The organism is Eubacterium oxidoreducens, from assembly GCF_900104415.1.
Classification (GTDB): Bacteria; Bacillota; Clostridia; order Lachnospirales; family Lachnospiraceae; genus Eubacterium_C; species Eubacterium_C oxidoreducens.
In genome coordinates, this window is record NZ_FMXR01000005.1 from 1 (window position 1) to 57671 (window position 57671).

Genomic DNA, 57671 nt, shown 5'->3' on the forward strand with positions numbered 1-57671 from the left:
AGTGTGCTCATGCAGCCGTAAAATCTGACAAATCTCCTTACTACAAAAAGAAATATGAATCTCTTGTTAAACGCCGTGGCAAGAAAAGAGCCATTATCGCTATTGCCCGTATGATTCTTACCGCCATCTACCAGATGCTGTCTACTGGTGAGCAGTGGAATCCGAGCGATCTTTACAAGATTGATATGCCTGAAGCTCTTGTTGAAAAACAAAAGACAAAAGCTATCAAGCAAGCCAAGAAACTATTGCAACGAGAGGGGTTACTTCCTCCTGATGAACCATTAGCTTCTTGATCTATTTTCCTAACGCTATAACACTTCAAAAAGTTGCCTGCCTTAGACAGCTTATTTAAGTGCGTCCATTTATGGTTTTCCTCTACTTTCTTTCACACTAAGCCTCCTTTACTACTTTATTCTTAATTTTATCATAAAGCGATCTGTGTATTAAGTAAAATGAATGTTACTTCCTATAAGATTAAGTAAAAGTGAACAATAAGGCGCTTACGTCTTGACAGATTGTGTAAAAAAGTACAACATAGCTACATAAATAATGTTAGAATGAGATAGGCGCTTTGCGTTTTAGATGTATAAAAAAGGCATGAGGAATCACGTATGTTGAAGTATGATAAAAGACATTCTGTTATATATAGAAGTTTTGCCATAATCGTATTAGGTATGATTATGTTATTTGGCATGTCTACGAATGGGGTGAGCGCATCCGTAGCACAGTCACAGGTGACTTCCTCTATAAATAAATGCAGATCGTATGTGTTAAATAATTATTTCGATCCGGATTACGGACAGGAATTTATCGTATTGGCACAGGCACGAAGCGGGATGAGTACCTCGGAGTCTTTTTTTTCCGTTTATTATAATAATGTAGCTAATTATCTGGCTTATAAAGAAGGTGTCCTATCAAGTGGAACAAGTCGAACAGAGTATTCTAGAACTATTTTGGCACTCACAAGTATCGGAGTTGATGCAACGGATGTGGCCGGTTATAATCTGTTCGATCATCTAAGCAGCGTATCAGAGATTACGAAGCAGGGAATGAATGGTGCAGTGTGGGCATTGCTGGCGATTCATTGTCATCCAGATTACCAAACAAGTGAGAGGTGTGCGCTTGCAGATGAACTTGTAACCTATCTTCTGGGAAAAGAAATCAGTGGCGGAGGCTGGGCTTATTCCGGAACGATACCGGATGGTGATATGACGGCGATGACCGTGCAGGCGCTTTCGCCTTATTATGAAAGAGAAGGTTATGAAGAGGTAACAGAGGCAATTGACAGAGCTATTACCTGTTTATCTAATGCACAGTTGTCGGATGGTGGATATAAAAGCTGTGGCTATGAAAATGCAGAAACTGCAGCGCAGGTGCTTACGGCGCTTAGTGCAATTGGGATTGATGCAGATACCGATAGTCGTTTTATAAAAAATGATTATAATGTTGTAGAGAATTTACTTTCCTTTCAGCTAAGTGACGGCGGATTTATGCATGTAAAGAGCAATCATTCGGCCAATGGATTAGCCACAACGCAGGCGTATTATGCACTTGTTTCTTATCTTAGAAGTGAGAATGCTCAGACTTTTTTGTATGATATGTCGGATCTTACATTGACAGCAGGATTACCAGGCGATGGCAAGACGCATACAGGTAGTGATAAGGAGACTTCAGCGAAGGAAAATACGGATGACAGTTCGTCCGATAACAAGAAGTCTAAGACTCAAAAGGCTTCCACAACAGAGGAAACAACTGCGGCGCAGTCATCTTCTAATTCAGATACGGATGGTACTAATGATAGGAAATCTTCAAGTGCCAATTCCGTAAGCACTGCAAACAAGGCAGAGGATTCAGAAAAAAATGAGAAAGAACACTCTGAAGATGGATGGGACTTTGCACCGGAGGAATATGTTTCGGATGAGGGAGAAGTTGTGGCGACGGCGGATAGTGACAAGATGGATGCAGTCTTACAGTCAAATAAATCAAGCCGGACACCATGGGTGGTTGGTGCCGGTATTGTAGCTGCCTTGGTCGTGGCATATACTCTTTCATCGATTATGAAGGGGAAGAAAAGATAAATGATAGTAGCGAATCTACCTAAGAACATAAAAAAATATATCGCAATGCTTTTGGCAATTCTTGTTGCAATGATGGCGCTTGTGGGTTGCGCTGAAACGACAGAAAGCAGCAGTGATGATACGGAACTGTTAGAAACGTATACACAGATTCCACAAGATGGTATAATCACACAAGAGCAGATTGCCTCGATTGCAGGGCAGGAGGGAACCTGGTATTTTACCGGAAGCATAGAAGATGGAATCGAATATTCTTGGGCATATGATGGCTCAATGATTCAAAATCCGGTAGAGCAGAATTTGAAATTGGCGCTTACCGAGGATGGAACGGATGAAATCAAAAAGGCAGCTGAGGATGCACCGTATTGCCTGGCGGTGACAATTGCAGATATGTATTTGGCTGCAGCGCCGACACTTACGATTGTACTTCCGACGGTGTGGGAAGCACAGCGTGTGGTGTACTGCATCTATGAGGACGAGCAGTTGTATGAGCTTTCGGATGCTGCAATTGAGGTGGATGAGGAAGCAAAGACAACCACAATTACACTTACGATAAATAAAGCCGGCGGAACCTTTTATGTGCTTGGTGGTGGCAGCATCGCTGAAGCTAAGGAGAACGAAAGTGATCGTGATACAGATGCAAGTTCCAATCAGGATGACGCATCCGATAACGACAAGGATAGTGGGACAAAACAGAGCAGTTCAAGTGCATCATCAGACGAGACGGATAAGTCCCAATCAAACACAGCATCTGAGGATGAAGAAAATACTTGCACAATTACTATTCGATGCGATACTATTCTAGATAATATGGATAAATTGGATTCTTCGAAGAAAGAATTTGTTCCTTCTAGCGGTGTAATCTTGAAAAAGACGACGGTCACATATGATGAGGGAGATACGGTATTTGATATCTTAAAAGCCGTATGTCAAAAGAAGGGCATTCACATGTCTTCTCAATATACGCCGGGATATGGTAGTTATTATGTGGAGGGCATTAACCAGTTGTATGAATTTGATTGCGGAGAAAACTCAGGATGGATTTATTCGGTAAATGGATGGACTCCGAACTACGGAGCGTCAGAGTATACCGTTGAAAATGGTGATGTGATCAGCTGGGAATATACCTGCAATCTTGGTTCAGATTTATAAATATTCACTAGTATGAGGAGGAGAATAACAATGAGGAAAAACAAGTTGACAAAGTTAATGGCCGGAGTTCTTTCGGCGGCAGTTGTATTATCAGGTTCTGCACTGATGGGAACTGCGACAGCAGCAAATGCTGCGGAGGTTAAGTCGTTGGATGTAACGTTCTCGGTATACGATGCCGGGTATGTTATGACGCCTACTACATTAACGGTTTCTGCGGACTTAGATGATAATTATGTAGCGCAGGTTGGTTGTAGTGATGATACCGACACTCCGACGGTATTAGATGCAGTTATAGCAGCGCATATAAAGCTTTATGGAGAGAAGTTTTATGAGACGCATCCGTTTACGGCACCGGGGGGATGGACTACTGCTGCGTTTGGAAAGACATCTTCACTTGGTTATTATGTAAATAGCACATCTGTAGATATGATGAATAACGTTGAACTTTCGGCAAATGATAAGGTGGAATTTTTCTTTTATCAAGACACAAATCTCTGGTCTGATGTATATATGACATTTGATAAAAGTACAGTAAGCACAACGGTAGGTTCATCAACAACACTAAATCTGAAGGCTGTTAGTGGTTATGACAGCAATTACAATCTTGTTTTTGCAAATGCTTCTAATGTAGCAGTAACAAGTAACGGAACAAAAGTTGGGACAACAGATTCATCAGGTAATATCAAGTTGACCTTTTCAAAAGCAGGTACTTATGTAATCTCATTGGCATCAACTACGACGTATAATGGTTCGCCAATCATTGCTCCATACTGCAAAGTTACGGTAACAAAGAACGCACAGACAATTACCAAGAAGTCTCCAACAAAAGTTAAGAAGTATAAATACTCTAAGACAAAGAAGCGCACATTTAAAATCAAGGTAAAGAATGCGAAGACAACACTTGTATATAAGTCAAGCAGCAAAAATATTACAGTAAACAAGAATGGTAAAGTAACCATTAAGAAGGGAACCAAGAAGGGAACTTACAAGATTAAGGTTTACGCGAAAGCAACAACCAAGTATAAAAAGTCTAATGTGTTAACATTTAAGATTAAAATCAAATAAGAATTAAGGAATACATATGATGGATACATTTTCACGATGTCATCCGATTATCAACCTTTATTATTTTATAGTAGTGCTGGGCTGCACCATGTTCGTGCAGCATCCGGTACTACTTATTCTGTCTTTTGCGGGTGCAACTTCGTATGCAGTTTACCTAAAAGGAAGCAAAAGCGTAATTCGAAGGAATCTGATTTTTACGTTACCGCTGCTGATTATTGTGGCGTGCTTGAATCCATGTTTTAATCATTATGGAGTGACGCAGCTGATCTATATGGAAGAAAGCGGGAACTGGATTACGCTAGAAGCGTCCATATATGGAGTCGTACTAGGCGCGATATTATTTGTGGTAATCGAATGGTTTGGGTGTTTTAACAAAGTTATGACGACCGATAAGTTTGTATATTTATTTGGAAGAATGATACCGGCAATTTCGCTGTTGTTGTCGATGACGCTTCGCTTTGTGCCAAGATTATTGCGGCAACTAAAGCAAATTAGAAATGCACAAAAATGCGTGGGGATGGATGTGACCAATGGCGGATTTATAAAAAGAGTTAGACACGGGTTCGGAATCTTATCGATTCTTATTACCTGGGCATTGGAAAATGCGATTGACACAGCGGATTCGATGAGAAACAGAGGATATGGACTTCCGGGAAGAAGTGCATTTTCGCTATATCGTTTTGACCGAAGAGATGTAATTGTAACAGGAGTTTTTAGCGGACTGTTCCTGGTGATTTTATATGGACTCATGCATGGGGCGGCATTTGCACAGTACGACCCACGCATAATTTTGGCAGGATTTACGATTCAAGGATATGCAGCAGATGTGACATGTTCTGAGATTATGGCAAGAATTACCTTTGTCGCATTTGCAGTCTTTTGTTTTGTTCCACTTCTAATGAATCTGGTTGAGGATATTAGAAGGAAAGCAAGTATAGGTCAGATAGGAAAGAGAATGGATTTGACCTATCGTGCAATATATGAGGAAATGGATGAAGAATCAAACAGAAAAACGAATCTATCAAATTGAAAATTTCAGCTTTTACTATCCGGAGTGTGAAACGCCCGCGATAGCAGAGCTTTCTATGAATATAAAAGAAGGTGCATTTCACGTGCTTTGTGGTCCGAGTGGTTGCGGTAAGAGCACATTGCTTCGGCAATTAAAGCCGACAATCAAGCCGCATGGAACCGCAAAAGGAATAATCCGGTATGATGGTGCACCGATTGGGGAACTTGGAGCTCGAAGAGAAAGTAGCGAGATTGGTTATGTATTGCAAAATCCGGACAACCAGATAGTGACGGATAAGGTCTGGCATGAATTGGCATTTGGACTGGAAAGTCTAGGTTATGATACACAAACGATTCGTCTTCGTGTGGCGGAGATGGCAAGTTATTTTGGGATTGAATCCTGGTTTCGAAAGGACGTATCGGAATTATCCGGCGGACAAAAGCAGCTGCTTAATCTAGCATCCATTATGGCGATGCATCCAAAGGTGCTGATTCTAGATGAACCGACAGCGCAGCTTGATCCGATTGCAGCTAGTGATTTTTTGGAGACTGTTCGCAAGCTGAATCGGGATTTAGGAACGACCATAATAATCACGGAGCACCGATTGCAGGATATTATTCCGTATGCAGACCGGGTGTTTGTGATGGAAGAAGGCAAAATACTCTGTCAGGGAAGTCCTCGCGATGTCGGAAGTAGCCTAAAAAAGCAGCACAGTGGAAGCTTTCTTGCCATGCCGATTCCGATGCAGATTTATAGTGAAGTGGACAATGTTTTGGAATGTCCGCTAACAGTGAATGAAGGCCGTGCATGGCTGGATGCACTTCTTGATGGATGCGAGAACGCCAAGATGGTTGTACAAGATGAGAAGGAAGATAAGAAGACCGATCCGATCATTGAAGTAAAGGATGTGTGGTTTCGCTATGAAAAGGATGGTCCGGATGTTGTTAAGAATCTTAATCTTACCGTTAATCGGGGGGAGTTTTATGCAATTCTTGGGGGGAACGGAACCGGTAAAAGTACCACGCTGTCTTTAATCAGTCATCTTAGAACGCCGTACCGCGGGAAGATCTTGATTGAAGGAAGAAATATTCGAAAGTATTCAGAAATGGAACTATACAGGGGGCTGATGGGCGTTTTGCCGCAGTCGCCGCAGGCAATGTTCCTAAAAAAGACAGTGAAAGAAGACCTCTATGCCATGCTTGGCGGCCAACGCGAAAACGCAAAGGAATATGACCTTCCGATGGAGAAAAGTAAAGCGATAGAAGGCATTGCGTCCTTAACTAGATTGACACCGTTGTATCATCGACATCCTTATGATCTAAGCGGTGGGGAACAGCAAAGACTAGCATTGGCAAAAGTGCTGCTTCTTCGCCCTAAGATATTGCTTTTAGATGAGCCGACTAAGGGATTGGACGCAGAATATAAAAAGTTTTTGGGAGAACTCCTTGGTAAGCTGGTTTCGAAAGGGATTACTATTCTAATGGTGTCTCATGATATGGAATTTGTTGCAGAATATGCAGACCGTGTCGGTCTGTTTTTTGAGGGGAATCTTGTAACACAAAGAAAGACGGCGCAGTTTTTTGCCGGAAATAATTTCTATACAACCGCGGCCAATAGAATGGCGCGTCATGTCTTTCCAGAGGCTGTTACCGGAAAGGATGTGATTGCATGCTTGAAGAAGAACAGTTAGACAGGTTTGTGGATGAATTTTGGGGGGATATTTCTCAAAAAAAAGTGGTAGCAAGTGAGCAGGTGCCTCTTACTAAGACGAAAGCTGCCTGGGAGAAGGAAGCACTAAGATTGATTATACAGCCAAGACACGATCACAAAGTAGGAGGGAGAACCTGGATGGCATTTCTTTTGATGATAATCGTCTGTCCGATTCTCTTATACCTTTCTGTGAGAATCTTTCACGGGCACAATTACCTGCTTAGCAGTTTGATTATTGTGTTTTTTGCTATGGTACCATTTTTCTTAATGTTTGAAGGCAGAAAGCCGCATCCGAGAGAGCTTATTGTAATTGCAGTACTTGCAGCAATCGGCGTTGCCGGTCGAGGCGCATTTTTTATGGTGCCAAACATTAAGTGTGTAACTGCGATTGTGATTATTGCCGGGGTATCGCTGGGCGGAGAGGCCGGATTTTTAGTGGGCGTTCTTACCATGTTTGTGTCTAATATGTTTATGGGACAAGGACCTTGGACACCATGGCAGATGTTCACTTATGGAATCATTGGATTTTTGGCCGGTATCCTATTTAAAAAAGGTTTATTAAAAGCGAAACGATTAAGCTTATGCGTCTTTGGCTTTATGTGTTCTATCTTTATCTTTGGTGGCATTATGAATCCGGCTGCAATCTTGATGACATATGGACGCATTACGAAGGAAAGTCTGATTGCGTTTTATATATCGGGACTTCCGGTTGATTTGGTGCATGGTGTGAGCACGATTATATTTATGTTGTTATTTGCGCGCCCGCTTCTTGAAAAACTAGAGCGCGTGAAAACAAAATACGGATTATTATAGAAAGAGCCTGGTATGAATGATACAATTTATTTGGATAATAAAGATTCTATAACAAGAACGATGCAGGATATCACGATGACATTTGCCGGAAAGCGCAAGGTGATTAGCACTTCGGCTTTAAACGGTGGTATCAGGACAGATCTTAAGGCAGCGTTTAACCACTGTGATAAAGACCCAAAGAGCGGTCAGTGTGATATGCATGGAGCTACCTACCGGGAACATCTGGCTTATGCGGCAAAGCAATTAGGCTATGATGCGGCAACAGTGACAGGGCTTTCCACGGCAGCAATGATGAAATATGCGGATGTTCGAAAGGCGTCATTTGGAGGTTATACCGTTACCGTTGTAGTGACAGGCGGAGTCTATTCTAATGGAAGACGTGCAGGTGAGACGGCTACCATGTGGGAACAGGATGAGGTCTATCATGTGCTGGAAGGAGAAGGAAGAACATCCGGAACAGTAAACCTAATGGTGCATATCAATGCGCATTTAAGCGACGGAGCATTAGCTACGGTTATGATGGTGGCAACGGAAGCGAAGACGGCGACCATTCGGGATCTGCAGATTAAGAGTTGTTATTCGAAGGAGTTATCAAGTGGTTCGGGAACGGATGGAATCATTGTGGTTTCGGATGAAGAGTCTGAGATTTATTTGACGGCAGCCGGAACAGATACCAAGCTTGGGGAATGTGTTGCGCGAGCAGTTACACAGGCTCTTAGAGAACAGCTTGTGATGCAAGAGCAATATATCCGCGGAGAACTTAAGATCAAAGAAGTGCGTTGGGGATAAGGAATGGAATCAGTACAAAAGATGATTTATGCAATGCCGCTTGGCAGGATGATTTTGCTCATTATAATGATGGTGGTTGTGATGGCAGTCCTTAATCTGTTAATTGGCATGATAGCGCGAGAAAAATATAAAAGCGCTAGCAGACAACTTGGAATTATGGTTATGGTTGTTGGGGTGCTTGGTGCTGTCGCATTTACGTTGTTTCGGGAATCCGGCATAAGAGAAGTGATTTGGGTTCCATTTACTACAATGATGACGGCTGGTGAAGAGTTTCGCATGCCGATTATGAATACGGCTCTGTTCGTACCATTTGGAATTGGAATGTCGCAGGTCTTAAGCGTAAAGCATAAGATGGGTGCGTGTATTGGGCGAACGATTTTGATAGGACTACTGCTTAGCGTGGTAGTGGAAGCATTGCAGTTTGCCTTCGCGCTTGGAACCACAGAGACGGATGATGTGATCTTTAATACATTAGGAACTGCAATTGGTTCTATGCAGGTGGCGCTAAGTCGTCTCTTGTTAATTTGGAAAAATAAAAGCATCTTGGAAGTTTAGTTGGCTAAACTTCCAGGATGCTTTTTTTCTTAGTTGGATGATAACTCAATATTGCCGGTATCGGTATTCGCCTTAATGGTACAATCTCCACTGCCGGGTTGTTTATAAGCATGCTCGAAGTTCTCATCGCCTAAGGTAATCTCGCCCAGGTCACAGGATAAATCCATGGTGTAGGAATTGAGATTTCCAAGTCCGTTTAGGGTGATATTTCCAATATCGCTTTCGACATCCAAAGATGTGAACTTTGCGGAATCGAGAAGAATGTTTCCGGTGTCGCATTCGATGGTGGTTTCTCCAAGGTCGGCATCTGTCTCAATCTGCAGATCGCCGACGTCGATGCTAAAAGTGGATTTGGCACTCTTAACAGCATCGACAGTGATATCGCCATAATCGCAGTCAAGCGATAACTTCTCTAAAGTGATATCGGTAGGGATTGTGATTGTTGTGCTGCTTGGTGTCTGTTCATCACCGAAATGAATTCCGAAGAAGAAAGAATCATCCTTCGGCTCTACTTTCAGGACGCCATCTTCAATGGTATAGGTTGGCTGGTATTGCTCCATGCCATTATAGGTTATCCCTGCTTTTTCGTCAGTTACGAATGTTACGTCGCCGATTAGATCCGATACCTCTACTTGAGTAAAGGAATCTTTCAATGTATGCCCGAAAGTGATCGATTCGGCATCTGCAATGGTAGAGCTAAGCGGTGTGCATCGAAAAAGGCTTGTTAGAACAATAATAATGACAGTAACAGCCGTTAAGATTCCGGTATAAACCTTTACAACGCGGCGCCTTGATAAGCATTCAAGGCGGCTATATGCATCTTGCTCCATATCGATAGCGCATACGTGTTCAATCAGTGCGCAGACGATTGCGCCAATGACCCACACAACCCAGGTGATGTGCCAGTCGAAGGTGATAAAACTCCAGATGAGATAGACACATAGCACGATAGACCGGTAGCCGGACATGAAATGTGCAAGCGGTTTATTGTAGTAGTACTTGATGTCTTTTTCTTTTTTTGCTTTTACATAATAGGCAATCGGAGCGTCGGGATTGCCGGTCTGTGAAGCGTGCAGATTGGAATTGTCATTGTCTTTTTGTTGCTCTTCGTTTGCATTATTGTCCTTAGGCTCATTGATCATGATACCGAGACTTTCTGCAATCTCGTCAAGATTTCCAAAGTCCGCAATAACGGCTCCAACGGCTTCATTTTCGGTATGTCCAGCGTCTAGCATCTCGCTGTATTTATCTTCCATCATTTGCGCTAGTTCTTCTTTGGCGGCACGCACTTCTTCGGTATCCGGAAGGCGGGCGAACATATTATCAAGATAATTTTTGATTGTATCCATTTTTCATAATTCTCCTTTAGTCTACTCTTCGGTGATGAAACGTTCGATAACGTCTTTGGTTAATACCCATTCTTCGCATTTGTCCCGGTAGTGTCTGCGACCTTCATCGGTGATGGTGTAATAAGTTCTTTTCTTTCCGTTCTCAGCCTGTCCGGCATAAGATTGGATGTAACCATTCTTTTGCATTCTTGAAAAGGCTGAGTATAGGGTTGTTTCTTTGATTACGTATTTATCATCGGACTTTTCTCGAATTTCTTTTGAAATGGCATATCCATAGGAAGGTCCATTTAGTAAAAGAAATAAGATAATGGTGTCGATGTAACCACGTATCACATCGCTGCTAATCGTATTCACAAGCTCCTCCTTACATTGACTGTCGTTGTAATGCCTGACGTACTATGTCATACGTAGTATGTCTGGCAAAGTAAATATACTACGCCTGTCGTAATATGTCAATAGCATGAAAAAAAATAATTAGAATAACTGAAGATATTGATGTAATGCAGGATTGTGATTGTCTGTTCGCCATAAGGCATCAATTCGCTCGTATTCATGTTCCCCTTTTAATGGGATAAAGATAAGATTGTCTGCGTTGCTTAGTTTTTTGGTACAGTAATCAGGCAAAATAGAGATGCCTTGCTCAGAAGCAACCATAATCAAGATGCTTTCGGCGTTGGTGGAACGAAAGACAATCTGTGGTTTAAAGCCGGCTTCTTCATAGAGTGTCATAAAGTGAGCATCGCCGTATGAATTGGTTGATTCTGATGGAGACATATATAAGAATTTTTCTCCTATCAGATCCTTACGGGTGAGGTGTTTTTTGCCGGCTAGACGGTGAGAAGGATAGAGGGCAACCATGAGAGGAACGTCTTCTACGGCGCAATAGCCAATTTCTGTATTTTGTTGCAGATTCGTGCTATCCCAGGTATAGATAAGATCCAACTGTCCGCCGACAAGACGAGAGGCAAGAAGATCCGTGGTCATGCGATAGCAGCTTACGAAGATATTGGGATAGTCCTTATGAAACCCGCGAATCCAGTTAGACAGATTACTTCTTTCGTAGCCTTTGGTGTAGCCGATTTTGAGAGTTCCGCGCTGACCGCTGGCAGCATTTTGGGCGATGGTAACAGCATTTTCCATTTGCTCCACCATGGATTTTGCCTCTGTCAAAAAGACGCTGCCGGCCGGGGTTAAGAGTATGGGGCGCTTGTTTCGGTCAATCAATGTGGTGCCGACAATTTGTTCAAGAGCCTTGATTTGCTGTGTAATAGCCGTTTGAGAAATGTAAAATTGCTGCGCTGCTTTTGTAAAACTATGAGATTGTGCAACTGCGATAAAGTATTTTAGTTGATTAAGTGTCATAAAAGCCTCCTATTATAATGGAATTGAATATTGCATAGGATTATGAAAATAAAATCGTACAAGTAACAGCTACAATATAACTTTTTCTTATTATAGCATTGGAAATATGGAGTTGTAATCTTTAAGATGCGCAATTACAATTCTTAATATATGAAAAAAGAATATTTTGGAGGAAAAGTATGAAAAAGAAAGTATTATCGGCACTTGTATGCGCAGGTCTTGCTGGAGTTTTATTGGCAGGCTGTGGCTCATCATCGACAGATTCTTCGGTGGCTTCATCTACGGAAGACGCATCATCCTCAAAGACCTATCGAATAGGAATCTGTCAGTTGGTACAGCACGAAGCGCTCGATGCCGCAACCGAAGGATTTCAGGCAGCACTTATAGATAAGCTGGGCAAGGAGCATGTGGAATTCGATGTGCAAAATGCATCCGGTGATTCCGCGACTTGTTCGACGATCACGAATCAGTTCGTGGCAGATGGAGATGATTTGATTTTGGCAAATGCAACTGCGGCGCTTCAGGCAGCAGCTTCTTCAACCGGTGATATTCCAATTCTTGGGACATCGGTAACCGATTATGCGACAGCACTTGATATTTCAGATTGGACAGGAACGGTTGGCAGTAATATTTCAGGAACCAGTGATTTGCCACCGCTTGATCAGCAGGCAGATTTGATAAAGGAATTGTTCCCGGATGCAACAACGGTTGGTATTTTATATTGTTCAGCTGAGCCAAATTCGGTCTATCAGGCAGACAATATGACAACCTACCTAGAAGAACTTGGATATCAGGTAGAGATTTATACATTTGCAGATACCAATGATGTAGCTTCGGTCACACAGTCTGCATGTGATGGAAGTGATGTACTTTATATTCCAACCGATAATACGGCGGCCTCTTGTATGGAAACGATTTCTAATGTGGCAACACCGGCGAATACACCGGCAATCGTGGGATGGGAGGAAGGCCTAAATAGTACATGTGCAGTGGCAACGCTTGCCATCAGCTATTACGATTTGGGATATCAGACCGGTGAGATGGCCTACGAAATCTTGGTGAATGGAGCAGATATCACAACGATGGCTGTTGAAACATCACCGAACGTAGCGAAGAAATATAATGCAGATAATTGTAAGACATTTGGGGTTAGCGTAAGCGACGAATTTGAAGCTTATGAAGTATCCGAAGAATAAGTGAAAAGAACTGCTAAACGCCTGCTTTTGAGGAGAAAACTCATTTGGGTGATTAGCAGTTTTTTCTTTTAATCCACGACATGGGATAGGAGTTTGCAGATGATTTTAACGATGTGTGTGCGATCCAATTTGCTACGCTCTGGTAATGTGATACAATGGAGGCAAAAGGAAAGGATGCAGTAATGGAAGAAAAGACAATTGCAATATTGATTGACGGGGATAATATCTCTCCGCAATATGCAGAATATATAAAAAGCGAGGCGCAGCATCTAGGCCGCATTAAGATTTCAAGGCTTTATGGCTCAATCAGTTCACCGACGGTAAAGGCATGGTATCGTGTGATGCCGGAACAGGGAATCACGCCAATGCTGCAGATTAGTTATGCAAATGGAAAAAGTATTGCTGATCAGGCACTTACCATTGATGCGATGGATATCTTACATTCCGGTGATGTCGATATGATATGTTTGGTCAGTTCGGACAGTGATTTTACAAAACTGGTATATCGCATTAAGGAAGATGGTATTACCGTCATAGGAATGGGTGAGAAAAAGACAAGCCAGTCACTTGTAAATGCTTGCGATGAATTTCGTTTGCTCGATTTGATCTACAATAATGATCTGAAGTCGCAAAATCAAAATAAACAGGATAATGCGCAGCAGTCTGAGAAAAATGAGACTGTGGAGGTAGCGGAAGATACGCCAATTAACGTACCGAAATTAGAAGCGGTATTAAAGGCAATTAAAGGCTATCTTGATAATGATTGGGAGAATCTTGCAGGAGTTGGAACGTATCTGTCTAAGAGACTTCCGGGATTCGATTCTCGTATCTATGGATATCGTAATATCTCAGAGCTCATAAGAGAGCATGAGAATCTATTTGACCTTAAGACAGAACTTGCAGAAGATAAGGTTCATCAGGTTGTCTATGTGAAGAATAAAAGGAAAAATAATTCTAACAAAAAGAAAAAGACAACGAATTCGTAAGAGACGGCCGCGGCACATGGTGCAGCGGCATTCTTAATGTACATCTTTGTAGGGAGACAAGAGGACGGATGAAGCGAATTTCAACTTACTGGAAATGGATGATTGTGCTGGCCGTTACAATCATACTGTTACATGTACTGGCAATTAGTGAACGGTTTGTAAACGTGTATCATCATGTAATCTATATAAGAATTGCAGAATATTACGGTGGCATTATGGGGAAGGTTCCGATTAATGTTGGTGAAATCATGATGTATTGTGCGGCCGGATTTTTGATTCTAGAACTGGTACTGGTGATTTTGCTGCTGTTTTGGCGAGCAAAAAGCAAGTATCGTAGATGGGTAGTATCTTACTCAAAGGCATTATTATTGGGAGCAGCGGTTGTTGTGCTCATATATACTTTGAACTGGTCGATTCCATTTCGTTATAGTATTGACTTGGGTGAAGAAACTGTGACAAAATATACACTTGGAGATTTACAGAAACTTCGAAGTGACATTGTAGAGATGCTGAATCAGGCAGCTGAAGAGATCGGGCGGGATGAAGATGGCAACATCGTTTATGAGGAAGATGTTGATGAGCAGGTAATTGCGGCGCTGAAAGGAATCAGTGATGAATTTGAATATCTAGATGGAAGCTATCCGGTTATGAAAGAATCGTATTGTTCGGATGTTCTAGAGTGGATGAATATTGCGGGATATACGTATCCTTACACGATGGAAGTAACGTATAACAAGTATACGATGAGTCTTTATTATCCATCATTGCTTGCTCATGAGATGAGTCATCATAAGGGATATTATAAAGAAGATGATGCCAATTTCTTAAGTGAGATTGCCTGCATGAAAAGCGAGTGTCCCTATCTGGTTTATTCGGGGTGTTTGGACGCCTATTATTATGTTGATAACGCTTATAAGGAGGCGTTGTTTTCTTACCTTGATGAGGAAGAAGCAACGACAATCTGGCAGCAGAGGGAACTTGCAAGTGCGCTTGTGGGAGAAGATTTGACAAAAGACCGCAAGGCGGCGCAGGAAGCTTATAATGCGGATGAGCATGCAGCGCAAAGCTTTTCGAGCGCGGCACAAAGCGTTTCAGAAGTTGGCTGGGATGTGCAGTCGGATGTTTTAGAAGAGGACTGCTATGAGGGTGTCGTCGGCTTGTTACTTCAATATGATTGGAAATGAGAATGTTTATGAATGTGATAAAAAGAGAATTAGGGCAATGGAGGTTTCATCTTAAAGGAGATATCTTAGCGGGGATTGTTTCAGCATTTTCGGTAATTCCGGAAGTAATTGGATTTACAATTGTAGCCGGAGTGCCACCCATCTATGGATTATATACTTCGATTGCATTTTTGATATTGCTTTCTTTTATTGGAGGGCGTCCGGCGATGGTATCTGCAGGTGCCGGTTCTATGGCAGTTGTTGTGGTTACGCTGATTGCAGAGCATGGGACGGCCTATTTGTTTTGGGCAGTATTGTTGGCCGGAATCTTTCAGATTGTACTTGGATTGTGCAGGGTTGGTAATTTGATGCGTTATGTGCCGGCTCCGGTGATGGCGGGATTTGTCGATGCGCTTGCCATTATTATTTTTAAATCGCAGATTACGTCGCTGCTGGAAAATACGGTTGTAACGACCGGCGGTATAGGGAAGATGGTTTTATTTATCGGGATAGCACTAGCCGTTATTTATCTGTTTCCAAAGATTTCGACAGCAGTTCCTTCTACCTTGGTGGCACTGATTTTGGTGACCGCAGTAAGCGTGGTAATTGCGCTGATTAGCGGTGGCAATAGTGATGTAAGGATGATTGCAGATCTAGGGAATCTGAAAGGAAGCTGGCCGGGCTTTCATCTGCCGGCGGCGCCGTTTAACAGGCAGACGCTTGGAATTATCTTTCCATATGCGCTTTCTTTGGCTTTTGTGGGTCTGTTAGAGACCATGCTTACCAATCAGGTGGTAGATGAAATGACAAAGTCAGAGAGTAATAAAAACCGAGAATGCGTGGGGCAGGGAATTGTGAATATAATCTGCGGGCTTGTTGGAGCAATGCCGGGATGCGCTATGATTGGTCAGGCGATTACCAATGTCAAAAGTGGTGGTCGTGGTAGAATGTCAACCTTTGTGGCGGGAGTAATCCTTACATTCCTTCTGGCAGTCGGATCTGTGATTCTTGGCATTATTCCACTGGCAGCATTGATCGGTGTGATGATCTTTGTGTCAATTACGACATTTAACTGGAAGAATCTGATTGGGATGTTTTCGAATAGAAGTTTAAAAGGAGTGTTTGAAACAATCGTTACCATTATGACAGTTGTTGTGACAGTGGCGAGCAACAATCTGGCATATGGAGTTGGGATTGGAATTGGATTGTATATCCTGCTTTATTTCTTGCATAGATATATAAGATTAAAACGAATGCGGTAAAAAAGCTGTCGCTTTGATGATACCCCACTAAAGCATGTTTTTAGGGGAAATCATCAAGGCGGGGCTTTTTTTTGTGAAAAAAATGGACGTGGCTTGTGCATAAACGAGGTCAGCTCAGGGTATGGCAGCTAGGGAATTAACCTGATGGAGCTTAAGTCGGCGCTGATGCAAAAGACATCGCGGCATAGCTTGTGCGCGCGCGCATCATCAATCGTTTCGCGGATGGTCTTTTCACCAATTCGAAGTGTAAAGACGTCATCTTCGATGGATGCGTGCCCATCCGCTGTACGGATATTGAGCACTAGATGATCGGTGAAACGGTTATGATGTCGAGAGTTGTGATCAGAGCAAATCATATTCATACTTAGATAATCAACCGGATCGAACGGCTCGGTATTTACCAGCAGCATGGATACGGGTTCTATCTTGGAGTTGATACGCACAAGCTCCCACCAGGAATTATCGCATTTGATAAATTGATAGCGATTAGGACCAATGGTTTGTAAGGTGCTGTTTTCAAACTTTAACGGTCCGGGGGGAACCGGTCCGCCAAATCCTACATCGCAATAGTAGCAATCTGCATTTAGATGAACGATGGTTCCGCGATGGGAAGCAATGAAATGAGGTCCTTCGCCTTCTAGCACTTTGCAGATACAAGGAGTAACCGTAAATCCAAGTGCCTGCAAAAGAGAATAAAACAGGCAATTTAGTTCAAAGCAATACCCCCCGCGTCCGCCGAGGATGATTTTATCAAAAAGTTCACGGATGGCAAGCGTGATAGGGACTTTGCGGCAGTGCACATCAATATCTTCAAAGGGAATAGCCGTCTGGTGAAGATAAATCAGTTGTTCAAGAGTGGTAAGATTAACCTTTGGTGTGCCGGTAAATCCGATGCGCTTAAGATAGGCATCTACATCGGGGAGCGGCTCGTATAATTCTTCGTACATAAAGACCCCTTTCAAGGAAAAAATAAGTTAATACAAGTATAGGGGATATGGAAACAAGATGCTAGCAAAAAAGAATTGAAAATAAACCATAATGATGATAGTATTAAAATAACTAAGCGGTACGAATGTACTAAGTTAATGTGCGCTTCGTACTAAATAAATCGAAGAGACAAGTTTTAAGGAGGAACGTAATAATGGAAATTAAGAAAACAAAAGATACGGGCAAATTAACAATTGATATTGATGGAAGGCTCGATACAACAACCGCGCCGCAGCTTGAAAAGGAACTTGGCGAACAACTCAATGGAGTGACAGAGCTTGTCTTTGATCTTGAAAAGCTCGAGTATATTTCCTCAGCAGGTTTGCGCGTACTTCTTTCTGCACAAAAAACCATGAATAAGCAGGGGAAGATGGTAGTAAAGAATGCAAATGAAGCCGTTATGGAAATCTTTGATGTGACAGGATTTGTAGATATTTTGAATATCGAGGGCGCATAATGAAAAAGATAAAAGTCGGGTTTTTAGGCTATGGAACAAGGGCGCTTGATGCTCTTATGGAACATGATGGCTTTGAGGTGCAGGCATTTGTGGCACCTCGAAGCAGATTATGTACGGATGTATATGAGGCAAAGCACAGATATGCATCGGTGCCGTTTTCGATTGTAAAAAACAACGATGAATTAGCACAAGAATTGGATAAACACAAAGACATTGCGTGTTTTTTGATGAATGCATGTCCGATTATTCTCAATGAAAAAGTGTTGCAAAAGATGCCGATATACAATGTTCACCCGGGCAGCCTGGCTTATAATCGTGGGCATCAGCCACATCTGTGGACGGTGCTTTTAGGGGAGAAGGAAAGTGAGATTGTTCTTCATACGGTGACGACCGGAATTGACGAAGGAGAGATTATTGGAAGAGAGGTCTGTGCGATTCGCAGGGAGATGAATGCGCTAGACGTACTGGATTGTTTGGAAGATCAATTGCCTAAGCTGCTGGATTGTCTATACCAACATATCGTAAATGGAACGTCGGCTGAGCAGATTGTGACAGGCGGCGAATATCGACCGGTTATGAGACATGAAGATTATGAAGTATTATTGGAAAATATTATAAAGCCTTCCTTTACGGAGGAAGTTTTAAGAAAAATCAGAACCAGATCAATGCATCACGGGGCTTTTTTTGTATACAAAAAAGAACGGGTATATATTGATCGGCTTTTGGATGAAGAAACGATAAACCGGCATGAAGGTGGCAGCAAGCCAATTGTTTCTTTATGTGGTTCGGTGGCGATTTTGGAAAGTGCCAATCACAGATGGGTATTTCATGTGAATAAACGGGAGGAATTGGATGAATGAAAAAGATAGCTACCATAATTTTCGTCCTGTTATTTACCATTCCAATTAGTGCATTTGTTATGTCGATTAGTAAAGATACGACTGTAGCCGAGGAGAAGGCAGAGGAATATTTTCAAACGGCCGGGAACAATAAGGCTGCACATACGAAAGAAGATGGAACAACTTATAATATATGTTATGTCGATATAGATCCTTATCCGCCGTCCGGTGAGATGCTCTATTATCTGTTGCAAGAAATCAATGACATGGGATGGATGAATATTGAGCATTTTGACAAGCTTCCATTTGACCCTCAAGATACCGATGCAGGAGCATTGATAGATTATCTTGCACAGCAGGGAACCGGCGATTATATCTCTTTTTCAAAGAAATATAATTATTATATTGCGCTTGATAATCCCCAGACAGTAAAAAAGGAGATTGAAGAGGGAATTAAAGAAGGCGAAATCGATCTGATTCTTTGTCTTGGTACGTCCCCGGGCAAACTGATTATTCAAGAGATGGGAATTGAGGATGTACCGGTGATGGTTTATTACTCCGTAGATCCGGTATCCGCCGGTCTGTCGCAAAAGCAAGAATATTCCGGGCAAGATAATGTATGGTGTCATACAAGTTCACAGGTGTATAAAAATCAGCTTTCTTTCTATCATGATGCATATTCGTTTCAAAAACTGGGAATGGTATATTATGATGAATCGATAGCGGCAAGAGATATTTATGGTGAGACGGCAAAAGCACTCGGCGTGGAAATTGCGGAACAGAAAATCGAAACCATTTCCGGGCAAAACAGTGAAGAGGAATATTATAATAATCTAAAAAACGCTTATAAACAGCTGGTAGAAGAAGAACACATCGATGCGTTTTTGTTAAATACGGATATGATCAAGGATTCTGAGCGAATGGACGAGTTGCTTAGTGTGTTTATCAAGGCTGACATTCCGGTATTTGTGCAAAACGGGCAGACATTTGTAAAGAATGGAGCGTTAATGCTTATGGCAGCAAGTGATGCCGTATCACAGGCACCGTTTGCGGCAGATGCATTTGCAAGAATATTAAGTGGAGAATCTCCGGGAGATATTTATCAAAAATTTGTTCCATCGCCATATGTTTCCATCAATTTGGATACGGCAAATCAAATTGGGTATGAGGTTCCGGATGATATTATTTTATTATCGGAACAAATATATGGAGGAAGCGGGGAGCGTGAATGATACGAAGGAAAGACAAAGTGAAAAACACAAGTGTACATATCAGACTTGGAATCTATGCTGTAATTATTATTGTGACATTGTTATTTTTGTTTTGGATTTCAAAAATGGCGTATCGAAATACGGCACTTGAGCTTGAAAAAGAGTATATACAGACACTTGCCGAGGAGTGTGTGACCAATATTGAAACCTCCATCAGATATGGAAAAGAACTGTCGAACTATTATGGACTTGATGAGGAACTACGGACGATTTCGGGATATCAAAATCAAGGAATTGGAGTGGTTGTAACAGATGCTGATACTGAGATGATTACAGCAGTATTTGGCGATAAAGAAGATGAGAGTAATCAGACGGCGTATAACAAAGACATGCTTACCTGGTTATATGCTTATCTGGGACAGGAACAAAACGCAGAGTTTGAAAAAAACGTTTATGCAAAAGAAGTCTCAATGGGAAGTTACGACGGAATTATCTATGAAATTTCGGATAGCGAGGGAGGTATTGAGGGCTACTTATTTGTGCTATATGATTCCGGCACCCTGGTAGATGTTAGCGATGTGTCCCTGCTAAGTCTTAGCAGCGACTATGAGAAAATGATACAGCAAAGTGTAAGCAATACACAGCAACATGTACAAGAAGAAATTGACGCGCTGATGGACAAGGGGCTTGGTACATCAGAAATTGCAGAATTGTCAGAGCATTTTGACGAGGTGGCGGCACGAAATGATGCAGTATCGGAGATTACAATTGCAAATGATGGTACGGTTACGGCACAGTTAGATCTTACATATGTGCATGAAAAGCAAAAGTATTTCCTTATGTATCTGGTGGCAATTATTATTATTTGCATCATTATAGGGGTGGAATTTACCAATCTGATACCGGCCATACTCGATAAGATTCATAAAAGGAGACAGCATAAGCAAAGCTATTATACGAAAAAGGGAATCGGCGGCAGTATTCGTGTATTATCCTTTGTTATGTATACGGCAATCTATATCAGTATGCCATATGCGGCGATTGTGATGCGACAAAATAATATGAGAGTATTTTCGTTATCAGAATCCCTGTCTTCTTCTTTGCCACTGACGGTAGAACTGATAGCAGTGCTTGTGGTGTCACTGATTGTGCAAAGGATATATGCCAATAAAAATCCGTATGTGTTAATGGGAGCCGCTGCCGTTATGCTGATCGTCGGCAACCTGGCATGCGCAGGGGTGTCATCGCCATATATGCTGATTCTTTTACGGATGTTTTGCGGAATAGGATTTGCATTTCTTAAGTATGTTTTTAACAGTCTTGTCTCTCTAGGAAGCGATAGTGATACGGATGTAAAGGAGCATTTTGCAGGGCTTAATGCGGGACTGCTTGGCGGAATAACCGTCGGCTCATCCTTAGGATCAATTCTTGCCGGAGTATTTGGCTATTTGGGAAATTATCTGTTTACAGGAGTTATTATTCTAATTGTATTTGCACTAAGCCCAATCTTTGTGGCATGGAAAGAATTGAATGATAAGAGAGCATATCAGGTCGTTGAGACAAAGCAATCGATTTCTCTTATAGAGGTCTTAAGAAACAGACAATACAGATGGGTTATTATACTTACCGATATTCCGTTAAATATCGGACTTATGTATGTGGTTGCGTTTCTTCCGGTATATATGGGAATTATAGGACAGCAATCGATTGTGACAAGTTATGCTTATCTGGTAAATGGAATTGCCGGATTGTACATGGGCGTATGGTTGGTGAAACGTCTAAAGAAACTTCATAAGAATAAGGCTGTCGCAGTTGCAATCTTTATGGGAGCGGCCGGTTTTTTGGTATTGCTGATTGGAAAATCCGCAATCGTTGTTCTTATTTCTGCAGTGATACTGGGTGTCTTTGATGGGTTTGGAACACCGACACTGACCGGTAATTTCGCAAGTATGGGGGAGAAAAACAAGGATGATAAAGCGGCGCTTTTAACTATTTATGGAAGTATTGGCAGCGCGGTACAGATTATCTGTCCGGCTTTGTATGGAGTGTTGGCAAACAGTGAAGGTGATATGATACCAATGACAATTTTTGGCGCAATTTATGCTATGTTTGGAGTTGTATTTTTGATATTTGGCGCACTGTTCTTAAAGGAGGAGAAATATGAACGCTAAGAGAAGTCTTGCACGAAGATTTATTCTGTCTTTTGTAATAGTAGGTGCAATTATTTGCTTTATAACAGCATATATCGGCATCGAAGGCGAATGGAGCAGTATGGGTCAACAGTATTATGATATGGCTTATTATGTGGCGGATGTAGCAGCAAGTGAGATCGCGGATGAGATTACGGCCGAGGAGCTAAAGGAATATGCGCAAGCTGCAATCGAAGGGGACGCAGATACAATTGCGACAATCGAAAATAGTCAGGCGTATCAAAATGTCAAAAAAAGGCTTAACACGCTTAGAGAAAATATGCAGCTTACCGATGTCTATGTGACCATCTATTCGGCTGAGAATCTTCGGGCGTATTCACAAGGCGATGATAGTTGGAAGCCGCTTGTTTATATCTTTGACAATTATGTTACGGAAGATAAGAGCTTTCAATTGGGGGATTGCAGTGCGATGAATCCGGATAACATCGAGCTGTTTGCAGAAGTTGTTGAAACGGAGCAAAATCAGGATGATTATATCATCTCTAACGGTGATTTTGGTTACAATATGTCCGCGTTAAAACCGATTCTTACAGAGGATGGACAACTTGCCGCTGTGATTGGCGTGGAAGTGCCGATGCTGCGTATTGAAGGCGCTGTAAAGTCATTTGTCAAACATACGATTTTGGTGATTTCCATTGTGGTGGTAATCGTTATCATTTTGTATCTGATTTTTATGTATCGGGGAATTGTGATTCCAATCAATCTTATGTCAAAAGAGGTAAAGCGTTTTGGCGATACCGGGATACCGGCGGATGGTGAAAATGATTATCTAAGCCAGATCAAAACAAAAGATGAAATGCAGCTTCTTGCAGGCTACGTTGTGAAGATGGAAAAAGACCTGGTGGCTTATGTCGAGAATATCAAGAGGGTGACAGCGGAAAAGGAACGCATCGGTGCAGAGCTCAATGTAGCAACACAGATACAGGCGTCGCAGCTGCCGAATATATTCCCGGCGTTTCCGGACAGGAAAGAATTTGAGTTGTATGCAAGCATGGATCCGGCCAAAGAAGTCGGTGGAGATTTCTATGATTTCTTTATGCTCGATCAAGATCATATTGCTCTGGTAATTGCTGATGTATCCGGCAAGGGAGTTCCGGCTGCGCTGTTTATGATGATATCCATGGTGCTGATAAGAACCCGTGCGCAGATGGGGGGAGATACTTCTTCGATTCTAGAACAGGTGAATAATCAGATCTGCGAAACGAATGAACAGGGCATGTTTGTGACGGTGTGGCTTGCAATTGTCGATTTGAAAACCGGTCATGTAGTAGAATCAAATGCAGGGCATGAACATCCGGCAATCAAAAAGAAGGATGGAGACTTTGAACTTGTCATAACAAAACATTCTCCTGCTGTTGCAACGATAGAGGGAATGCGATATCGTCAAAATGAATATGACTTAGAGCCCGGTGATCGAATCTTTGTATATACGGATGGAGTGCCGGAGGCGACAGATGCTAATAATGAAATGTTTGGCACAGAGCGTATGCTAGAGGTGTTAAACCGGTCAAAGGAAGCAGACGGCAAGGAATTGCTTCACAATGTGAGACAAGCGGTAGATGAATTTGTAGGAGAAGCACCGCAGTTTGATGATTTGACCATGTTGACGTTTAAATACAATGGAAGCGATGAAACGGCTTAGTATTTTAATGGGGGGACATATGAAGGAAATTACAGTTGATGCCAATATCGAAACAGTAGCTGTTGTAACGGAATTTGTAAATCAAGAATTAGAAGAGGTGGATTGCCCGCCAAAGCTAAGGATGCAGATTGACGTGGTTATTGATGAAATATTTTCCAATATTGCGCAGTATGCATATGACGGCAAGACGGGAAAAGCTTCCGTGTGCGTAGAATTTGAAGATGGTAATGAAGTTATGGTTCTTACATTTAAGGATAGTGGGAAACCATATAATCCATTGGAAAATAAGGAGCCTGATGTAACTCTTTCGGCCGAGGAGAGGCCGATTGGCGGACTGGGAATCTTTATGGTGAAAAAAATGATGGACGCGGTTCAATACGAATATAAAGAATGCAAGAATATACTTCAGGTTAAAAAACGCCTGAAAAACTAGCTAAAATATGCGGTATAAAGGAAAAATTATGTGCATTTTTATGATAATATGCTATTATGGAAACAAGAAAAAACTAGAAGGGGGGGCTTGCGATGCTAGCGACACTTATCCCATTATTTGATGCAGATTTGGCAGTAAAAGCTTATTCTATTTTTGCCAGAAAAGAAAATTATTTTTTACATCCTAAGTATTCGGGGTTCAGTAAACTTGACGGAGCGAATTATGTAATCGGATTGGACTTGATTGATGTTATGGGGATGGAGACGATATCCGGGGATCTTGATATTTTTGTTCCATTAACCGAAATATCTTTATTTTCAGATTTAAACGAGCAGTGCGGAGCACCGCCTGAAAAGCTGGTTTTGTTAATAGATCGAGCAATTGTTCCATGTGATAATCATATTGAGCGAATTAAAGAATTAAAGGCAGCAGGTTATCGGTTTGCAATCCGCCGGTTAATGGGTGCTGATTTTGAGAATTATAAAGCGATTATTTCCGAGATGGATTATATCTTTATCAATCCTAAGAAACTGCAGATTAGCAGAGCGGATGAGTTTTTTAGAAAGACATATCCGGGCATTAAGATATGTGTAGTTGGAATTAAGAGTATGGAGGAATACGAAGAGATTGCAAAGGAAGGGCGTTATGATCTGTATGAAGGCTCGTTCTTTAGACTTCCGATTACCCGTGGTAAGAAGGAAGCGATGGCACCTCTTAAAACAACTTATATCGAATTGCTTAATGTTGTAAATGAACGGGATTATGATTTGACGAAAGCGGCAGATGTCATTGAACGTGATACGGCGATTGTGGTCTCACTTTTAAATATGGTGAACCGAATGACGGTGGTATCCGGTATTAATTCTGTCCAGCATGCAGTTGCGATGCTGGGACAAAAGGAGCTGAAACGCTGGATTGTTACGGCAATCACCCGTGAACTTTGTGCGGACAGGCCAAGTGAAATTATGCGATTGTCACTGATTCGTGCCAAATTTGCAGAGAATCTGTCGAAATTATTTGGATTTAAGAACGAGGAAAAAGAACTATTCTTAATGGGATTGTTCTCTGTATTGGATAAGATTTTGGATCGAACGATTGAAGAAGCACTGCAGGAAGTAAAGGTATCAAAGGAAATCTATGATGCACTCGTTAGTGGTGAGGGTCCATATGCAGAGTTGTTCCAGTTTATGAAGGATTATGAAGAAGCTTATTGGCCGGAAGTGTCACGTGTCATGCTGCTGAAAGAGATTGAAGTGGCAGATGTGTATGAGGCATATAAGGGTGCACTTAATTGGTATCGCTTGCTGTTATAGAACAAGAGGAATATGTTTTTTGGCAAGGAAAAGAGCTAGGAGGTCCTCTAAATGAGCAGAAGAGTTATTACAATCAGCAGGGAGTATGCATCCGGTGGACATACGATAGCGAAGATTTTGTCACAGGAGCTTGGAATCCCATTTTATGACACGCAGATTATAGATGAGGTTGTAAAGAAAACAGGTCTTGATAAAGAAATTGTGGAAAATGCAGAAAAGCAGGTGACGAGCAGCTTTTTGTTCAATCTGGTTATGGGTATGGGCGCGCAGAACAATTATTATGAGAAGATCTATAAGGCGCAGAAAGATTTTGTTTATGCGAAGCTAAATGAAGGCCCTTGTATCTTCGTTGGAAGAGCTGCGAATTTTATTCTGGGACAGGATGTGGAGCAGCTTCGGGTGTTTATTTATTCAACACTGGATAAAAGAGTAGAATATGCAATTAAGCATTATAAATTATCAAAGGAGAAGGCGCAGGAAACCATTATTCGGTCGGATAGGGACAGAGCATTGCAAAGCAAGAACTATTACGACAAGGTCTGGGGCGCAAGAGCCAATTATGATGTAATGCTTAATTCCGGAGAGCTTGGTGTGGAAGGATGTGTGAAGATCTTAGCTAGAATCTTTAGAGATGGTGAGATCTAGAAGGCATCAGGTTGAAGGATTATAGAGTCGATAGGAATCATGTGCGGATGAGAATGCGTATGTGATTCCTTTTTTGCGAGCGAGTCTTGACCAAAAAGCGGCTGAAACACTATATATATTTTTAAATTTTGGTATAATAAGAATAGTGCAAAAGGAGAGGATTCATGAAGAAGTATATTATGGCCCTTGATCAGGGAACGACAAGCTCAAGATGTATCTTGTTTGATAAACAAGGAACCATTGTTAGTATGGCGCAGAAAGAATTTAAACAATATTATCCGAAGCCGGGCTGGGTAGAACATGATGCTATGGAAATCTGGTCTTCGCAGCTGGCAGTTGCGGTAGAGGCAGTGGAAAAGGTAGGGTTGTCAGGAACGGATATTGCGGCCATCGGAATTACCAATCAGCGGGAGACCACGATTGTCTGGGATAAGGAAACCGGTCTGCCGGTTTGTCATGCAATTGTCTGGCAGTGCCGAAGAACTGCGGATATCATCGAACAGATGAAGGCGGATGGTCTTGAGGAATATGTGCAAAAGACAACCGGTTTGTTGGCGGATGCGTATTTTTCAGCATCTAAAGTAAATTGGATTTTGGAACATGTTCCGGGAGCAAGACAAAAAGCGCAAAAAGGCCAGCTTTTATTTGGTACAATCGATACCTGGCTAATCTGGAAACTGACCGATGGAAAGTCGCATGTGACAGATTATACCAACGCTTCTAGAACGATGATGTTTGATATTCATAAGCTAGACTGGGATCAGCGTATCTTGGAGTATTTTGATATTCCGCGCAGCATGCTTCCGAAGGTGTTACCATCAAGCAGCGAATTCGGGCACACCAGCATCAGCGCATTTGGAGATGCGATTCCAATCACCGGAGTTGCCGGTGATCAGCAAAGTGCGTTATTTGGACAGATGTGTGTGCAACCCGGAGATGTGAAAAATACATATGGGACAGGCTGTTTTTTACTTATGAATACCGGTGATCGGATAGTCAACTCTAAGAAAGGCTTGTTGACGACCATAGCGGCAGGCACGGAAACAAGACCGCAGTATGCTTTAGAAGGAAGTATCTTTGTGGGTGGCGCCGCAGTTCAGTGGTTGCGGGACGAGATGCGAATGATTAAGACCTCTGCCCAATCCGAAGAATATGCCAGGGAAGTGGAAGATACCGGAGGCGTCTACATTGTGCCGGCATTTACAGGGCTTGGTGCGCCGTATTGGGATCCTTACGCCAAAGGCAGTGCATTTGGTATTACAAGAGGATGCAAAAAAGAACATTTTATTCGAGCTACACTAGAGTCTATTGCCTATCAGGTGCATGATATTCTAGAAGTGATGGAAGAAGAATCGCAAGAGAAGATCACAGCTTTGAAGGTAGATGGCGGAGCATCCAAGAATGACTTTTTGATGCAATTTCAGTCAGATCTATTGGGCGTTAAGGTAGTAAGACCAAGCTGCGTAGAGACAACGGCTCTTGGTGCGGCATATCTTGCCGGAATGAAAGTGGGTTATTGGAAAGATATTCAAGATATACAAGACAATTGGAAATTGGACCGGGAATTTACACAGGTCATGGAACCGGATGCTGTAAAGCAGTTGTTAAAGGGATGGAAAAATGCGGTTCATATGGCACTTGAATGGTCGAAATTAAGTAGGGAATAATGGCAAAGGAGGACTATAGTTACCGTGGATTACAAAGAATTAGCAAGAGAAGTAAAAAGTGCAAGTATTATGCTTGGAAGTGCACCTGAAAAACTGCGCAATGAGGCATTAGAGGCAATTGCGGCTGCACTAGAAGAAAAGAAAGAAGCAATATTTGCAGAAAATAAAAAGGATCTGGAGGCAGGAAGCAATCTGGCAAAACCGATTCTTGGCAGATTAAAGTTTGATGAACATAAACTTGAGGATGTAACTGCCGGAATTAGAGGACTTATGGAACTTGAAGATCCAAGCGGAAAAGTACTGATGGAAAGAGATCTTGACGAGGGCCTTCATTTGGTACGCGTGACCTGTCCGATTGGCGTGATTGGTGTTATTTTTGAATCAAGACCGGATGCGCTTGTACAGATTTCTTCGCTATGTATCAAGAGTGGAAATGGTGCGATTTTAAAGGGTGGATCAGAAGCAAAGCATACGAATAAGATACTCTTTGATACGATTTATGAGGCCGCAGTCAAGGCCGGACTGCCGGAGCATTTTGCTGCACTGATAGAAGATAGAACGGCCATTGATGAACTAATTACATGTACAGAGTCGATTGATCTATTGATTCCAAGAGGCTCTAATGCATTTGTTCAACATATCATGAACAATTCTGACATACCGGTTATGGGACATGCAGATGGAATCTGTCATATCTATGTGGATAAAGAGGCGGATCTTAACAAGGCAATTAAGCTGATTGTGGACTCTAAGACACAGTATGTGGCAGCTTGCAATACGGCGGAGACGCTTTTACTGCATAAAGAGATTGCTAAGGAAGTTATGGAGAGACTGCCGGGAGCCGGAGAGATTGAAGTGGAATATATTCCGGCTCAAAGTGAGGCTGATTATAGAGAGTATCTGGATTATAAGATGACGGTAAAGGTGGTAGAAGATGAAATGGAAGCCATCCGCCACATCAATCGTTATGGTTCTCATCATACAGATGCGATTATTACAGAAAATCAGCAGGCAGCAGATCTCTTTCAGAATTTGGTGGATTCGGCCGGCGTTTATCATAACGCATCGACTCGATTTGCAGATGGATTCCGTTATGGATTCGGAGCAGAAGTGGGAATTAGTACCGGTAAGATGCCGCCAAGAGGACCGGTCGGTTTAGATGGGCTTGTGACATACAAATATAAATTAAAAGGAAATGGACATATCGTGGCAGATTATGCGTCCGGAAAGAAAAGTTTTCATTTTAAAGATAAGTAGGTGAAACGATGCAGTACAGAGTGAATCCGAAAAATGGAGATAGACTTTCGCAACTGGGTCTTGGTTGTATGAGATTTCCGAAGTCGGAAGAAGAAACAAGAAAAATGATTGTGCAGGCAGTTAAAGATGGTGTCAATTATTTTGATACGGCATATATTTATTCAGGTTCGGAAGAGACGCTTGGGAAAATCGTGAAAGAAGAAGGGCTTCGGGATAAAATCTTTATCGCAACGAAGCTACCGCCCTATCTGGTGAAAAAGCCGGAAGATTTGGACAAAATATTTCATACGCAGTTAGAACGCCTGCAGACAGACTATATAGACTATTATTTCATGCACATGCTGACAGACGAACTGACCTGGGAAAGACTAAAAGGTCTTGGCATCTGTGAATGGATTGCCCAAAAGAAAGAAAGCGGTCAGATTCGCAATATTGGATTTTCCTATCATGGCGGAAAAGAAGAATTTATTAAAATTATAGATGCTTATGACTGGGAGTTTTGTATGATTCAATACAATTATTTTGATGAGCATAAGCAGGCGGGAAGAAGCGGCCTTGAGTATGCGCACGCAAAAGGTCTTCCGGTGATGATTATGGAACCGCTTCGAGGTGGTAAGCTTGTGACAAAGCTTCCGCAGAAGGTCTATGAGACTTTTCGCGAGGCGGATGCGAATCGTTCGCCGGCAGAGTGGGCGCTTCGCTGGGTTTGGAATCATAAAGAAGTTACCGTGGTATTATCCGGCATGAACAGTATGCAGATGCTAGAGGAAAATGTTTATACGGCATCGCAGGCCAAGGCCGGTCAGATGAGTAAAGAAGAACTGGCTTTGTTTCGAAAAGTCAGTGATATTCTAGATCGAAGCATCAAAGTGGCCTGCACTGCATGTGGGTATTGTATGCCCTGTCCGAGGGGCGTTGATATTCCGACCTGTTTTGCGGTATACAATGATATGTCGGTAGAAGGAAAATGGGCATCTGTAAAAAATTATTTGATGCAAACGAGTATAAAAAAGGAGCCGCATAATGCGTCGCTTTGCGTGGATTGTGGAAAATGCGAGCAGCACTGTCCGCAAAACATTGAGATTCGAAAGGAACTTAAAAATGTAAAAAGGGCACTGGAAGGTATTTATTACAAACCGGCCAGAGTGCTGATCAAGAAATTTTTTAAGTTTTAACAATAGGAGTAAGCTATGAAAACGAAGGGAGTCGGCGCGTCTGCCGGCATAGGAATCGGAAAAGTAGTTAAGATACATACAAGTAAGCCGGATTTGTCAACGATTGTGGTGGAATCTGAGCGGGAAGAACTTGCAAGATTTGAAAAAGGCTCGAAGAAATTTATTCAAAAGATGCAGCATCTATCTGCCAAGACAGAAAAAAAGCTTGGCAAAGAGCATGCTGCTATCTTTGATTCTCAGATTATGCTTTTGAAGGATGAAGAGCTGCAGGAAAAAGTAAGAGAAGCAATTGCCAAAGGCAGTAGTGCATCGCAGGCGGTGTATGATGTGACGCAGTATTATGCGCAAAAACTTGCCAAGGTAGACAATCCCTTTATCCGTCAGAGGGCAGCAGATGCATTGGAATTGCAAGAAGGCATGATAAAAATCCTATTTGGAATGCAGGATACGTCAGGCCTTAAGCAGACAGAACCGACAATTTTGGTTTTGGACGAATTGACTCCGACGATAGCAGCGCAGCTGGATACGACCTATATTGTCGGAATTGTCACCGAAAAGGGCGGATTTTATGGTCATGCGCTGATTCTGGCAAGACAGATGGCTGTGCCGGTGATTTTTGGTAAGAAAAATGCCATGAGCGTGATTCCGGATGGAAGCTTGCTTGCAATTGATGGAATCAGCGGAGAGTTAGAATGGAATCCGCCGAAAAAGGCACTTGCAAGATGGAGAGAAAAGGAACAAGATTGGCTGCGGCATCAGGACCTTCTTTCTTCATTTCGGACGAAACCATCGGTAGGACGGGATGGAAGATCCTACCAGATTATGGCAAATATCAATAGTGTGGAAGAAGCCGGTATGGCAGCAGAGATAGGCGCGGATGGGATTGGCCTGTTTCGAACCGAGTTTTTGTTTTTGGAAAGGACGAAGATACCATCGGAGGAAGAGCAGTTTCAAGCCTATCTACAGGTATCGGAGCTTATGAAAGATAAGCCGGTAACCATTCGCACCTTAGATGTAGGAGGAGATAAACCAATTTCGTATCTGCATCTGCCGGTGGAAGCGAATCCATATCTGGGATATCGGGCGATTCGTTATGGACTAGAGCATCCGGGCGAGTTTAAGATACAACTTCGGGCTATTTTAAGAGCCGGTGCACAACACCGCAATCTTTCCATCATGATTCCGTTTATTACGAGTGTGGAAGAAGTAAGAAAGACCAAGGAACTTGTGGAAGAATGCAAAAAGGAGCTAAGGGAGCAAGGGATTGCCTTTGATGAGAATTGTCGTTTGGGGATTATGATTGAGACTCCATCAGCAGCACTTATGGCAAGAGAGCTGGCGCAAGAAGTTAGTTTCTTTAGCATAGGAACCAATGATTTGACGCAGTATGTCTTATCCTGTGATCGCTCAAATGCCAGTGTTGCGGGAATTTATTCCGCATTCCAGCCGGCTGTCCTAAGAGCGATTGGGATGACGATTGAGGCGGCAAATGAAGCAGGAATTGAAGTATCTATGTGTGGGGAAGCAGCTGCAAGTGCGCCGATGATTGCAATCCTGTCAGGCTGGGGGCTGACCAGGCTCAGCGTCGGTCTTAACAGTGTCTGGTATGTGCGGGAACGCGTGACAAATGTGACAAAAGAAGAGGGGCAGCAATTGGCGCGCAAGGTATCTGTTGCAAGGACGCATCAGGAAGTTATGGATATTGTAAAAAATAAGAAAAGTACTATGATATTGGATAAAACAGAACAAAACAAAGAAAACGAGGAGAATGGATATGTGGAAAATCTATGATGAACTGATTGCGGGAATAAAAGAAGATATTGTAGTAGAAGATTATGTATATGGTGGTCATTTTTCGATGATTCGCGCAGGTGAATATAATGGAGTGGCACATTCCTTTGGAAATCCGACACGACCATGGATGTATAGCTGCGAATTGAGGGGGCGTACGTTAAAAGATGTAGCAAGAGGCGTAAAAAGCTGGAATCTGGAAGAAGCTACAATGGGTATGTGTGCAATTAATGCATATTACAATTCAAGGGAACATATAACAAAGCTGGGACTGGATTATTTTACAAATGGAGAAAGTTGTAAGCAGGCACGAGAGAAGAATGATCCATTTAATAATCCGGAAGAGGCTATGAAAGGCAAATATGTTGCGGTGATTGGACATTTTCCACATATTGAAGAGCAACTGAAGGCTATTTGCGACCTGCATGTGTTAGAGCTTTCGCCAAGAGCCGGTGATTATCCGGCAAGTGCGTGCGAGGATTTGATTCCAAAGGCAGATTATGTATTTGCAACCGGAATGACTTTTGGAAATAAGACAATTCCTCGTCTTTTAGAACTTAGGAAAAAAGATGCGAAGTTCTCAATTGTAGGCCCATCCGGTCCGATTACTCCGGTGCTGTTTGATCATGGAGTAACCAGAATTTCAAGTTATGTAGTAACGGATCCCGAATTTGTATTTGATGTGATTAAGAATAATAAACGCGGCATGTTTAGCGGCGGTAAGATGATAGAGTATGATATTACGGAAAGGAATGATAAATAATGGAGTTTCAGAAAGTGGCACAAACAAGGAGAAGTATTCGAAAATATGATGCTTCTAAGCATGTAACAAAGGAGCAGATCGAGCAGATGATACAGGCTGCGATTTATGCACCATCCTGGAAAAACGCACAGACAGCGCGTTATTATGTGGCAATGTCACAGGAGGCGATGGAGGATGTAAAGGCGGCGCTTCCGGATTTTAATGTCAAAAGTATTGAAGGCGCTGGTGCAATTGTGGTTGCTTCTTTTGTAAAGAATCGTTCCGGTTATGAAAGAGATGGTGCAGCTACGACAGAGTTAGATCACAATGAATGGGGCGCTTATGATCTGGGAATGCATAACGAAAATCTTATTTTAAAAGCAACAGATTTGGGGCTTGGAACTCTTGTTATGGGAATTCGAGATGTGAAAAAACTGCATGAGGTATTGTCTATACCGGAAGATGAAATTGTTATGAGCGTTATTGCAGTTGGACATGCAGGGGTAGATGCGCAGATGCCAAAGCGTAAAAGCGTGGATGAAATTGCAAAATTTTATTAAGAGGAATACTTATGGAGAAGTTTAATTATTCGATTCCGACAAGAGTATATTTTGGAAAGGGACAGCTTGCACATCTTTCTGAATTAAAGAATTATGGAAATAAAGTGCTGCTTGTTTATGGCGGCGGAAGTATTAAAAGGTCAGGGCTTTACGATGATGTGCTTGCAATCATGAAAGAGCATAAGATTAAGGTGCAGGAGTTGTCGGGAGTAGAACCGAATCCGCATATTGATACGGTAAGACGCGGCGTTTCTATCTGTAAGAGTCAGGGTGTTGATATGGTGCTTGCAGTGGGAGGCGGTTCTACAATTGACTGTGCCAAGGTTGTGGCAGCCGGCGCGTGTTATGATCAGGATGCCTGGGATCTTGTTATAGATTCTGAAAAGATTACGAAGACACTTCCGATCTTTACGGTTTTGACACTTTCGGCAACCGGATCGGAGATGGATCGGGTTGCGGTTATTTCGGATCCGTCGATTCCGGATAAAGTTGGAACACATGCGGATGGACTGTTCCCAACAATGTCAATCTTAGATCCAACGTATACATATTCCGTTTCGGCGCGTCAGACGGCAGCAGGAACGGCGGATATGATGAGCCATACGATGGAAAACTATTTCACGAATGTGCCGGCCGCAGATGTGCAGGCAGGATTTTGCGAATCCATTTTAAAAACCTGTATAAAATACGGTCCGATTGCAATTGCAAACCCAAAGGATTATGATGCCAGAGCGAATCTTATGTGGTGCGGTTCGCTCGCCATCAATGGAATCTTAAGTTATGGAGCCCCGGTGAAATGGTGCGTGCATCCAATGGAACATGAATTGTCGGCATATTATGATGTGACACATGGGGAAGGCCTTGCTGTATTGACTCCGGTATGGATGGAATATGTTCTAGACCATTATGCTCCGGCGAAGAAGAAATTGGCACAATTTGGAAGAAATGTCTGGGGAATTGTAAATCAGGATGATGCTATAGCTGCAAGAGAGGCCATTGAGAAATTGAAAGAATTTTTCTTTGAGACGCTAAGGCTTCCGAAGAATCTTAGAGAACTCGGAATAGAGGATAAGAGTAAGATTGAGGCAATGGCTGAGCGGGCAGCAAAAGGATGTCAGGGTGCCTTTATGGAACTGACAAAGGAAGATGTTAAGACCATCTTAGAAAGGGCATTTTAACGGATGAAGTATTATATTTCCGATACGCATTTCTTTCCAAGAAGGCATACCATGGAAAAAGATGGCAGACCATTTGCTGATGCCGATGAGATGCATACCTATATGATTCGCAAGTGGAATGACAAGGTTTCGCAAGAGGATGAAGTATATATCATAGGGGATTTCTCCATGGGGGATGCAAAGCAGACCTGTGAACTTGCAAGGATGCTTCATGGAAGAAAGACGCTGCTGATAGGAAATCATGATCGCTATATTGAAGAAGAACAATTTGATCCATCTTGTTTTGAAGAAATCTGTTCGTATAAAGAGATTCGCGATCAGGATCGTAAGGTGATATTGTGTCATTATCCGGTCTTGTTTTATCATGGACAATACAAAGTGGATCAGGATGGGAATTATACGACATATATGCTATATGGTCATGTACATAATACACCGGATGCACAATTAATGAATCACTTTCAAGATGAGATTCGAAGTGAAATCAAATATATAAAATATACAAAGACATATCAGCATACACCTTGTCAGATGATAAATTGCTTTTGTATGTTTAGCGATTATCATCCGCTGAGTCTAGATGAATGGATCAAAAAAACGACTGACTAAATGCAGTCGTTTTTTGTTTGGCCACGCTTCTAGATAGAAGGAAATTGCAGCTCTTTATATTTTTTGTATTTTTCTTTGACGATATCTTGTTGCTTCATAAATTCCATTCGGGTTGCAATAATTTCTTTAAGATGCTCGGCGCGTGCTTCGTTGTTATTGCGATCTCGAATCAGTCCGTTTGGAGCAAGGACGAAGCGGTACTTGCCGTCTTTCGTTCTTTCAAGATCTCCACCGGAACCACATACGGCACATTCAAATGGAAATTCGATTCCATCCCAGTGTGGTTCGCCCGGGTAGATGAGAGAGGAATGGCATCTTGGACAGACACCAAAGTCTTCATCGCCAAGCCAGGTTCGTGCTTCAACCGGGGTTTGGATGGCTTTAGCAATATTTTCCCCCATTTTGTGAGCACGCTCAAGCTGTTCATCGCGAAGAAGAACGTTGCCCGGACGACCGTTTCTGGTTGCCATCATCTGGTCTACGCATTGAATAGATTGTGTAAATAAGCTGGCTCCTAAGACTTCAAGAGAGAGGGACTGCCAATCGTGACAAGAACCGCCAACAGCAATCAGTCCGCCAACGAGATGAGGGTCGTTTTTTAGTTCGCCAATTGCGAGTCGGAAAGAAACTTCATATGCCAAAGCTCGATGTGCATATCTAAGATACAAAGCACTTGGAGCTAAATCATAAGAAGGAACTGCGATAATCAGTCCATCTGAAGATTGTACTTCGTTGATAATCTTATCCATATCATCTTTTTCTTTTAGTACGCATCCCTTATACGTACCTTTGCCTTGCATAACTTCACCCATTTGCATGGTGCAGCACTCGCAACCGGTGCACATTTCGATGTGATAATCAAATAGATTGATGAGTTTGCACTCAGCGCCTGCTTCTTGACAGGCAAGTAATGCCTCTTTTGCTAGAATTTCACTGTTGCCGTTATGTCTTCCGGCAACAATTGCCAATACCTTCATATGAAACCTCCTTGATATGAAATAGACATTGTATGCAGAATATAGTATACAAAATATTTGCCTATTGATATAATATCATTTATAAATAGGGCTGAAAAATCGAAAAAAATTATTTGATTAATAAAGAGATGGTATTAATAAAGGTGGGGACTAATGATGAACAGTGATCAGCTAAAATATTTTCTTGCAGTGGCCAAGTATCTGAATTTTACAGAAGCGGCCAAGGAATTTTATATTACGCAGCCGGCAATTTCCAGGCAGATTACGGAATTGGAAAGGGAGATGGGGGCACAGTTGTTTGTCCGAAATACGAGAAATGTATATCTGACAAAGGCCGGAGAACTTTTTTTAGAAGATGCTAAGAAGATACTTTCTATTGAAGCCGGCAGCAGAGAGAGGATACGTCTTGCAGATTCCTTTCATGAGATGTCGCTTTGCATCGAATATTTGCTTAGTCCGTGCGAACATTTTTTGCCGGAGGTGGTGAATCGTTTTCATCAAATCTATCCGCAGGTGGAAATCAAGCTGGTTCGAAATGATGCAAAAGGCGTGTCGGAAGCAATAGAAGCAGATGAGGCCGATATTTATTTTTCCGTTATCACGGATTTGAAAAAAACACAGAATTATGCACATCAGGTTATCTATGAGGATTTTTATTGCCTGGTAGCCAGGGCAGATCATCCATGTTTGGAACAAACGCCGATTGATTATGAAAAAGTAGCGACGGAGCCATTTGTGATGTATGATCCGAAGCGGGCTCCGCTTATGTCACACCAGATTATGCAGGTGATGAGAAAAATGGGGATTACGCCAAGGGTGGTGCAATATTGTGGCTCTTTGGAAGAAATTCTTGTTTGCATAAAAGCGGGGCTTGGAATATCGATTTTGCCGCAAAGAACGCAGTACGGACAGGCGGGAAAACTAACCTTTGTCCCACTTAAGGCAGGAACTTCGGATGTGGGAATCAGTATGGGCTGGAAGCATAATACAGGGAATAAAGCTGTGGAGTGGTTTGTGAATGTAATCAATGAACTGATAAAAGAACGACCGGAATTATTCTAAAATAAGTTGCTGAGAGAATTTATCTTAAAGCGGATATGTGGTATAACGGCCGCAGAGCGACCGTTATCGCGTAGCGTCGCAAAATAAACGCAAGCGTTTACTTTGCTCGTGCTTTCGTGGTATAGTGAAATAGATAAATAACGAAGAGGATTCGATAAATGGAGAAAGAAAGTTATAATTTTTTTGCGGCAATAGCACGTATGAAATATATAGACCGCTGGGCGCTGATGCGCAATTCGCGGGAAGAGAACCTGTGCGAGCATTCGATGGAAGTGGCGATGCTTGCACATGCACTTTGTAAGATTGGAAATCTATATCTTAACAAGAATCTGAATGCGGATAAGGCGGCGGTTATCGGCTTGTATCATGATGCTTCCGAAATCATAACAGGAGATATGCCGACTCCGGTGAAATATTATTCCGAAACAATTCGAAGTGCATATAAAGAAGTGGAAAAGGTAGCGGAACAAAAATTAATTGATAAATTACCGGAAGAGATGCGCCGGGATTTTTCTGAAATTTTCTGGGAAGAACAACCATCGAAAGAGGATTTGTACGTACGTCGTCTGGTGAAGGCGGCAGATAAGCTCTCGGCACTGATTAAGTGTATTAACGAAGAAAAGGCCGGTAACGGTGAGTTTCATACAGCAAAGAATACGATTCAAAAAGCGGTGGACGAGATGTGTGAGGAACTTGAAGAGGTAAAGATCTTTTGTGATAAGTTTCTAAAAGCATACGGTCAGACTTTGGATGAATTATCGGAGTAAGGAGAAAGCATGGAATACAACATGGAACCGAAAGACGAATACGTGGTTGAATTGTCTCAAGCTTTGTTTGGGAAGATGTCTCAGGCACAGATTAATCAACAAGTTCGTTATTACGATAACTACATAATGGAAGAGTGCGCAAAGGGGAAAACACAAGAACAAGTGATTGAAGAACTTGGCGCGCCAAGTGTAGTGGCAAGAACGATTGTAACCTCCGCTGAAAAGCCGGCTGAAGATACTGGCACAAGAATTGTGGAAGAACCATCTGTGAGGACTGTTAAGGTAAATCGGGAGAATCGATTTGCACAGGCGGCAAAGTCTCATGGCTATGATTTGAATGATGTGAATGAGACGCAGGAAGTTGAAGTGGAAGAAAGAACATATACACCGGACGATCAGTATATGAAGAATTATCACGGCATCAAAGCTGAATATTCAGAGGAAAAAGGCTGGGAGGTCAAGGCCGGACCGTTCCGCCTGAACAAATGGTATGGGACAGGACTGATTGCTGGTGTTATCTTGATTGTCTGGGGACTGATTGAGAAATTTATGAACTAAAGAATAGGAATATATAGATGGAATTATTTACATTGGTGGCACCTTGTCACTTTGGATTAGAAGCAGTATTAAAAAGGGAAATCTATGACCTTGGTTATGAGATTACCCAGGTCGAAGATGGAAGAGTCATCTTTGAAGGGGATGCGGAAGCGATTTGCCGCGCCAATATTTATCTAAGGACGGCGGAAAGAGTGCTGCTGAGCATTGGAAGATTTAAGGCAACGACATTCGAATCGCTGTTTGAACAAGTCAAAGCTCTTGCGTGGGAGAAGTATATTCCGAAGGATGGAAAGTTCTGGGTGAAGAAAGCTTCCTCGATTAAAAGTAAACTCTACAGTACGTCTGATATTCAATCGATTGTAAAAAAAGCGATTGTAGAAAGACTCAAAACAACTTATAACGTATCCTGGTTTGAGGAAGATGGCGCGGAATATCCGATCCGCGTATTTTTGATGAAGGATGAAGTGCTTGTGACGCTCGATACGTCGGGTGTCTCTTTACATAAGAGAGGATATCGAACGGTTTCGGGAAAAGCACCAATCTCGGAAACGCTTGCAGCTGCTTTGATTATGCTTACGCCGTGGAGAGGGGAGAGGAGCTTTGTGGATCCTTTTTGCGGAAGCGGGACATTTGCAATTGAAGCGGCGATGATGGCGGCGAATATTGCACCGGGACTTAATCGAAGTTTCACGGCTGAGAATTGGACGAACCTGATAGAAAGACAGCTTTGGTATGATGTTGCAAAAGAAGCCGGAGAGGATATTGATACAGAAACAGTAACAGATATTCAGGCATATGATATTGATGGGGAAGTGCTCAAAGTGGCGCGCGAGAATGCGAAGCGTGCCGGCGTAGATGGGATGATTCATTTTCAACAAAGAGATGTACGTGATTTGAATCATTCAAAGAAATATGGATTTGTAATTACGAATCCGCCTTATGGGGAGAGACTTGAGGAGAAGGAAGCACTTGGGCCATTGTATAGTGCGATTAAGGAAGCTATGAGTCGTCTTGATACCTGGTCATTTTATCTGATTACATCCTATGAGGATGCGCAGCGGGATATTGGGAAGAAAGCGACTAAGAATCGCAAGATTTATAATGGCATGATTAAGACTTATTTTTATCAGTATCCGGGACCAAAACCACCAAAGAAAAAGAAATAATATGGGAAGCAAATGATTATGAAAAAGACACGTCGATTCATTGTGCTGGGCATTGTTGCACTGGCCATTGTGTACATACAATATAATCATCTGTATGAGAAGGCGTTTCAACTTCAAAAGGATGAGGAGATAGTTGCAGAATCTAAGAGCTATTGGCATTCTATTATGGCAGCATATGCGAATGAGCAGGATCTGACATTGAGCATTGATAAGGAAAATTATACATCCGCAGACGGGCTTTATGTGAGTGAGGAATTAGAGGTTATGATGCCGGTAGATATGCTTAGAGAGTGTTTTGCCTGTTCTGCACACATTTACAATAAGAAAAAGCTTGTAGTTGATAAGGGAACCACAACGTTCACGGTAAAACTGCAGGCGGATTCGTACTGCGTGAATGGAGAAAACCATGAAGCAGAGCATGTGCTGGAAAAAAAGCAGGACACCTATTATGTATCAACAGCGGTACTGTCTGAAGTGTTTGGGTACACTTATAAGTGGGATGCTAAGAACAATATGGCTACGATTGTATCCGGAGATAATGAGATAGAATTTCCAAAGACCTATGATCTTCGTGAGGAAGGGCGAACCGGTGAGATCTTAAATCAGGGTGCGTATGGAACCTGCTGGGCATTTGCGGCATTGTCGTCTATGGAATCGATTTTACTTCCGGAGAATTCGCAGCAGTTTTCCGTGGATCACATGAGTATCAGTAATAGTTTTTCGTCCAATCAGTATGATGGCGGAGACTATACGATGGGCATGGCATATCTTACAGCATGGCAAGGACCGGTTTTGGAAGAAGACGATCCGTATGGAGATGGTAAGAGTGAGGACTCGCTAGAGGCGGTCTATCATGTGCAGGAGATTCAGCTTATTACCGATAAGGATTATGATGCGATTAAGCAGGCGGTGATGTTGTATGGAGGCGTGCAGACGTCGATCTATAATTCGATGACGAATGGCTATAGTTCAAATGCACAGTATAGTTATTATAATAAATCTTATTATTATAACGGAGATGCAAGGCCGAATCATGATATTGTGATTGTCGGTTGGGATGATGACTATTCCAAGGAAAATTTTGTTAGCACACCGGAAGGGGACGGCGCCTTTATCTGTCAGAACAGCTGGGGAAAAAGCTTTGGGGACGATGGTTTTTTCTATGTATCTTATTATGATACCAATATTGGAAACAATAATGTCGTCTATACCGGCATAGAAGCGGTCGACAATTATGATTCCATCTACCAGTCCGATTTGTGCGGCTGGGTAGGGCAGATTGGCTATGGGTCGGACAGCGTATATGGGGCGAATATCTATACGGCAAAAGAAGATGAAAGTCTTAGCGCAGTCGGCTTTTATGTGACATCCGAAGATACGGATTATGAAGTGTATGCTGTGCAGGATTATGAAAATACAGATTCTTTGGATGATGCGATATTGCTTGCCTCCGGTAATAAGAAAAATTCCGGTTATTATACGGTGGACTTTAGTCAAAAATTACATCTTGAAAAGGGACATCAATTTGCTGTTATGATTAAAATTTCCGCACCGGACAATGATCACCCGTTGGCTATCGAATATCGTGCAGATAATTTTTCACAAGATGCAATCATCACGGATGGTGAAGGCTATATCTCGATATCGGGCAAGGATTGGGTGAGTGTGGAAGAGACCTATTCATGTAATTTGTGTATAAAGGCTTATACGGATAAATAAAGGAAATACGATGGAACCTGCTAAAGTAAAAAGACTGGTAGTACTTGCAGTTCTTATAGCTGTCGCCGGGGTTGGTGGCATGTGTGTGATGGGAAGTACACATGATAAACTTGTGGCAATGCGACAGGAGAAAGAAAAGCTTGAACAGATGGATGGTTTAGAGCTTTTGCAGTATTACACAAATGAGATTAAAAAGAATAAAGAGGTGTCAGAGTTTGAACAACAGCTTCGAATGGAACTTCCAACGGGGGTCAGTGCAGAGGATGTGCAGTTTGACAATGATTATCTCAATCGCGTCATAGAGATTAAAATTCCGACTACTGATGCCGATTATTTCTATCATTATCCGATGCTTGGCAAGCCGGATTATATAGAAAATCTTAGTTTTTCTGTGGAAGATGGATATGCTATTCTTACGCTTTCTTTGAATAGTGTTTATGAAATTGAGACGGAAGTAAAAGAAGGGCATGAGGAATATATTTACATAGATTTTGTGAAACCAAGCGAGATTTATGATAAAATAGTAGTAATTGATGCTGGTCATGGAGGAAGCGATAGCGGTGCGACTTTTGATGAAGTAGAGGAAAAAGAGATCAATCTTGGGATTCTCAAAGAAATCAAAAAGCAGATGGAGAAACAAGATGAGATTAAGGTGTATTATACCCGTACAACGGATGAGAATGTCACGCTTAGCCAAAGAGTTGAACTTGCGAATGGCGCAGATGCCGATTATTTTATCAGTATTCATAACAACACATTAAGTTATGATTCGGCAGATTATGTAAATGGTACGCAGGTTCTTTACAATGAGCAGTATGAAGATGATGCGCAAAATGCGTCAAAAGAATTTGCGCAATTATGTTTGGATGAATTGACTTCTCAGTTGGGAAGTCAAAATCAGGGACTGGAAGAAGGAAGCAATATTTATATTGTAAGAAACAGCGACTGTCCCGTTGCTTTGGTAGAAGTTGGATTTATGTCCAATTCATCAGAATTGGCACGCCTTCAGACGAAGAGTTACCAAAAGAAAGCTGCTAAGGCAATTATTAATGCAATTGAAGATGCATATGATAAAGGGCTGTAAGAAGGAGCAAAAAGACAGATGGAACAAAAGATTATATTTGCAACCGGCAACGAAGGTAAGATGAAGGAGATACGAGAAATTCTGGGCGATCTTAACATTCCGGTACAATCGATGAAAGAGGCAAATATAGAGATTGATATTGAAGAAAGCGGAGAAACATTTGAAGAAAATTCACTGATTAAAGCGACGGAGGTTGCAAAATATACAGATGCAATTGTTCTGGCGGATGATTCCGGCTTGGAGATTGATGCCTTAGATAAGGAGCCGGGAGTCTTGTCGTCAAGATATCTTGGAGAAGATACCCCTTATGAGATAAAGAATAAAGAGATTTTGATTCGAATGGATGATGTCCCTTGGACGAAGAGAACAGCTAGATTTGTCTGTGCTATCACAGTCGTATTTCCGGATGGTGCGCATAAGACAATCAAAGCTGCAATGGAGGGAATGATTGGTTATGAGGCGGCAGGAGAGAATGGATTTGGGTACGATCCGATATTCTATGTGCCGGAATTTGACTGCACAAGTGCACAGCTTACGATGGAACAAAAAAATCAGATATCCCATCGAGGAAAGGCACTTGAGATGATGAAAGAGGTAATTAAAGCATATCTATAAACACGGCGCTTGAAGTGGTTGACAGGAGCAGGGCAGATGATAAGAATCATGATTGTGAGTGATACTCATGGGCAACACAAATATCTTGAAAGAGCGCTTGAGAAGGTGAAGTTCGTTGACCGGATGATTCATCTAGGGGATGTGGAGGGCTGTGAAGATTATATTGAAGCGATTGCCGGCTGCGAAGTAGAATTTGTAGCGGGCAATAATGATTATTACAGTGATCTTCCATTTGAGTTGATTACACAGATTGGTCCGTATCGTGCTCTTTTGACACATGGACATTATTATTATGTAAATTCCGGGATGACAGATCTTGTCCGCGTGGCAGAAGAAAAAAACGTGAATCTTGTGATGTATGGACATACGCATAGGCCGGTGATAGAGTATGAGGGAGATTTGATATTGGTAAATCCCGGAAGTTTGGCTTATCCTCGTCAGGAAGGCAGGCGTCCATCTTATATCATGTTGGAACTCGATGATGAGAATCGACTTCATTTTGAAATAGAATATTTGTAAAAAGCGGAAAAAAATTCGCTTGTAATCAGCGGCTTTTCGTGCTTTTTTACGAATTAAAAAAAAATAAAAAAAGTGATTGACAGATATATGGCTCTATAATATAATACTAATTGCGTCACGCGAAGGACGACAATCGCAGACGATAAAAATTCACACTTACGGGGTGTGGCTCAGCTTGGCTAGAGCGCCTGGTTTGGGACCAGGAGGCCGCAGGTTCGAATCCTGTCACCCCGATTTATGCGGGTGTAGTTCAATGGTAGAACACTAGCCTTCCAAGCTAGATACGTGGGTTCGATTCCCATCACCCGCTTATTTTTTACAAATGTTGTAAAAGATATGTGTTCGTAGCTCAGCTGGATAGAGCAACGGCCTTCTAAGCCGTGGGTCGGGGGTTCGAATCCCTTCGAGCACATTATGGTGGGTATGGCGCAGTTGGTTAGCGCGCCAGATTGTGGCTCTGGAGGCCGAGGGTTCGAATCCCTCTATCCACCTTTACTGGTAAAGCAGTAGTACAAGTTAATGGGCTATCGCCAAGCGGTAAGGCACAGGACTTTGACTCCTGCATGCGCCGGTTCGAATCCGGCTAGCCCAGTTTCAGATATGGGATATTAGCTCAGGTGGTAGAGCACTTGACTTTTAATCAAGTTGTCCGGGGTTCGAGTCCCCGATGTCTCATTATCTATGAAATGCGGAAGGTCAGTTTATATGACTTTCCGCTTTTTTTATCTTGTAGGAAAATGTTTTTGTATGTCAAGGCTCGCTCGCGAGTCTTGCGCGCCGGATTCGGGTCTGCTTCAGCAGACAAATTCCTGTCCGAATCCGTGCGCATCCTCGCGGAGCGTTTAACTCAGTCGGAGCTTGTACCCCGACTGAGTATAGTTTGTCATAACCCCCACCTACGCCAACGCTTAGAGGTGGGGGATTTCTCCGACTGAGTTAAAAAAAGCACTTAGTATTTCTAGAAGAGATGTTTTGGAGTATAATGATAGAGATTAAGTAAGGAGATTGTGTCATGAGTAAAAGTGTGAAAGATTATGTGCGTTCGATTTCGGATTTTCCGGAGGAAGGAGTTTTGTTTCGTGATATTACGCCGGTTATTCAAGATCCGCAAGGGTTTCGCCTGGCACTTGAAGGTATGCAGGAGTTGATAGGCGATACGCAGTTTGATGTCATTGTGGCAGCGGAGTCAAGAGGTTTTTTGTTTGGAGCGCCATTGGCGGACCGATATGGAAAAGGTGTCACATTGCTTCGTAAGAAAGGGAAGCTTCCGTGGAAAACCGTATCACAAAGCTATGAGCTAGAATATGGTAGCGCAGAAGTGGAGATGCATGAAGATGCTATTTTGCCGGGACAGAAAGTGCTGATCGTGGATGATTTGATTGCGACCGGAGGAACTGTGGAAGCTGCTGTCAAACTTGTGGAAAAGCTTGGCGGAGAAGTTGTTATGGCAGTGTTTTTGATGGAACTGACAGACTTGAAGGGAAGAGAACGTCTGAAAGGATGCGAGGTGAAATCCGTTATTAAGTATGAAGGTAAGTAAGCTTAGGGAATTTAAGGTAAAAGAATTCTGGTACAATCATGGAAAGGATGCCATCGCACCTACTTGTGTAGTGACGGCAATATTTTTGATTACTTATTTTTTCTTTGGAATGGAAAATACCATGATTGGGCCATTTGCGACCCTTTCTTTTTTGCGCTTTAAGGACCTTAAGCGTCATTACAGTTGTATGGCCAAAACTTTCATGATCTATTGTATTATGGCTTTGGCAGCTTATCTGGCATTGGTGAATCTTCCGCTGTGTATCATAGTTAATGCAGCGGCACTATTTTGGCTATGCGCACTTTTGATAGATGAATACCAGATGAATAATTACTTTCCGGCAGGGATGGCACTGATCTTCTTTCAGATTGCACCGGTGTCTACACCGGCAGCGCTTGGCAATCGAATCCTTGCCTTGGCAGCCAGCTTTGTGATTATCTTTTTGTTTTTGTTTTTTATGGGACTTCGAAAGAAAGAAGATATACTAGTGACATTGGCCGGGGAAGGTCAGAGAAATTGTTATTTGTTATATAAAGCTGTCGCAAGTGATGAGTTGCAGGAGGCACAGAGGCTGCGAAGTGAAATCTGCAAGAATAATCGCCGAATGAGTGAGATTGTTTATGGGGCGAATCGGGCCAGCTTTGTAATGTATGAATCTGTCAATATTTACAGCCGGTATATAGGTCTTTTTGAAGCCTTTGTCTATGAGTCGAAAAGTGAGATGGCGATGCCGGATAAAATAGCTGCTATGGAACGGTTGTTGCAGCGTCTGGCATATCTAAAGTCAAATGAGATTCCGGATAACAAGCGATTGAAATTTCGGACGGCAAAGTTTGATTTGCGCCTTAATCGTTATCGATTTGGCATGAGACAGGTGTGCATTACGATGCCTACACTCGTGTTTGCTTATGTGAGTGGATGGCCAAATGCGTACTGGCTTACGATTTCGGTGTTCTTTATGCTGATTCCATTTGCGGACTATACGACAGACCGCGTCAAGCAAAGGGTATTAGGTACCGTGCGAGGAATAATATTTTGTTTGATTTTGTTTTATATATTCCGGTCTGTGCCGGAGCGTGTGACCATCATGACCATCTTCAATTTCCTGATTTATTCGGCGAATGGATATCAGTCGATGGTATCTTATATCACCTGTTCGGCACTGGCACTCAATGATTTAGAGACGAGCGTAACGCTGATGCTGTTGCAGCGAATTATCTATACTTTTGCCGGAGCCGGAATTACGATGCTTGCCAATCGCTATGTGTTTCCGCTGAATAAGCCGGTGGCGGCAGAAGTGGTAAGGAGTAAGCTTGAGGAATTAAAAGCTATCCTGCATGAAGAAATTCCGTATATAGAAAACAAGGCGGAGCGGATGCATCGTACAAACGAATGCGTGATTAAAGCTTATATGCTTGGAAATTCACTTACACAATATACTTCCCAGGAAGAAGCAGGCAAATATTTGCATCCGTATATGATGGAAATGGTGGAAACAATTAAAACAAAGATTGATCCGGAAAAACAAGTGATTAAAACGTCTTGACAAACATTGCTAAATCAAATAAAATTTAGCGTGTTGTCAAAGACAATCAGCGGACGTGGCGGAATTGGCAGACGCGCTAGATTTAGGTTCTAGTGTCTATGACGTGAGGGTTCAAGTCCCTCCGTCCGCATTTAATGTGTAACGTAGATGTATAGGAGGTCATTGTAATGAAGATTGGCATTTTAGGATATGGAAACCTTGGTAGAGGTGTAGAGAGTGCAGTAAGACAAAATGATGATATCGAACTTGCTGCAATTTTAACAAGAAGAGATCCGGCAACAGTAAAGCCGGCTACAGAAGGTGTGAAAGTATATTCTGTAGATGAGGTAGAGAAGTTAAAAGGAGAGATTGACGTGCTTGTAATCTGCGGAGGTTCTGCGACAGATCTTCCAAAGCAGACACCGGAGTATGCGAAGTATTTTAATGTAATTGACAGTTTTGATACGCATGCCAATATTCCATCACATTTTGCCAATGTGGATAAGGTGGCAAAGGACAATGGTCATGTGGCACTGATTTCCTGTGGTTGGGATCCGGGAATGTTCTCTCTTATGAGATTATACGGCTCAATCGCTCTTCCGGAAGGAAATGATTATACTTTCTGGGGAAAAGGAGTAAGCCAGGGTCACTCGGATGCAATCAGAAGAGTGAATGGCGTAAAGGATGGTCGTCAATATACTATCCCTGTTGACTTAGCACTTGCAGCTGTAAGAAATGGAGAGAATCCACAGCTTACAACAAGACAGAAACATACAAGAGAATGTTTTGTCGTGGCAGAAGAAGGGGCAGATTTAAAACAGATTGAAGAAGATATCAAGACGATGCCGAATTATTTTTCGGATTACGATACAACGGTGCATTTTATCAGTGAAGAAGAGATGCAAAGAGATCATGCAGGAATTCCTCACGGAGGATTCGTATTCCGTACCGGTGTGACGGGACTTGAAAAAGAGCACAAGCATGTGATTGAGTATAGTTTGAAATTAGATTCTAATCCGGAATTTACCTCTTCTGTAATCCTTGCATTTGCAAGAGCAATTCATAGACTTTCAGGTGAGGGACAGGTTGGCTGCAAGACAGTATTTGATATTGCGCCGGCATATCTTAGTCCGTTGTCAGGAGAGGAATTAAGAGCACATATGTTATAAAATTCGGGGTGCGATTTGTTTGGAGAATCAAGGTTTTGTTTACGCAAGATGTGAACAAAACCTTTTTTGTTTAATAGGAAATTGCTCTGCATTTCCTATTAAACAAAAAATGCTCCGCTAAGGATGCGCACTCGCGCGAGATGAAAATGTTGCATTCTGCAACCGCGCTCGGCGCGAGCATGTCGCAAGCGACATGCTTTGTTCTAAGAGAAAAACGCTCCCCTTTTTGTTTGCTTAAATAGTATTGTCGTGCTAAAATTATTTTAAATGTAGGAAAAATGTAACAAAAAAGGATGCGTTGATTATGAAAAAATTTCCGGAAGAAAGGTTTGAAAAACTCTCTGAGATGTTTCAGTTTCATCAAGAGATGACAATAGAAGAACTGAAAGAGTATGCGGGGTTGTTAAGGCAGGAAAATGCGTATTTGAAAGGGTCGGTGGATAAGAATCCGGCAGGTCTTGCAACGGTCGTTTTTGATGACGGAGAATCCGAAATGACGCATTGTAATGATGCCGGCAGATACGTGCTGGGAATAACGAGTGGACATTATCAAGTATCGGAATTGCTTGAATTTATACATCCGGAACAGCGAGAACAAGCCAGAAAGTTTATAAAGCGTATTCCGTGTTTAGAAGGAAATAAAAAGCGAACGGTTCGATTCTTTAATCAGCGTATAAGAAACTATATCTGGCTAAGTATAGAAGCCAATTTTATTCATAAGGATACCGGTGCGATAGAAGTGTATATTGTCATGCATGATATTACAAGAAAGCGTAATATGGATGCTCGCATTCGCTTTTCCAAAGAACGTTACGAGCAAGTGATTGATTTGGCGCATCTGTGTTATTGGGATTATGATCTTAAGAAAAAGCGTGTTGTGAATGCCAATGAATCATTTTTTGGGATTGACGAGTTCGGATTTATGGAACATGGAGAACCGGAACAGATTGTTAATCAGGGGATTGTTTGTGAGAATAGCATTGCGGATTTTTTGGCACTCTATAACGACTTATATAGTGGAAAAAAGGAAGTGTCAGGCCGGTTTTGGTGTTACAAGGAAGGGTGGCCTAGACAGCGATGCTTTAATGTGCAGTATTTGGTGGAGTTTGATACGGATGGTGCGCCGAATATCGCACATGGCGTTGGCAATGAAGTGACCGATCAGATGGAAGCGATTGAAATCTATCGAAATCATCTAAATTCTCTTGTGAAGTTGAATCCGAATACGATTGCAAGTTTTCGTTTAAACCTGACAGAGAATTGGTGCGGGATGGGGGTTAGCCGCTATCCGGTCTTTATGCAATTACAAAAGTCCGGAACCACAGATGGATTCTTCAAGGCGGCCTTAGAGATGGTAGAAGGAGAAGAACAAAAAGCAGAATTTGAATCGATATTTAATCGAGATTATCTAATAACCAGTTATCAGCAAGGGCAACCTAGAGTGATGTATGAGTTTAAAAGCTGTTATGAGACGAGCTCGTCGCGTTGGTATCGGATGTGGATTGAAATGATTCAAAATCCGATTAATCATGCACTCGAAGCAGTGGTATATTGTTCCGATATCGAACATGAAAAAGCCGTAACCCGATTGATGAATACAACTGTGGAAAATGATTACGAAGCAGTTGCCATTGTGAAGCGTGAAAATCGAAATTGTTATTACTATTCCAAAATTGATAATAGTCATGGGGTATTTAAGTCGGATTTTATGGACTTATTTTATTACTATGCAGTAAACTATGAACAAAGAGATTTGGAAAATGTAAAAGAGATGTTTTCCTGGGAGAAAATTCTTCGTATTGTGGATGAAGAAGGTAGTATGTCAGTTACCTATTCGATTAAAGAAAACGGAGAAATGAAGAATGTACGACATGCAACATTTCGAACAATTGAGGACAATCCGGATATTCTTCTTTTTACAGTTCGAGATATTACGGAATCCTGGTTGGCTGAAAGGGAAAAGCAAGAGATGTTAAGGAAAGCCTTAGAGGCAGAGAAAAGGGCTAGTTTGGCAAGAAATAGTTTCTTGTCCAATGTATCGCATGATATGCGAACTCCGCTTAATTCCATTTTGGGATTTTTGCCGATGGTAAAAGAAACGGATGATCCAAAGGAGAGAATAAGATTGCTTGAGAATATAGAAGATTCATCGGAGTACCTGCTCGGACTTGTAAATGATACGCTTAATCTGCACAAGCTTGAGACCGGTAATATGACTTTGATGAAGCGTTCGGTGAAAGCGTCGGATGTGCTGAAGAAACTGATGGCAACGTTAGCAGCAGATCTTCGGAGAAAGGAGATTGAACTTCATTTTCCAAAGATAGGTGAGCTAAATAAGTGGCTAATGATGGATCCGGTTCGTGTACAGGAAATTTTTGTCAATATTATGTCAAATGCAATAAAATTCGTCCCGCAAAAAGGGCGAATTGACTGCGAGATTAAAGAAATAACACATACACAGGATGATATTACGGTAGAGATTTCCGTTGCAGATAACGGAATTGGTATGACAGAAGCGTTTATGAAGACCATCTTTGATCCGTTTACCCAGGAAAATCCGCATGAGACGAATAACACGAGTGGTAGCGGCATTGGAATGGCAATTACCAAAAAGCTTGTGGATCTGATGGATGGAGAGATTTTTGTAGAATCAAAAGTTGGTGTCGGAAGCAAGTTTACGGTGCGATTGACATTTGAATATGCACAGCCTGTGGAGGAACAAGAGGATGAGGAAGAAGGCCTGATTGATTTGAAAGGAAAGCATATTCTCGTGGTAGAAGATCATCCGCTTAATATCGAAGTGTTAAAACATCTTCTTGAAAAAGAACATTTGGATCTTGTGATTGCGCATAATGGTTTAGAAGCGGTAAATGCCTATAAGGAATCGCAAGAAGGATTCTATGATGCTGTAATTATGGATCTTATGATGCCGGTTATGGATGGATACTGTGCTACAAAGGAAATTCGAGGATTGCAAAGGTCGGATGCGGATGTTCCAATCATTGCTATGACGGCAAATGTTAACGAAGAAGATAAAGAACGAACAAGACAGGCTGGGATGAATGCACATCTTGGAAAACCGATTGAGCCAAAAGAGATGTATGCAGTATTGAGTAAAGAAATAAGAAGTTATAGAGAGGGAATATCTTGACAATAATGTCTCATTTTCATATACTCTCTAGTAGGCAAGGCGCAGCGCATACCGTTGTGCCTTTTTTCGGTCGATAAAATAGATACAAAAGTCAACAAAAGTGAGAGGAGAAGTGTTTATTATGAAAAAGAAAATTGCATTATTATTGACGATGTCCTTAACTGCGGGCGTACTGGGGATGATGACAGGATGTGGTTCTTCTAGTGAAGAAACGACAAAGGAGTCCTCAGTAGCGGAGAGCACAGATGAGACGCAGACAAGCACGATTGATGTGTCTGATGTTGAATTTATCAGTGATGGCGTATTGACCATGGGCTGTGATGCAAACTATCCACCGTTTGAAACGATTGCAGAAGATGGAACAACACCAATCGGATATGACATTGATGTTATGACAGAAGTTGCGAATCGTCTCGGACTCGAACTTAATGTCGTGAATACCGGATGGGATGGTATCTTTGAAGGAATTGACGTAAACTATGATGTGGTTTGCTCAGGTGTTACGATTACGGAAGAAAGAAAAGAATCCATGCTTTTCTCAGATTCTTATATTACCAATTATCAGACCGTAGTGGTTCCGGCCGGCTCCGACCTTAAGATTGAAAGCTTAAATGATCTTGATGGTAAGACGATTGCAGTACAAAAGGAGACCACTTCAGATATTGTTATGTCTGATTTGAAATCAACCAACACAATTGATGTCAATATTGTACAAAATGAAAAGGTTACAGCCTGCTTTACACAGCTGACAAACGGTGAGATTGATGCCGTTGTATGTGACAGCTCTGTTGCAGACAGTTATGTGGCAAGTCAGTCAGATGTCTATGAGATTGCTTATAAAGATAAGGAAGAGGCAGAAGTGTTTGGTATCGCTATGGGTATCAACAATACAAAGCTTCAGGCAGCAATTAATCAGGCTCTTGCAGATATGGAAGCTGACGGATGGCTTGAAGAAACAAGAAATTACTGGTTCGGAGACGATACGGAATAAGAATCGGTTAAAGGAGAATTATGAACGAACAAGTGAAACAGATGCCTGCGTGGAAAAAGACGCTTGCCAAGGTGATTGGTGTCGTAGCAATTATCGTTGTTGTAGCAGGCATATTGTGTGCAGTAAAACCAACAAAAGAAACAATGATTGCGCAAGCATCGGATGAGATGCAGGAGATGATTAAGGAGGATGAGACAAGTACCCGTAAGAGAGTTACGACAACTTATAATTCGTTGATTGTAATTAACTATTGCTCATTTACCAGTTCCGGACAGGTAACGTTAAATGAGAAGTATGTAGGTTTTGCGGGAAAAGTTTATAAGGCAGATGAAGGTGCGGCAAAGGTTGCCGGACAGATGGTAAATTATACTTATCGTATGCTTGGCTGTGGAGAAAATATTCTTCATGGTGCGAAATTGACGATTGTGCTTACGGTGCTTTCTACCATATTCGGTGTTGTTCTCGGAACGCTTCTGGCACTAGGTAAGATGAGTAAAAATCTTATTTTGTCGAAATTTTGTCAGGCATATATCTTCTTCTTTCGAGGAACGCCTCTGCTGATTCAGCTGTTCGTAATATATTTTACAGTTCCGGGAATCTGCGGGTTCGCATGGAGAGATCTTTTTTCTGCAGCGGATAATGAGGCAGTCTACAAGGGCGCGTTTCTTGCGGCTTTGATTGCATTTGCGTTAAACTCCGGTGCATATTGTGCAGAGATTGTGCGTGCGGCGATTCAGTCAATTGACAAAGGGCAGATGGAAGCATCAAAAGCTCTGGGAATGAACTACAGACAGTCTATGACAAAGGTTATTATTCCGCAGTCCATACGTCGTATGATTCCGCCGGTGTGTAATGAATTTATTATGATTTTAAAAGATGCTTCTTTGGTATTTGCAATTTCTTTGATGGATATTACAACAATTTCAAAGAACATTATGACAAGCGAGGGTTCCTATCTGGTATTCATTCCGGCGTTGGTAATCTATTTGATCATCACGGGAGTCTTCACGTTTATATTTAATAAAATCGAGAAGAAGTTCTCGGTATATGAATAGGAGGCTGCATTATGAGTGAGTCTTATGAATATATATTAGAGACAGAGCATGTCAGCAAAAGCTTTGGCAGCCTTGAAGTCTTAAAGGATATTAATCTCAAAGTGAAAAAGGGGGAAGTGATTTGTATTATCGGACCTTCGGGTGCCGGTAAGCCCACCTATCTTCGTTCACTAAATCAGCTTGAGACGATTACTAGCGGTAAGATTTTTATTAAGGGAGACTTGTTCTTGCACCGTGAAAAGGATCATACGATTGCGGATGTCAGCAAAGCACAAAGAAAAGCACTTCTTTTAGAAATGGGAATGTGCTTTCAACGTTTTAATTTGTTTCCGCACAAGACCGTCCTTGAGAATGTTATGCTTGCCCCGATTACCGTGAAGAAGGAACATCCACAGCAGGTGCAGGCAGAAGCCATGGAGCTTCTTGAGAGTGTTGGTCTTGCTGATAAAGCGAATGAGTATCCATCGCGTTTGTCAGGAGGACAGCAGCAGCGTGTGGCAATTGCAAGAGCGCTGGCTATGAAACCGGAAATCATGCTTTTTGATGAACCGACTTCTGCATTGGATCCGGAGCTTGTCGGAGATGTGCTTCAGGTTATGAAAGATCTAGCAGCAAAAGGAATGACAATGCTGTGCGTGACACATGAGATGGGATTTGCCAGAGATGTGGCAGATCGAGTGTTGTTTATGGCCGATGGGATTATTGCGGAAGAAGGCAGACCGGAGGACTTATTTACAAATCCACAGAATCCTAGAACACAGGCATTTTTAAAGTCTGTTTTATAAGGATGAATTGACAGCCCGTAGGAGCGATTTGCTCTGCGGGCTTTTTTTATTGAAGAAGGTTAAATAAGATAATTGTATAAATAGCATAGAATATACAAATAAATATAGTGAATCTGCGAATAGTAAAAAACAGCAAGTGCAACTAAAATAGATACGTAGAAAATATCTATAGAAAATATAGGGAAAGACAATAATTGGAAATCAGGAGGAAATATCAAGATGATCAAACTAATCATTGATGGTCAGGCGGTCACATCTGAGGATGGTGGTTCCATTCTTAAGGTGGCAAGAGACAATGGCATCAAGATACCGACACTTTGTTATCTGGAAGATGTAAGCGAAGTAGGCTCTTGTCGTATCTGTGTAGTTGAGGTAGAAGGAAGAGATGAGCTTGTTACAGCTTGTAATACACCGGCAGCAGATGGGATGGTAATTCTGACCAATAGCGATAAGGTTCGCGAGAGCAGAAAGACGATGCTCAATCTTATATTAGCGAATCATAATAAGGATTGCTTTAACTGTGGAAAGAACGGAATGTGTGAGTTAGAAGCACTGTGCCGTGAGTATGAAGTAGAAGAATCTACTTATGTACCAACGAAAAAGCAGGAGCAGAAAGTATATAAAGATCAAAATCCGTTCCTTGTGTACGATGAATCCAAGTGTATTCAGTGTCAGCGCTGCGTGAATACCTGTGCGCATGTAACAGGAAGAAAAGCGATAGATGTAAAGCGTGATGGAACACACATGCTGATAGATCTTCCATTCGGTGAAGATTGGAAGTCAACGCTTTGCGAATCTTGCGGTAACTGTTCTCAAGCCTGTCCGACAGGAGCTTTGACAGAAAAGAGAAGAAAAGAATATCGTGAATGGCAGACGAAAAAAGTTCGTACTACATGTCCGCATTGTGCAACCGGATGCCAATACGATTTGGTTGTAAAAGATAATAAGATTGTAGATGTAATTGCAGCAGATGGACCATCTAATCATGGAAAACTTTGTGTAAAAGGACGTTCCGGTTCCTTTGATTTTGTACATTCACCGGATCGTATCAAATATCCTTTGATTAAGAATAAAAAGACCGGTGAGTTCGAAAGAGCAAGCTGGGATGAAGCACTGGATTTGGTAGCTTCTAAGTTTATGGAGATTAAGAAAAAGTATGGCTCTGATTCGCTTGCCGGATTTGCCTGCTCAAGATCACCAAATGAAGATGTCTACATGGTGCAGAAGATGGTACGTACTTGCTTTGGAACCAACAATACCGATAACTGTGCCCGCGTATGTCATTCGGCTTCCGTTGCCGGACTCGCTATGACACTTGGTTCAGGCGCAATGACAAATCCAATTTATGATATTACACATGATGTGGATGCTATTCTTTTGGTTGGATCCAATCCGGAAGAAGCGCATCCGGTTGTTGGTATGCAGATTAGACAGGCAGTGCAAAACGGAACGAAATTAATAGTCGTAGATCCACGTGACATTGGCCTTACAAAATATGCAGATATTCATCTGAAGATTGAACCGGGTACCAATATCGCATTTGCAAATGGTATGATGCATATCATGATTGAGGAGAATCTCATTGATAAGAAGTTCGTGGAAGAGCGTACAGAAGGTTTTGAAGAATTAGCAGAAATTGTTAAGGATTATACACCGGAAAAGGTAGCTAAAATCTGCCACATTGAAAAGGAAAGATTGATTGAAGCTGCAAGAATGTATGCAACAGCGAATAAGGCGCCGATTATATATTGCTTGGGCGTAACAGAGCATTCGGAAGGTACAAGAGGCGTAATGTCAATGTCTAATATGGCAATGCTTTGTGGCAAGCTTGGACGTGAAGGTTGTGGAGTAAATCCTCTTCGTGGACAGAACAACGTGCAAGGTGCTTGCGATATGGGTGCTATGCCAACAGATTTCCCTGGATATCAGAAAGTAAAGAATCCGGATGTTGTTAAGAAATTTGAAGAAGCATGGGGCGTAGAGCTTTCAAAAGAACCTGGTATTCATGCAACAGATGTGTTCCCGGCAGCGATTGAAGGTAAGATTAAAGGCCTTTATATCTATGGAGAAGATCCGGTTGTAACAGATGCGGATACAACACATATTATAAAAGCACTTAAGAGTCTTGATTTCTTTGTGATTCAGGAATTGTTTATGACAGAGACAGCACAACTTGCAGATGTCATCTTGCCTGGTATGTCATATGCTGAAAAAGAAGGAACATTCTCAAATACGGAAAGACGTGTACAAAGAGTACGTAAAGCTGTTGATTTGACACAGAATCCGGAATTTGATATTCGTTTGGATACGGATATTATCATTGATCTTATGAATCGTATGGGATATCCGCAAAAACAGATGACATCCGCAGAAATCATGGATGAGATTGCGTCCTTGACACCGTCATTTGCCGGAATTTCACATGAAAGACTTGACAGTGAAGAGTGTGCAAAAAATGCTCTTCAATGGCCATGTACTTCCAAAGACCATCCTGGAACGCCAATTATGCATGTTGGTAAGTTCTCAAGAGGACTTGGTTGGCTTTATCCAACGGAATATACACCTTCTAAGGAACTTCCGGATGAAGAATACCCATTGTTCTTGATGACAGGACGTATCCTTTATCATTACACAACTCGTGCTATGACAGGCCGTACTCCGGGACTTATGGAGATTGAAGGTAAATCCTTTATCGAGATGAACGAGCAGGATGCGGATCGTCTTGGAATTAAGGATGGTGAACTTGTTAAGGCATCTTCACGTCGAGGAACTATTCAGACAACCGCTAGAGTTGGAACGAAGGTATCGCCCGGAGAAACTTGGATGCCGTTCCATTTCCCGGATGGAAACTGCAACTGGTTGACGAATGCAGCGCTTGATCCGTTCTGCCGTATTCCGGAATACAAGGTGTGTGCAATTAAGGTTGAGAAAATAAAATAATAATCAGATTACAAAAGGATTGTGGTCGCAAGTGGTGGAAACTGCATGTGACAACGATTCTTTTGCAATTATAATAATAGGAGAAAACACGAAACGAAAATGTGTTATAATCATTTTCAAAGGTATTTTTGCTGTTTAGTAGGGAGACAATTCTAATGACATATAGAGTGGGGATATGTGCAACCAGTGAGGTTGTAATTAGTGGAATTAAGAGTTCGGTAGAAAATTTCTTTGAGAATGTAGATGATAAAGTTGAATTTCGTATTTGGTCAAAAGAAGCAGTGGGAAGATTTGATGAGTGGTATGCGGGAAACCTAAATCTCATATTCTTTGATTTGGATGAGAATGAAATTGGAACAATGCTATGTGGGAGACTTCTTCGAGAAGAATTAGAGGATCATAAAACGCATTTTGTTGTTCTTTCGGCTAATTTGCACGTGAAAACAGAACTTTTTAGAATCCATCCATATGATTGTTTGATAAAACCGATCCAAGAAAGCGAAATGCATCAGATGTTAAATTCGCTTTATTTAAAGGATGCGATGGATTTGCGTATGTTTTGGTACAAGAAAAAACAAAATATTTGTGCAGTGCCTTTTTCTTGTATTCAATTTTGGGAAAGTAAGCAGCATTGCCTCAAGATGCAAACGACCCTGGAAGACACGATAGAGTTTTCGGGAAAATTAAGTGATATAACTGAGCGGCTTCCGGGTAATTTTGTCAGGTTGTCGCAATCCTATATTGTGAATATAGATTATATTCATGAATATGGTAAACGAAAAGTGATTATGAAAGATGGTACGGAAATATCTGTGACGAAGCCGTATCGGACAGCTTATAATATTT

Annotated in this window: 50 protein-coding genes, 7 tRNA genes and 1 pseudogene (1 of these 58 running past the window's edge); 53 read left to right on the forward strand and 5 right to left on the reverse strand. The window is 41.9% G+C overall.

Annotated features, from left to right (window positions below):
* The 9 genes and pseudogenes from BLS20_RS01675 to BLS20_RS01715 all read left to right on the forward strand — a co-directional run.
* Positions 1-293 (forward strand): annotated as a pseudogene (locus BLS20_RS01675) (IS110 family RNA-guided transposase); the annotation flags it as partial.
* A gap of 318 nt (positions 294-611) precedes the next feature.
* Positions 612-2078, forward strand: coding sequence for a prenyltransferase/squalene oxidase repeat-containing protein (locus BLS20_RS01680; RefSeq protein WP_090171572.1), 1467 nt, complete (start codon positions 612-614; stop codon positions 2076-2078).
* Positions 2079-3227: a DUF4430 domain-containing protein gene (locus BLS20_RS01685; protein WP_242870508.1), complete on the forward strand. Its 1149-nt coding sequence runs from the start codon at positions 2079-2081 to the stop codon at positions 3225-3227.
* Between the two features lie 30 nt (positions 3228-3257).
* On the forward strand, positions 3258-4292 hold the full coding sequence (locus BLS20_RS01690; protein ID WP_090171574.1) for a hypothetical protein: 1035 nt from the start codon (positions 3258-3260) through the stop codon (positions 4290-4292).
* A gap of 16 nt (positions 4293-4308) precedes the next feature.
* Complete coding sequence (locus BLS20_RS01695) at positions 4309-5322, forward strand: energy-coupling factor transporter transmembrane component T (protein WP_090171576.1); 1014 nt, start codon at positions 4309-4311, stop codon at positions 5320-5322.
* Positions 5285-6991 (forward strand): ABC transporter ATP-binding protein, encoded by a 1707-nt coding sequence (locus BLS20_RS01700; protein WP_090171578.1) that lies wholly within the window; start codon positions 5285-5287, stop codon positions 6989-6991. Before BLS20_RS01695 ends, BLS20_RS01700 begins: the two co-directional genes overlap by 38 nt.
* Entirely contained in the window at positions 6970-7824 is an 855-nt protein-coding gene (locus BLS20_RS01705) for an ECF transporter S component (RefSeq protein WP_090171580.1), read from the forward strand. Before BLS20_RS01700 ends, BLS20_RS01705 begins: the two co-directional genes overlap by 22 nt.
* A gap of 12 nt (positions 7825-7836) precedes the next feature.
* Positions 7837-8613: an adenosylcobinamide amidohydrolase gene (locus BLS20_RS01710; RefSeq protein ID WP_090171582.1), complete on the forward strand. Its 777-nt coding sequence runs from the start codon at positions 7837-7839 to the stop codon at positions 8611-8613.
* Between the two features lie 3 nt (positions 8614-8616).
* The gene (locus BLS20_RS01715; RefSeq protein ID WP_143010212.1) at positions 8617-9168 is read left to right on the forward strand and encodes a VanZ family protein; all 552 of its coding nucleotides are present in this window, start codon (positions 8617-8619) and stop codon (positions 9166-9168) included.
* Positions 9169-9197: 29 nt separating this feature from the next.
* On the opposite strand, the gene BLS20_RS01720 is transcribed toward BLS20_RS01715, so the two are convergent.
* The 3 genes from BLS20_RS01720 to BLS20_RS01730 all read right to left on the reverse strand — a co-directional run bounded on the left by BLS20_RS01720 (position 9198) and on the right by BLS20_RS01730 (position 11879).
* Positions 9198-10517 (reverse strand): permease prefix domain 1-containing protein, encoded by a 1320-nt coding sequence (locus tag BLS20_RS01720; RefSeq protein WP_090171584.1) that lies wholly within the window; start codon positions 10515-10517, stop codon positions 9198-9200.
* 21 nt (positions 10518-10538) lie between these two features.
* Entirely contained in the window at positions 10539-10871 is a 333-nt protein-coding gene (locus tag BLS20_RS01725; RefSeq protein WP_090171587.1) for a PadR family transcriptional regulator, read from the reverse strand.
* A 120-nt stretch (positions 10872-10991) separates the two neighbouring features.
* A complete protein-coding gene (locus tag BLS20_RS01730; RefSeq protein ID WP_090171589.1) occupies positions 10992-11879 on the reverse strand; it encodes a LysR family transcriptional regulator in 888 nt (295 codons plus the stop codon).
* Between the two features lie 179 nt (positions 11880-12058).
* On the opposite strand from BLS20_RS01730, the gene BLS20_RS01735 reads away from it, so the two are divergent.
* The 4 genes from BLS20_RS01735 to BLS20_RS01750 all read left to right on the forward strand — a co-directional run bounded on the left by BLS20_RS01735 (position 12059) and on the right by BLS20_RS01750 (position 16486).
* Positions 12059-13075: an ABC transporter substrate-binding protein gene (locus tag BLS20_RS01735; RefSeq protein ID WP_090171591.1), complete on the forward strand. Its 1017-nt coding sequence runs from the start codon at positions 12059-12061 to the stop codon at positions 13073-13075.
* A 155-nt stretch (positions 13076-13230) separates the two neighbouring features.
* Positions 13231-14061, forward strand: a complete 831-nt coding sequence (locus BLS20_RS01740; RefSeq protein WP_090171593.1) for an NYN domain-containing protein — start codon at positions 13231-13233, stop codon at positions 14059-14061.
* A 68-nt stretch (positions 14062-14129) separates the two neighbouring features.
* Positions 14130-15245, forward strand: coding sequence for a DUF3810 family protein (locus BLS20_RS01745; RefSeq protein ID WP_090171596.1), 1116 nt, complete (start codon positions 14130-14132; stop codon positions 15243-15245).
* Positions 15246-15253: 8 nt separating this feature from the next.
* A complete protein-coding gene (locus tag BLS20_RS01750) occupies positions 15254-16486 on the forward strand; it encodes a SulP family inorganic anion transporter (RefSeq protein ID WP_176762242.1) in 1233 nt (410 codons plus the stop codon).
* Between the two features lie 128 nt (positions 16487-16614).
* Here the strand turns inward: BLS20_RS01750 and BLS20_RS01755 are convergent, their stop codons facing one another.
* On the reverse strand, positions 16615-17433 hold the full coding sequence (locus tag BLS20_RS01755; RefSeq protein WP_090171601.1) for an arylamine N-acetyltransferase family protein: 819 nt from the start codon (positions 17431-17433) through the stop codon (positions 16615-16617).
* 194 nt (positions 17434-17627) lie between these two features.
* Here BLS20_RS01755 and BLS20_RS01760 point away from each other — a divergent pair, with 194 nt between their 5' ends.
* From BLS20_RS01760 to BLS20_RS01835, 16 genes are all read left to right on the forward strand, one after another.
* The gene (locus BLS20_RS01760; RefSeq protein WP_090171603.1) at positions 17628-17930 is read left to right on the forward strand and encodes an STAS domain-containing protein; all 303 of its coding nucleotides are present in this window, start codon (positions 17628-17630) and stop codon (positions 17928-17930) included.
* Positions 17930-18790 (forward strand): formyltransferase family protein, encoded by an 861-nt coding sequence (locus tag BLS20_RS01765; RefSeq protein WP_090171605.1) that lies wholly within the window; start codon positions 17930-17932, stop codon positions 18788-18790. The genes BLS20_RS01760 and BLS20_RS01765 overlap by 1 nt, the downstream gene beginning before the upstream one ends.
* On the forward strand, positions 18787-20001 hold the full coding sequence (locus BLS20_RS01770; RefSeq protein ID WP_090171607.1) for an ABC transporter substrate binding protein: 1215 nt from the start codon (positions 18787-18789) through the stop codon (positions 19999-20001). The genes BLS20_RS01765 and BLS20_RS01770 overlap by 4 nt, the downstream gene beginning before the upstream one ends.
* A gap of 17 nt (positions 20002-20018) precedes the next feature.
* On the forward strand, positions 20019-22151 hold the full coding sequence (locus BLS20_RS01775) for an MFS transporter (RefSeq protein ID WP_176762243.1): 2133 nt from the start codon (positions 20019-20021) through the stop codon (positions 22149-22151).
* On the forward strand, positions 22141-23832 hold the full coding sequence (locus BLS20_RS01780; protein ID WP_090171611.1) for a PP2C family protein-serine/threonine phosphatase: 1692 nt from the start codon (positions 22141-22143) through the stop codon (positions 23830-23832). Before BLS20_RS01775 ends, BLS20_RS01780 begins: the two co-directional genes overlap by 11 nt.
* A gap of 19 nt (positions 23833-23851) precedes the next feature.
* Positions 23852-24265: an ATP-binding protein gene (locus BLS20_RS01785; RefSeq protein WP_090171613.1), complete on the forward strand. Its 414-nt coding sequence runs from the start codon at positions 23852-23854 to the stop codon at positions 24263-24265.
* Between the two features lie 92 nt (positions 24266-24357).
* Entirely contained in the window at positions 24358-25578 is a 1221-nt protein-coding gene (locus tag BLS20_RS01790; RefSeq protein ID WP_090171617.1) for an EAL and HDOD domain-containing protein, read from the forward strand.
* Positions 25579-25629: 51 nt separating this feature from the next.
* Positions 25630-26223, forward strand: a complete 594-nt coding sequence (locus BLS20_RS01795; RefSeq protein WP_090171619.1) for a cytidylate kinase-like family protein — start codon at positions 25630-25632, stop codon at positions 26221-26223.
* A gap of 164 nt (positions 26224-26387) precedes the next feature.
* Positions 26388-27890 (forward strand): glycerol kinase GlpK, encoded by a 1503-nt coding sequence (gene glpK / locus BLS20_RS01800; protein WP_090171621.1) that lies wholly within the window; start codon positions 26388-26390, stop codon positions 27888-27890.
* A gap of 24 nt (positions 27891-27914) precedes the next feature.
* Positions 27915-29147, forward strand: coding sequence for a glutamate-5-semialdehyde dehydrogenase (locus BLS20_RS01805; RefSeq protein ID WP_090171623.1), 1233 nt, complete (start codon positions 27915-27917; stop codon positions 29145-29147).
* 8 nt (positions 29148-29155) lie between these two features.
* Positions 29156-30322, forward strand: a complete 1167-nt coding sequence (locus BLS20_RS01810; protein WP_090171625.1) for an aldo/keto reductase — start codon at positions 29156-29158, stop codon at positions 30320-30322.
* 15 nt (positions 30323-30337) lie between these two features.
* Positions 30338-32113 carry a phosphoenolpyruvate--protein phosphotransferase gene (gene ptsP / locus BLS20_RS01815; protein WP_090171627.1) on the forward strand — a complete coding sequence of 592 codons (1776 nt, stop codon included), beginning with the start codon at positions 30338-30340 and terminating at the stop codon, positions 32111-32113.
* Positions 32097-32876: a DUF364 domain-containing protein gene (locus tag BLS20_RS01820; protein ID WP_176762244.1), complete on the forward strand. Its 780-nt coding sequence runs from the start codon at positions 32097-32099 to the stop codon at positions 32874-32876. Before ptsP ends, BLS20_RS01820 begins: the two co-directional genes overlap by 17 nt.
* Positions 32876-33415, forward strand: a complete 540-nt coding sequence (locus tag BLS20_RS01825) for a nitroreductase family protein (RefSeq protein ID WP_090171631.1) — start codon at positions 32876-32878, stop codon at positions 33413-33415. Before BLS20_RS01820 ends, BLS20_RS01825 begins: the two co-directional genes overlap by 1 nt.
* 11 nt (positions 33416-33426) lie before the next feature.
* Positions 33427-34593: an iron-containing alcohol dehydrogenase gene (locus BLS20_RS01830; RefSeq protein WP_090171633.1), complete on the forward strand. Its 1167-nt coding sequence runs from the start codon at positions 33427-33429 to the stop codon at positions 34591-34593.
* A gap of 3 nt (positions 34594-34596) precedes the next feature.
* Positions 34597-35202 (forward strand): metallophosphoesterase family protein, encoded by a 606-nt coding sequence (locus BLS20_RS01835; RefSeq protein WP_090171635.1) that lies wholly within the window; start codon positions 34597-34599, stop codon positions 35200-35202.
* A gap of 29 nt (positions 35203-35231) precedes the next feature.
* On the opposite strand, the gene BLS20_RS01840 is transcribed toward BLS20_RS01835, so the two are convergent.
* Complete coding sequence (locus tag BLS20_RS01840; RefSeq protein WP_090171637.1) at positions 35232-36179, reverse strand: flavodoxin family protein; 948 nt, start codon at positions 36177-36179, stop codon at positions 35232-35234.
* A 153-nt stretch (positions 36180-36332) separates the two neighbouring features.
* Here BLS20_RS01840 and BLS20_RS01845 point away from each other — a divergent pair, with 153 nt between their 5' ends.
* From BLS20_RS01845 to BLS20_RS01960, 24 genes are all read left to right on the forward strand, one after another.
* Positions 36333-37241: a LysR family transcriptional regulator gene (locus BLS20_RS01845; RefSeq protein ID WP_090171639.1), complete on the forward strand. Its 909-nt coding sequence runs from the start codon at positions 36333-36335 to the stop codon at positions 37239-37241.
* A 158-nt stretch (positions 37242-37399) separates the two neighbouring features.
* Positions 37400-38008, forward strand: a complete 609-nt coding sequence (gene yfbR / locus BLS20_RS01850) for a 5'-deoxynucleotidase (protein ID WP_090171642.1) — start codon at positions 37400-37402, stop codon at positions 38006-38008.
* A gap of 9 nt (positions 38009-38017) precedes the next feature.
* Positions 38018-38566 (forward strand): HAAS signaling domain-containing protein, encoded by a 549-nt coding sequence (locus BLS20_RS01855; protein ID WP_090171644.1) that lies wholly within the window; start codon positions 38018-38020, stop codon positions 38564-38566.
* 17 nt (positions 38567-38583) lie between these two features.
* On the forward strand, positions 38584-39732 hold the full coding sequence (locus tag BLS20_RS01860) for a THUMP domain-containing class I SAM-dependent RNA methyltransferase (RefSeq protein ID WP_090171647.1): 1149 nt from the start codon (positions 38584-38586) through the stop codon (positions 39730-39732).
* A gap of 18 nt (positions 39733-39750) precedes the next feature.
* A complete protein-coding gene (locus BLS20_RS01865) occupies positions 39751-41451 on the forward strand; it encodes a lectin like domain-containing protein (RefSeq protein WP_176762245.1) in 1701 nt (566 codons plus the stop codon).
* Positions 41452-41461: 10 nt separating this feature from the next.
* Positions 41462-42535 carry an N-acetylmuramoyl-L-alanine amidase family protein gene (locus BLS20_RS01870; protein WP_090171652.1) on the forward strand — a complete coding sequence of 358 codons (1074 nt, stop codon included), beginning with the start codon at positions 41462-41464 and terminating at the stop codon, positions 42533-42535.
* A gap of 18 nt (positions 42536-42553) precedes the next feature.
* A complete protein-coding gene (locus BLS20_RS01875; protein ID WP_090171654.1) occupies positions 42554-43150 on the forward strand; it encodes an XTP/dITP diphosphatase in 597 nt (198 codons plus the stop codon).
* Between the two features lie 36 nt (positions 43151-43186).
* Positions 43187-43669 (forward strand): metallophosphoesterase family protein, encoded by a 483-nt coding sequence (locus tag BLS20_RS01880; protein WP_341443172.1) that lies wholly within the window; start codon positions 43187-43189, stop codon positions 43667-43669.
* Between the two features lie 159 nt (positions 43670-43828).
* Positions 43829-43903: transfer RNA gene (locus BLS20_RS01885), tRNA-Pro, on the forward strand.
* A gap of 5 nt (positions 43904-43908) precedes the next feature.
* Positions 43909-43979: transfer RNA gene (locus tag BLS20_RS01890), tRNA-Gly, on the forward strand.
* A gap of 28 nt (positions 43980-44007) precedes the next feature.
* A tRNA-Arg gene (locus BLS20_RS01895) sits at positions 44008-44081 on the forward strand.
* Positions 44082-44086: 5 nt separating this feature from the next.
* Positions 44087-44160 (forward strand) — tRNA-His (locus BLS20_RS01900).
* Positions 44161-44189: 29 nt separating this feature from the next.
* A tRNA-Gln gene (locus BLS20_RS01905) sits at positions 44190-44261 on the forward strand.
* Between the two features lie 10 nt (positions 44262-44271).
* Positions 44272-44344 (forward strand) — tRNA-Lys (locus BLS20_RS01910).
* A 337-nt stretch (positions 44345-44681) separates the two neighbouring features.
* On the forward strand, positions 44682-45209 hold the full coding sequence (locus BLS20_RS01915) for an adenine phosphoribosyltransferase (RefSeq protein WP_090171656.1): 528 nt from the start codon (positions 44682-44684) through the stop codon (positions 45207-45209).
* A complete protein-coding gene (locus BLS20_RS01920) occupies positions 45196-46755 on the forward strand; it encodes an FUSC family protein (RefSeq protein ID WP_090171658.1) in 1560 nt (519 codons plus the stop codon). Before BLS20_RS01915 ends, BLS20_RS01920 begins: the two co-directional genes overlap by 14 nt.
* 49 nt (positions 46756-46804) lie before the next feature.
* Positions 46805-46885 (forward strand) — tRNA-Leu (locus tag BLS20_RS01925).
* 31 nt (positions 46886-46916) lie between these two features.
* Complete coding sequence (locus BLS20_RS01930; protein ID WP_090171660.1) at positions 46917-47903, forward strand: diaminopimelate dehydrogenase; 987 nt, start codon at positions 46917-46919, stop codon at positions 47901-47903.
* A gap of 304 nt (positions 47904-48207) precedes the next feature.
* Positions 48208-51054, forward strand: a complete 2847-nt coding sequence (locus BLS20_RS01935; protein ID WP_090171662.1) for a hybrid sensor histidine kinase/response regulator — start codon at positions 48208-48210, stop codon at positions 51052-51054.
* Between the two features lie 121 nt (positions 51055-51175).
* Positions 51176-52045 carry a transporter substrate-binding domain-containing protein gene (locus BLS20_RS01940; RefSeq protein WP_090171664.1) on the forward strand — a complete coding sequence of 290 codons (870 nt, stop codon included), beginning with the start codon at positions 51176-51178 and terminating at the stop codon, positions 52043-52045.
* Between the two features lie 20 nt (positions 52046-52065).
* Entirely contained in the window at positions 52066-53100 is a 1035-nt protein-coding gene (locus BLS20_RS01945) for an amino acid ABC transporter permease (protein WP_242870509.1), read from the forward strand.
* An 11-nt stretch (positions 53101-53111) separates the two neighbouring features.
* Positions 53112-53885 (forward strand): amino acid ABC transporter ATP-binding protein, encoded by a 774-nt coding sequence (locus BLS20_RS01950; RefSeq protein ID WP_090171666.1) that lies wholly within the window; start codon positions 53112-53114, stop codon positions 53883-53885.
* A gap of 219 nt (positions 53886-54104) precedes the next feature.
* Entirely contained in the window at positions 54105-56825 is a 2721-nt protein-coding gene (fdhF, locus tag BLS20_RS01955) for a formate dehydrogenase subunit alpha (protein WP_090171668.1), read from the forward strand.
* A gap of 155 nt (positions 56826-56980) precedes the next feature.
* Positions 56981-57671, forward strand: the 5' portion of a protein-coding gene (locus BLS20_RS01960) for a LytR/AlgR family response regulator transcription factor (protein WP_090171670.1). It continues 41 nt past the right edge of the window; only the first 691 of its 732 coding nucleotides appear in the window; it begins with the start codon at positions 56981-56983; its stop codon lies beyond the right edge, outside the window.

Excerpts from the sequence above, each read along its gene's own strand:
- BLS20_RS01765 (WP_090171605.1), top strand. The coding sequence starts at position 17,930 with ATGAAAAAGATAAAAGTCGGGTTTTTAGGCTATGGAACAAGGGCGCTT.
- BLS20_RS01755 (WP_090171601.1), bottom strand. The coding sequence starts at position 17,433 with ATGTACGAAGAATTATACGAGCCGCTCCCCGATGTAGATGCCTATCTT.
- BLS20_RS01735 (WP_090171591.1), top strand. The coding sequence starts at position 12,059 with ATGAAAAAGAAAGTATTATCGGCACTTGTATGCGCAGGTCTTGCTGGA.
- BLS20_RS01760 (WP_090171603.1), top strand. The coding sequence starts at position 17,628 with ATGGAAATTAAGAAAACAAAAGATACGGGCAAATTAACAATTGATATT.
- BLS20_RS01935 (WP_090171662.1), top strand. The coding sequence starts at position 48,208 with ATGAAAAAATTTCCGGAAGAAAGGTTTGAAAAACTCTCTGAGATGTTT.
- BLS20_RS01945 (WP_242870509.1), top strand. The coding sequence starts at position 52,066 with ATGAACGAACAAGTGAAACAGATGCCTGCGTGGAAAAAGACGCTTGCC.
- BLS20_RS01825 (WP_090171631.1), top strand. The coding sequence starts at position 32,876 with ATGGAGTTTCAGAAAGTGGCACAAACAAGGAGAAGTATTCGAAAATAT.
- BLS20_RS01790 (WP_090171617.1), top strand. The coding sequence starts at position 24,358 with ATGCTAGCGACACTTATCCCATTATTTGATGCAGATTTGGCAGTAAAA.
- glpK (WP_090171621.1), top strand. The coding sequence starts at position 26,388 with ATGAAGAAGTATATTATGGCCCTTGATCAGGGAACGACAAGCTCAAGA.
- BLS20_RS01835 (WP_090171635.1), top strand. The coding sequence starts at position 34,597 with ATGAAGTATTATATTTCCGATACGCATTTCTTTCCAAGAAGGCATACC.
- BLS20_RS01695 (WP_090171576.1), top strand. The coding sequence starts at position 4,309 with ATGATGGATACATTTTCACGATGTCATCCGATTATCAACCTTTATTAT.
- BLS20_RS01840 (WP_090171637.1), bottom strand. The coding sequence starts at position 36,179 with ATGAAGGTATTGGCAATTGTTGCCGGAAGACATAACGGCAACAGTGAA.
- BLS20_RS01780 (WP_090171611.1), top strand. The coding sequence starts at position 22,141 with ATGAACGCTAAGAGAAGTCTTGCACGAAGATTTATTCTGTCTTTTGTA.
- BLS20_RS01820 (WP_176762244.1), top strand. The coding sequence starts at position 32,097 with ATGTGGAAAATCTATGATGAACTGATTGCGGGAATAAAAGAAGATATT.
- BLS20_RS01750 (WP_176762242.1), top strand. The coding sequence starts at position 15,254 with ATGAATGTGATAAAAAGAGAATTAGGGCAATGGAGGTTTCATCTTAAA.
- BLS20_RS01940 (WP_090171664.1), top strand. The coding sequence starts at position 51,176 with ATGAAAAAGAAAATTGCATTATTATTGACGATGTCCTTAACTGCGGGC.
- BLS20_RS01915 (WP_090171656.1), top strand. The coding sequence starts at position 44,682 with ATGAGTAAAAGTGTGAAAGATTATGTGCGTTCGATTTCGGATTTTCCG.
- BLS20_RS01855 (WP_090171644.1), top strand. The coding sequence starts at position 38,018 with ATGGAATACAACATGGAACCGAAAGACGAATACGTGGTTGAATTGTCT.
- BLS20_RS01720 (WP_090171584.1), bottom strand. The coding sequence starts at position 10,517 with ATGGATACAATCAAAAATTATCTTGATAATATGTTCGCCCGCCTTCCG.
- fdhF (WP_090171668.1), top strand. The coding sequence starts at position 54,105 with ATGATCAAACTAATCATTGATGGTCAGGCGGTCACATCTGAGGATGGT.
- BLS20_RS01880 (WP_341443172.1), top strand. The coding sequence starts at position 43,187 with ATGATAAGAATCATGATTGTGAGTGATACTCATGGGCAACACAAATAT.
- BLS20_RS01785 (WP_090171613.1), top strand. The coding sequence starts at position 23,852 with ATGAAGGAAATTACAGTTGATGCCAATATCGAAACAGTAGCTGTTGTA.
- BLS20_RS01950 (WP_090171666.1), top strand. The coding sequence starts at position 53,112 with ATGAGTGAGTCTTATGAATATATATTAGAGACAGAGCATGTCAGCAAA.
- BLS20_RS01680 (WP_090171572.1), top strand. The coding sequence starts at position 612 with ATGTTGAAGTATGATAAAAGACATTCTGTTATATATAGAAGTTTTGCC.
- ptsP (WP_090171627.1), top strand. The coding sequence starts at position 30,338 with ATGAAAACGAAGGGAGTCGGCGCGTCTGCCGGCATAGGAATCGGAAAA.
- BLS20_RS01830 (WP_090171633.1), top strand. The coding sequence starts at position 33,427 with ATGGAGAAGTTTAATTATTCGATTCCGACAAGAGTATATTTTGGAAAG.
- yfbR (WP_090171642.1), top strand. The coding sequence starts at position 37,400 with ATGGAGAAAGAAAGTTATAATTTTTTTGCGGCAATAGCACGTATGAAA.
- BLS20_RS01860 (WP_090171647.1), top strand. The coding sequence starts at position 38,584 with ATGGAATTATTTACATTGGTGGCACCTTGTCACTTTGGATTAGAAGCA.
- BLS20_RS01865 (WP_176762245.1), top strand. The coding sequence starts at position 39,751 with ATGAAAAAGACACGTCGATTCATTGTGCTGGGCATTGTTGCACTGGCC.
- BLS20_RS01745 (WP_090171596.1), top strand. The coding sequence starts at position 14,130 with ATGAAGCGAATTTCAACTTACTGGAAATGGATGATTGTGCTGGCCGTT.
- BLS20_RS01795 (WP_090171619.1), top strand. The coding sequence starts at position 25,630 with ATGAGCAGAAGAGTTATTACAATCAGCAGGGAGTATGCATCCGGTGGA.
- BLS20_RS01810 (WP_090171625.1), top strand. The coding sequence starts at position 29,156 with ATGCAGTACAGAGTGAATCCGAAAAATGGAGATAGACTTTCGCAACTG.
- BLS20_RS01685 (WP_242870508.1), top strand. The coding sequence starts at position 2,079 with ATGATAGTAGCGAATCTACCTAAGAACATAAAAAAATATATCGCAATG.
- BLS20_RS01875 (WP_090171654.1), top strand. The coding sequence starts at position 42,554 with ATGGAACAAAAGATTATATTTGCAACCGGCAACGAAGGTAAGATGAAG.
- BLS20_RS01845 (WP_090171639.1), top strand. The coding sequence starts at position 36,333 with ATGATGAACAGTGATCAGCTAAAATATTTTCTTGCAGTGGCCAAGTAT.
- BLS20_RS01770 (WP_090171607.1), top strand. The coding sequence starts at position 18,787 with ATGAAAAAGATAGCTACCATAATTTTCGTCCTGTTATTTACCATTCCA.
- BLS20_RS01705 (WP_090171580.1), top strand. The coding sequence starts at position 6,970 with ATGCTTGAAGAAGAACAGTTAGACAGGTTTGTGGATGAATTTTGGGGG.
- BLS20_RS01730 (WP_090171589.1), bottom strand. The coding sequence starts at position 11,879 with ATGACACTTAATCAACTAAAATACTTTATCGCAGTTGCACAATCTCAT.
- BLS20_RS01740 (WP_090171593.1), top strand. The coding sequence starts at position 13,231 with ATGGAGGCAAAAGGAAAGGATGCAGTAATGGAAGAAAAGACAATTGCA.
- BLS20_RS01715 (WP_143010212.1), top strand. The coding sequence starts at position 8,617 with ATGGAATCAGTACAAAAGATGATTTATGCAATGCCGCTTGGCAGGATG.
- BLS20_RS01710 (WP_090171582.1), top strand. The coding sequence starts at position 7,837 with ATGAATGATACAATTTATTTGGATAATAAAGATTCTATAACAAGAACG.
- BLS20_RS01870 (WP_090171652.1), top strand. The coding sequence starts at position 41,462 with ATGGAACCTGCTAAAGTAAAAAGACTGGTAGTACTTGCAGTTCTTATA.
- BLS20_RS01700 (WP_090171578.1), top strand. The coding sequence starts at position 5,285 with ATGAAGAATCAAACAGAAAAACGAATCTATCAAATTGAAAATTTCAGC.
- BLS20_RS01920 (WP_090171658.1), top strand. The coding sequence starts at position 45,196 with ATGAAGGTAAGTAAGCTTAGGGAATTTAAGGTAAAAGAATTCTGGTAC.
- BLS20_RS01690 (WP_090171574.1), top strand. The coding sequence starts at position 3,258 with ATGAGGAAAAACAAGTTGACAAAGTTAATGGCCGGAGTTCTTTCGGCG.